This window comes from Psychrobacter immobilis (assembly GCF_904846285.1).
GTDB classification, from domain to species: domain Bacteria; phylum Pseudomonadota; class Gammaproteobacteria; order Pseudomonadales; family Moraxellaceae; genus Psychrobacter; species Psychrobacter immobilis_D.
This window is the reverse complement of sequence record NZ_CAJHAD010000006.1, coordinates 1-57,671: the sequence shown is the minus strand read 5'-3', so window position 1 is coordinate 57,671 and position 57,671 is coordinate 1. Positions and strand designations below refer to the sequence as shown.

Sequence of the window (57,671 nt, the reverse complement as noted above, 5' to 3'; positions counted from 1 at the left end):
TAAAGCCGCAAGGGGTGTTCTGCGTACAATATGTCAGTCCCTCTATTTGGGCATGGCGTGAGTCGCGTATTCATAATATTAAAGCGGCAACCAATTTAGTCTTGTGTCTATTTCCGTTCGAGCTGCCGGTTTATGAGCGTCATAATCATCCAGCGATTTGTGTCGGTCATCCGCTATTACGCACTATTGATCAGACGTTGCTAGAGACACCCGTCAATCAGCGCCGTAGTGAATTGGTCTGGCATAATGACGGCTTACAGCAGTTTTTCATTGACCGCTTTGATCATGTCAGTCAGCTTATCTGTGTCATGCCAGGCTCCAGACGTGGTGAAATTACCGCCATCTTGCCATTGATGCTCGATGGCATTCAAAAGCTGATTTTATTGGACCCCAAGCTTTGCTTTATCATTCCAACGGTCGATCAAAATCATCAATATATTGTACAAGATGTCATTGATAAGCGCTCAGAGCAACTGCGAGCAGCAATTGTGGTGGTCTATGATGAAAGCCAGCCTGCGTTTAGTCAGCAGGCGATGGCTGCATCAGACATGGTGATGCTAGCATCGGGTACAGCAACCCTGGAAGCCATGCTGCTTGAGCGTCCAATGGTGGTGATTTACCAGTTAAATCAGCTGACTTATCAGATTGCCAAGCGTTTGGTCAAAGTTCCTTATGTCGGCTTACCCAATATTTTGGCAGATAGCGCGATTGTGCCAGAGCTTATCCAGGAGCAGGCGAGTGGCGATAATATCTGTCGTACCGTGATGCGTCTGTTGCAGCCACGCGCGTATGCCGAGCAATTAAAAGCGCTCATTGATACCAAGCATTTATTACAACAACAGAGCAATCATGACCCTGCTAATAGCGTGATTGAGCAGTGGTTCTTACAAGACATTCATCAATCCCAAGCTCACTAAACCTAAGTAAACTAAACCCAAATTCACTAAGCATCAGTAAAGTAGCTCCAATATTGTTTGAACAACACTTCAATCTATTAATAAATAAGACATTACAATTTTATGAGTAACCCATCCTGCAGCGAAAATCCTTTTACGCCAATCAACCTTCTTATTGAGCAAGTAGATATTAAAGGACAGTATATTCAACTGGCGGCACCGATACAGTTATCTGGTCAGTTAAATATTGCTGAACTATTGGCGCAATATCTGATAAATGAAGGGAGCGAAAAAGCACCTATACAAATTGGTGTGGATGAAGCAGGGCGTGGACCTCTGTTGGGAAGCGTCAATGTGGCGGCTGCGATACTACCTGCAACTTGGTCAGGGCTGATTGAGGCGCAGCCACTCAGAGGCACGCCGTTATCTATATTGACGGATTCTAAGCAGCTGAGTGAAAAAAAACGCGACCTTCTTTATCCATTAGTACAGCAGCATGCAGTCGGGCACATCGTCGCTGATATACCCGCAGCGGTCATCGATCAAGTAAATATCTTGCAAGCAACGATGCTAGGTATGCGTTTATGCTCAGAGATATTAGTCAAGATGGTTGCCAAGCACCTTAATATGGCGCATGAAAAGCAGTTTGAGGTGTTGATTGATGGCAATCGCTGTCCAGATTTAGATTATGCAAGCCTTGCTAAACTTGGTATAAAAGAGCCAGTAATTGACTGTCAAGCTTGGATAAAAGGTGATGCACGTCATACCAGTATTGCCGCAGCCAGTATCTTAGCAAAGGTAAGCCGTGACAAAACCATGTATGCACTTGATGCTGAGCATCCTGAATTTGGCATTGCCAAGCATAAAGGCTATCCGACTCGCGCTCACATGGAGGCTATCGTAAAGCATGGCGTATTAACCGCGCATAGACGTAGTTTTGCACCCATTAGAAAAGCGCTCGAGAACGTAGCACATACCGAAAAGGACAAGAGGTAGGTTGTTAAAATTTTAGTAGAATAGCCTAAGTAAAAATTTGCTATCATTTAAATATAAAAACCACCTATTTATTTTAAATAGGTGGTTTTTATTTCATCGTTCAATAGTAAGAATGTCTTAAAGCTGAAGAAATACTTAAAAAGACGAGTTCGGCTGCTCCAAGAAAGCTTCTTCTTCGTCAGTGGATTCACGATCTAAGATGTCGTTACGATGTGGGTAACGGCCAAATTTTTCAATAATGTCCTTATGGCGATGCTCGAATTCTAACGTGTTGGTATCATTTAATTGTTCAAACAGAGGTAGGTAGCGTTTATGAATCATCGCTGATTCAGAATGCATAAAAGGCATGATAATAAATTTACGCCACTGCGTCGGTAGTTTATCAAAATGCGGCTGCCCAATAGCTTCTTGTGCCAATGCTACGGCCATGCTGTCTTGCGCAAAGGCATCCGATTGACCACGACATAAATTACGTGAAAATTGATCTAAGACAATAATTTCTGCCAATCTTCCTGCCAAAGAAGTGAGAGAGCTGTTGCTATCGGCTGGCGCATTTGCGATTCGCCAAGTCACGCATTCCCCTTGTTTTGCTGCTTGCCAAATCTTACCAAATTTAACATCTATCTGTTTATCAAAGTCCTCATTTTTTTCAAACCAATATGGCTCATTGTCTTCATTGAACCAAAAATCCAATACGGCACGTGCATCCGAATCGAGATGGTCTAAATTTATACTTTTTGGATCGAGGAGCGATGAATTGACATGGCTTTTTGAGGTGGAATAATCGGTTGAGAGTGACATAAGCTATTCTAATTATGATGAATTTAGTCTACTATAGCGCACTTATTTGGCCCTGTCATTTGGCCTTGTCACAATGTGTGATAACGTGTCATGACTGTATCAAAGTACGCCATTAAACCATCGTTAGCATTAAGCTATTATCGCCGTATATTGTTAAAGCTATTAGGTTATCTCTTATGAAATCAACACAAGCTATCTCTCCTGTCGCCCTGAAAACACCTTACTACTTGCTTGATGAAGCGGCGATTGTCGCAAATATGCAGATTATCGCTCGTCTGTGCGAGCTATCGGGCGCCAAGGCTTTACTCGCGCTCAAATGTTTCGCAACTTGGGGTGTTTTTGATGTGATGGAACCCTATCTGCATGGTACGACTTCGTCTTCGTTAAATGAGGTGCGATTGGGCTACGAGACCTTTGGTAATAATAGCGACGATAATAACAATAATGTTAATAACCAAAATAAAAAAGAAACCCATGCTTACAGCGTCGCTTATAGCGCGGATGAAATCGACGAAGTGTTAAGTTATGCGGATAAAATTATTTTTAATTCTATCTCGCAATTAAATGCTTTTAAAGGTCGAGCGGCGGCAAAAAACATCCCAGTCGGGCTGCGCTTAAATCCAAAGACCAGTAACTCGTCCTTTATTATCGCTGATCCTGCCCGTCCTTTTAGTCGCCTTGGTGAGCATGATAAAGATAAGATTACCGCAGTACTTGGTGATATCACTGGGGTTATGATTCATAACAACTGTGAAAATGACAGCTTTGAGGCATTTAGTGCAAGCTTGGCCGATATTGAATACAGATTTGGTGACGTCCTAGCACAGCTTGAATGGGTCAGTTTGGGCGGTGGTATTCATTTTATCGCGCCTGATTATCCATTAGAAAAACTGGCAGAAAGATTAAAAGGCTTTAGCGAAAAATACGGCGTACAAGTTTATCTAGAGCCGGGTGAGGCGAGTATTCATGGCGCGGGCTCATTGGTCACGACGGTATTAGATACCATGCACAATGAAAAAAATCTCGCTGTAGTAGATGCATCCATTGAAGCACATATGCTGGATTTGCTAATTTACCGTGAGTCTGCGCCGATAGTGGCTGTTAATAGTGATTTAATTAATATTGCCTCTCTTGGTATCGACCCTACCAATATCGCACCCATCAGCGAGAACGCTAAATCAGCTGATAATACGATTATCTATGGTCGTTCTTGTTTGGCAGGTGATATTTTTGGTGAATATGTCTTGCGAAACAATCTAAAAATAGGTGACACCGTGACCTTTGGCAATGCTGCCGGTTATACCATGGTAAAGAAGAACTGGTTTAACGGCGTTAATATGCCAGCGATTGTTATCCGTCGTTTAGATGGCAGTATCGATATCCAGCGCGAATTCGATTATCAAGATTACAAAGCAAGCTTGTCATAACACTATTATGCTTGGGATTATTAAATGACACTGCCAAACAACTATCTAGAAATGAGGATTGTTCTCGAATTTTCTAAGTTATGTTGTAATTTTTGCCGAAAAGTAAGTAAAAATTGTTATAATTGCCATTGGCAAATGCAGTAAGGTTTGTCTAACGGGTGCGTGGGTTTTCCTCGGTCTTCCTTTTTAATTCACGCATATCATTCACTCGTTTCTGTTTTGCATAGCCAATATCAATGGTATCGACAGGGGCACAAAGGAGGATTGTTCTTTGAACACAAACCAACAAGCTAAACCAAGCAAAAAAGATGTACTTATCATTGGTGCAGGCGGTGTCGCCCAAGTGGTCGCGCATAAATGTGCGATGCATAACGACGTACTTGGCGAGATTCATATTGCCTCCCGTATTCAAGATAAATGCGATGCCATTGCCCAAAGCGTCATAGAAAAAAACAGCTTTAAGCAGCCTGCGGTATTACATACGCATCAAGTTGATGCGTTGGATACCCAAGCGCTGATACAGCTGATCCAAGACACGGGTATTCAAATCGTGATCAATGTCGGTTCGGCATTTGTGAATATGACCGTATTAGAAGCCTGTATTGAGACTGGTGTGGCGTATATCGATACTGCTATTCATGAAGATCCTCGCAAGATTTGTGAAACGCCGCCATGGTATGACAACTATGAATGGAAGCGTAAACAGCGCTGTGCGGACAATAATGTCACGGCAATTTTGGGTGCAGGATTTGATCCCGGTATGGTCAACGCCTATGCGCGTCTTGGCTATGACATGATGGATGCAGGCTCGGTGACTGATATCGATATTATTGATATCAATGCGGGCAGCCACGGTAAATACTTCGCCACCAACTTTGATCCTGAGATTAACTTCCGTGAATTCACCGGTACGGTCTACTCTTGGCAGGACAGCAAGTGGCAATCGAACAAGATGTTTGAAGTGAAGCGTACTGACGATCTACCTGTTGTTGGCGTGCAAAATAGCTATTTAAGTGGTCATGACGAGATTCATTCCTTATCAGCCAATTTAGATGTGCCTAATATTCGTTTTTGGATGGGTTTTGGTGAGCATTATATTAATGTCTTCACTGTGCTACAAAACCTAGGTCTATTGTCCGAGCAGCCGGTGATGACTGCTGAAGGACAAGAAGTGATTCCGCTAAAAGTGGTCAAAGCGGTACTACCAGATCCAAGTTCGCTTGCGCCAAATTATACGGGTAAGACCTGTATCGGTGACAAAGTTAAAGGCAAAATTAATGGCGTTGATAGTGAGGTATTTATCTATAATATCTCAGACCATAAAGAAGCTTATAATGAAGTTGGTAGCCAGGGTATTTCTTATACCGCAGGCGTACCACCCGTCGCTGCTGCCATGCTGGTCGCAACTGGTGAGTGGGATGCTGGCAAGATGGTCAACGTCGAAGAGCTTGATGCCAAGCCATTTATCAATTTATTGAATAAAATTGGTTTGCCAACGCGTATCAAAGATAGTGAAGGCGATAGAGCGCTTGAGTTTGATATTTAAATTCTTGCGTTAGCTTTTATTGTCTGTTAAATAAAAAGCATCCTATTGAGCCATGGCTTGATAGGATGCTTTTTTGTGTGCCTATTTCTATTATAAAAATAATTACTATGAATGGTATAAGGAAAATTGTCGCGCTAGACAGTAATTTTCTTAAAAATCATATTTTTAAAGACTTTTTAGCCGATTAACCTAATGACTTTAGCAAGCGCCATCTAATATCATTATTGAATCTTGCGACGATACGGCGATTGGGTTTGTGGACGCTTTTAAACAATTTATAAGAAGTATTCGATGGTTTTAGCTGGTTTGCCGCATCTCACTGAGCCAGATTGGGCTGAGAAAATAACGGCCATTCATTTTTGTCCCAACACATGGCGCCCAAGCTATTACCTTAGCTCTGATTGTATTCTATGTAAAGGAGGACCGTATTCATGAATATTGATGAGCAAAAACCTGTAGAAACGCCAAAGATTACTGTCGATGTTGTTAGAGAGTGGGTGATTCAAACCACACAGCTTTTTGCTAAGTTTGCCATCATACTTGTTATTCTTAGTAGTGCCTTAGTACTAAGTTTTGCACTACATTTGCCGTTTTATGTGTCTTATGGTCTTATCCTTTCAATCGCTGCTGTTTTATTTATCATGCTCATTATGGTATCGATTGAAAATATCGTTTATCTCTACCTAAAGTCTAGCATCTGGGGTCAGGTTGTCCTTTATTTGCTGGTCGCCTTAATAAGTGCGCGTGCTTATCTTTGGGCAATTGGGGAAGTGAATCGCATATTTTTAGTTGACCCCAGTAACTTAGCGCTTACCACTAGTGTATTGACGGCTATTATTTTCTTTAAATACGCCATTATGGCATTACTCAGCAGTTACCTGATAGCTATTGGCGTATATTTTTATTTCAAAAAAACAGATAAACCAGCAACAACTAACCGTCAGCCTTTGGACAAAAAACTGCTTACAGGCATCGCTTTTGTATTTATCATGGGTATGAGTCTCGTCGCTATTGGCAATATTTCAAAATATAGCGATGTACTGATTCAAGCCTTTGCGTTGAAAATAGATTTCTATAGCTATTACACTTGTACAGGCGATGATTTTGAAGGTATTGAAGGGGTTTTGTTTTTATCAGGCAATGATATTTTAGTTGCAAAAAAGGTTGGCTCAATGGCGTGGGAGTTTAAAAAAGTACAGTGTGAGAGTTAGGGCGTGTCCTCAATTCAATCGATAGACATCTAAATGGGCTAAGTTTTGCCAAACTTCGTCAAATAGCTGGGTAATATCCCGATATTAACTGCGCTACTTTCCTTGTTTGGCTGCAATTTATCTCATTTTTATCACCATTTTTAAAATTAGGACACGCCCTAGGTTCAAAAAAGCCAATAGTCCAACACCCACTACTCTTTATATAAAATATTTACCATTAAGTTTTAACACTGAAATCGATAACGAGTAGCAGACTCGACGTTAAACCATCAAACTTCCCGAGGATTATATTTCCTCAACGCCGCAATACGATCATCAAGCGTTGGATGTGAGCGAAAGAGGTTTGCAATACTAAAGCCAGTAGATTGCCCTGATGAAATAGCAAACGCTTTCATGCTCTCAGGCATCTGGTCTGGACGCTGCTCAGAAGGACGCAAGGCATCAAGAGCACTTATCATTTTGTCAAGGCTGGCAAGCTTTGCACCCATCTCATCGGCACGGAATTCACGTAGGCGCGAAAACCACATAACGATGGCAGACGCCAAAAATCCAAGCAAAATATCCATCACCATACTGGTGACAAAGTAACCAATACCCGGACCATCGCTGGTATTTTTAAACACAGTGCGGTCGACGAAGCTGCCGATAATACGCGCAAAGAACATCACAAAGGCGTTCACCACCCCTTGAATGAGCGCCAGTGTGACCATGTCGCCATTGGCCACATGGCCAATCTCATGCGCGAGCACCGCTTCTATTTCATCAGGCGTCATACTTTGTAGTAGTCCAGATGAGACCGCAACCAATGCTTTATTTTTGTTCCAGCCCGTTGCAAACGCGTTCGGCTGTGAGTTATTAAAAATCCCCACTTCTGGCATCCCAATATTTACCGCCTGCGCATGTTTAGCGACGGTATCAACCAGCCATTTTTCCGTAGCGGTGCTTGGCATTTCGATGACCACTGTTCCCGTTGATCTTTTCGCCATCCATTTTGAGATAAATAGCGAGACCATCGAACCAACCATCCCGTATATACCGCACATAACGGCAAGACTGGTGTAATTTAGCCCGCCCGCGCCATGTACGCCACCAATCCCAAAAAATCTGGATAAAATACCAAATACGATGCTAAAGACCACAATCACCGCTAAGTTGGTTAATAAAAACAATCCGATACGCATCATGACGCTAACTTCCTCATTCAAATTAAACTACATTTTTAGGAGCAACACCTTTATTAAAGTAAAAGGTAAAAATTAAACAGATGATAATTATAACCTTCTAGGGATAATAAAGGCGCTCATTCTAATATGAATAGTCACTTAAAACTTGTAAAGTAGGGACAATAGCGGCGTAAAGTGTTTAACTAATAAAAATTGAAAGACAGAAAGTTAAAAAAATAATCAGTACTATGATAAGTAATTAACCGCTCATATATCATTTAATCCTATCTAAGGTTTCATTATGAATTCTCTAGAGCTAAAAGTACCGCCAGTAGCGCAAGTTATCGTTACCGCAGCTGCTATGGTTGGCATCTCTAAAATTGCTCCCGCTTTGAAGTTCTCGCTTGGTGGCTCAACTGCATTGGCAGTAGGTTTGGGTGTCATAGGACTGGGTAGCGGTATTCTAGGCGTCACTCAATTTAGAAAAGCGCAGACCACGCCCAATCCGCAAGCGCTTGAAGAGGTTTCAAGTTTGGTGACCAGCGGCGTGTATCAATATAGCCGCAATCCCATGTATGTGGGTTTGGTGCTTATATTATTCAGCTGGGCATTATATCTGTCACACTTTCTTGCCTTTGTGTTGTTGCCCCTTTTTATACTTTATATGACCCGTTTTCAAATCCAGCCAGAAGAGCGGATGTTGGCACAGAAATTTGGCAAGGCTTATCAGACCTATAAGGCAAAAGTCAGACGTTGGGTGTAAACGTTGGACATAAAGATAGCCAAAACTGATTTTAATAAAAATAAGAGAATGCTATGCAACTAGAGATGAATGTCGTTGACGCTTTTACGGATACCGTTTTTAAAGGAAATTCTGCTGCCGTTATTATCACGGATAGCTGGCTTACTGATGATTTGATGCAATTGATTGCCTTTGAAAACAATTTATCGGAGACAGCTTTTATTGTTCTTGAAGATGACAGCATTTATCATATCCGCTGGTTTTCTCCCTTTACTGAGATTGCATTTTGCGGTCATGCAACCTTGGCGTCAGCCTTTGTGTTATTTAACAAAAATCCTAATGTAGAAACCATTGAATTTTCTGCTGAAGCCGTTGGGATTTTAACTATCGTGCAAACGGATGATGGCAAAATACAAATGGATTTTCCTAATACTAAGCCTGAAAAGGTCAAAGATATTCCCGAGAGTTTGCTGGCAGGATTGTCTATTGCATCAGTCGAAGTTTATAAAAACACCCAAGCATATTTTGTGATTTATAATGCTGAAGCAGATGTCCTAAACGTAGAGCGCGATAACGAGCGACTAAAACAGCTTGCGCCATTAGATGTAGTGGTCACCTGTCAGGCTAAGTCTGCTGACTACAAAGATTACGATTTTATCTCACGTTATTTTTGGCCTGCTAATGGTGGCGATGAAGACCCAGTGACGGGTTCAGCTCATACTGCTTTAGCACCATTATGGGCTGAGCGCTTGGGGAAAAATAACTTGGTCGCTTATCAAGCATCACGTCGCGGCGGTATTTTAGATTGTGTCGTCGCTGGTAATAGGATACTGATTTCTGGTAATGCCGTGCAATATATGACAGGATTTATCACTGTTTAGGAGTGGTTGGTTTGACTGAATTAAAAACTGTTGGACTGTTTGCGCTGACCGCATTAGCAGAAATTGCAGGTTGTTATTTGCCTTATTTATGGTTGCGAGAGGGTAAGTCGATTTGGCTGCTTGTTCCTGGTGCATTAAGCTTGGTCGCTTTCGTCTGGCTATTGTCTTTACATCCAAACGCAGCTGGTCGAGTTTATGCCGCTTATGGCGGTGTCTATATATCGATGGCGATTCTATGGTTATGGACGGTGAATGGTATCAGGCCGACCACGTGGGATATATTGGGTTCGGCTGTTGCACTGTTAGGAATGGCGATTATTATGTTTGCGCCGCGTAGTACCTAGCATAAAAAATGCCAATCAAACCATTAGGTTCAATTGGCATAGCTTTAATTAGTATGGTTTAGATTAATATAGCTTCAGTTAGCATACTGATGCACTCGATATTAATGTTTACCTAAGATACTGCCGTTGTCGTCTTTTTTAGATTGTTTAGCGGCTTTTTTCTCTTTTGCCGTTAATAGCGGTTTCTTCTTCACATTCTTCTTACTATCTTGACCTTTACTCATGGTGTTTTCCTCTTGAGATAAGCCGTAATACCTTTAAAACCAAAATAAACAAGCTTAAAGGTTAGGGTAATACCGATGACGCAAATTGTGCGTACTACAAACAGTATAGACTTAAGGCGTCGTAATAGATAGCGTGAGCACAATTCACCTACGATTGTATTTGACGGAACCTTTTTTTGATACTGCTTTTTAAAATGGTTTTTAATAAATGGATGATAGACGTAATGGATTCATTTAGTCAATATGGCTATTAGTAAGTGCTTACTTACGGAGTCATCATGATTTGCTATAATGAGCCGCAAGCCGATGCGTCGTCGCGGCAAACCTTTATAATATTCATGTTTAGCACAATGAAGCTTACTGTTTTGGTTAATTACTATGCGTATTCGTAAACTGTTCAAATTTGAAAATGCGCATATCGTGCGTAATTGTAGCTCTGAGCGCTGCAAACATTCTATACACGGTCATAGCTATCAGATTGAATTGATTCTTGAGGCTAAGCGCTTAGACCATGGGCAAATGGTTTATGATTTCGGTCTATTAAAATCGTCTATTAAGGACATTATTGACAGCTTTGATCATGCGATTTGTTTTTGGAACAAAGACGACCCTGAGTATATCGCTGCCTGTAAAAAATTCAGTGCGCGCTGGATAAGTCTGCCGGTATCGCCATCAGCAGAGCAGTTCTCACGCGTCATCTTCTTTTGGGCGCAAGAAATTTTAAAACAAACCCAAATGCAAAATGGTGAATCTGATGTCAGCGTTTATTCGGTGATTGCTCATGAGACTGCAACCGGTTATGCACAGTGCTTTGCGGACGATGTAGCCAATGAGCAAATGGGTAAGCTGGTGTTAGAAGAGTTTGAGTTTAGCGAGCAAGTGAAGGCAGAATGGCATGACACGGAGCTATATGCCAAACTGATTGGTGGTGAAAGCTTTATCAATTCATCCGTGACTATGCAAGTACAGACGCAAGTAAAGGAGGGTAAGCCTGATGCCTAATAGTATAAAAGAAGACAAAAATGTGAAAACGTTGACGCTGAATTCTGAAGAAGATACTCGGCGCTTGGCGGTGCAATTGGCGGCATTACCCTTATCGGGTAGCGTTTGGTTAGCAGGTGATTTAGGCGCTGGTAAAACGACACTGACGCGCTATTGGTTGCAGGAGCTCGGACATACAGGTGCGGTCAAAAGCCCGACTTATACCTTGGTCGAGCCCTATAATATTGAGCAAGGCGACGGGTCAATTAAACCTGTTTATCATGCTGATTTATATCGTTTACAAGACCCAGAAGAGCTGTCTTTTATCGGTTTTGATGAATATTTGGATGAACCAAATGCCTTGGTTATTATCGAATGGGCCAGCCGTGCGGACAGCTATTTACCACCGCCGACTTTGTTTATTGATATGACGCAAGCTGATCGCGATGATAATGATAAAGAAGCGCGTCAGGTTGAGCTGCGACTATCGAAGGCTGGTCAAGCGCAGGGCTTAGATTTATCTTCTCTTGAAGTTTAGGTTAAACCGCACTACTGCCTCTGAGGTTTTATAAAAGTATGACACTCATTAATGCCAGATAATCCCTCCAATAGCCGCATCAAAAAACTATCGCCGCTGCTCATCAATCAATTGGCAGCAGGCGAGGTGGTGACACGCCCAGCCGCTGTGGTTAAAGAGCTGCTTGAAAACGCGATAGACGCTGGTGCGACCAATATTGAGATACGTATTACCCAAGGTGGCATGGGTATGATTGAAGTGGTGGATAACGGCACGGGTATTCATCCTGATGATATGGTCATGGCAATTACTCGCCATGCGACCAGTAAAGTCGCTGATGTGGCTAACCTGCATGGTATTATGACATTGGGCTTTCGCGGTGAAGCGTTGGCAGCGACGGCGGCGGTTTCTCGTTTGACTTTAACCAGTAGTCATTATGACAGTGGTATTGGTCGCCAATTGCAAGTCGCCGGTGTATTGGACGATGTGCCAAAACTGTTGCCAGTCGTGCATCACCGTGGCACGACCATTACCGTCAAGGATTTATACTTTAATGTGCCAGCACGCCGCGGCAACTTAAAATCTATTGCGACCGAGTTCGGTCATATCGAAACGATTGTCCGCGAAGTGGCTTTGGCGCGCGCAGATGTAGCACTGACGCTGTTTCATGATAATAAAAAGCGGTTGTCACTGTCTTCAAGAGCAAACTCTTCAACAGAAATGTCTGCAAATGATATCGAGAACACTAATAACAGCAACAATAACGCTCATCGTCTGCCTTTATCACGTCTTGAGCAAGCGACTGGGTTACCATTAACGGACAACGCCTTAGAAATATCCATCGACCTTACCAGTTTGATGCAATTGCCTAAAGACTATGTGAATAATAACTTTGGTGGTCAAGCGAGCATTAACGGTTGGTTATGGCTTAGCAATGGTTCTCAGAGTGCTTTTCCAAAGTTGATTTATGTGAATGGACGACTGGTAAAAGAAGCGTTGATTAGCAATCAGCTACGCCAACTGGCCCAAAATTCTCAACTAACTGGTATTGGCTACGCGCTTTATTTTGATCTGCCAACTGAGTGGCTCAATATCAATGTCCATCCGTCTAAACAACGCATTAAAATCAGCCCGCTAAATAACATCATGGCGCATCTCAGTCATGCGATTCAATCAAAGCTTAAAGCGGTTGCTACTAAACAGATCATTAATTCCGCTCATGATGATACTCGAGTATTAGATAATAGCCTGTCTATCAATAACGCCTTTGCTGCTGGAAGGCAACAGACGCCATCAGTCCTTCATTTAAACAAAAGCCAGCAAGTGCAAGCGCCCAAACAGTCGTATCAGTTTTCAGAAAACACCCATACTTCTCAACCCCTAAACACATTAAGTTTTGCTGAAAATTTTAGTAAAAATATCAGTCAAAACACTCTAAATGTCGCTAATGATGTAGCAATAAATTCGACATCTTTGCCTTATTGTCTAGATGTGATTAACGATTTAAATAAGGCGTTGATTGAATCTACTAGCACGACATATATTGAGCATAAAGCGCTGCCTTTGTTATTATTTTATTACCAAAGCAAATATTTATTAATTAGTGCTGAAGTTTGGCAGTCAAAGATGGGTTTATTGTTTGAGTCACGTGTATTTGGCGATATGGTATTTAAAAAAGATAAGATATTGCACAGTGCGGCTGCCATTAATCAGCAACTTGCTAGCGTCAGCATGCAAATGTCAGCGCAAGACTTACTGATTTTTATAGCAGATATCGAAGCCTTACTTGTTAAACACGCGATCAAATCTATAAGTAGCCAACGATTGGTTGCAATGGTCCTGTCATCTACTCCTGAGTGAATCTCTTGATGACTATATTAAGAGAGTATTTAAGAAAATATATAAGAAATATAATAAGCAGACTTTAGCAGTGACATGGCACAAATTTACTTAGTGCTAATCATATAATACATAAAGGCAATCCTATGCAACTTTCGTCTGCTAGCTCATCTTATCGCCTAAATTCCAAGCTAACGGATAATAGCGTGGTGTGCTTGATGGCACCGACTGCGAGTGGCAAGACGGCACTAGCGTATGAACTATATGATACTGGACGTTATGAACTAATTTCGGTCGATTCGGCATTGATATATCGTGATATGAATATCGGTACGGCGAAACCAACAGCTGTAGAGTTGGCGCGCTATCCACACCATTTGGTTGATATCATTGACCCGATGCAAAACTATAGCGTCGCTGAATTTGTGCAAGATGTTGCTCGTTTAATTGATAGCTGTCATGAGAAAGGCAAAATACCCTTGCTTGTTGGCGGCACTATGATGTATTACATGGCGCTACTTGATGGGCTATCTCCCTTACCGGATAGTGATGATAGTGTTCGCGCGCGCGTGGAGCAGTGGAGGCAAGAGGAAGGTATTGGTGCGCTCTATGACTATCTCGGTAAGATAGATCCGATTAGCCATGAGCGACTGAACGGCACTGATACTCAGCGTATTACTCGGGCAGTTGAAGTGTATCTGCAAACTAATACACCCATCAGTGACTGGCAAAAAAAGCCTAAGCAAGCCTTGGCTGATAATCCCAATCAGCAATGGCATGCGCTGGCGGTGATGCCTGATCGCCCGTGGTTGCATAAGCGTATCGAGCAACGTTTGGATATTATGTGGCATGACGGGTTGGTGGCGGAAGTGATTGGATTGCTTGAGCAGTACCCACTGACGCCCAATTTACCATCCATGCGCTGCGTCGGTTATCGACAAGTATTAGAATACCTGGTCCATATCAAGCATCCGATATTTGAACAAGCGCATTTGGATAAAGCGCAATTTTATGATGCTTTTGGTGAAATAGATGCTTCAATAAGTGGGCAGATAAACCCCGAGCGCGCTGCTCAGCTAACCATTCAATTAACTGAGGACATTAACCAAACGGAGGCGCTTGCTTGTCAGCAAATGCAAAATAAGGCATTATATGCGACAAGGCAGTTAGCAAAGCGCCAATACACGTGGCTGCGCAAAGTGATGCAGCTCTCAGATTCTGTCACAGTTGCATCAAGCATAACGTCCTCATCTATTGATATGAATCATTCTGCCCCTGATAAGATGATATTACGCTCATTTAGCACGATGGAGCAGGCACGAGATTATTTATATTAACCTTCTCTAAATAGCTCGTGATATAAAAGACTTATATGTTGTTGCTATAAACGGCTAAAAATTCTTATTTTACAAAATATTAGCAATATAACTTGATTGTAAAGCTGTATAGGGTATAAGAAAATATTCACAATTAATTTCAATATACGTAACAGATAACTGTTATAATTTAAACCATAGTAAATTAGTGTGAATTATATTTATACAACTATTTTTTTAATGCTTATTAATTAACGTTTGTTGATGAATTAGTTTGCAAAATAAATTTAAAAACAAGTAGTTACTTAATTATTTACAATAATAACGTATTCACGATAAAGTGGAATTACTTAACAAGAATTAGTGCTTATTCAGATACGTTTTATAAATAAAACTTATTATTGTATCTGCCCATAGCCATTATAATTAAAGCGACACCAAGAATAAGTGGCACTAAAAATAATTATATAATATTTAGGAGAGATTTCATGTCAAAAGGACAAACTTTACAAGATCCGTTCTTGAACTCGCTGCGCAAAGATCGCATCCCTGTTTCTATTTTTCTAGTCAATGGTATTAAGCTACAAGGTCAAATCGAGTCATTTGACCAATATGTGGTGTTGCTAAAAAATACCGTTAGCCAAATGGTTTATAAACATGCCATCTCAACAGTAGTGCCAGCGCGCAATCCTAGAAGTAGCACAGCAACTGGTACCAGTACAGCGACGCCAAGTGCTGCACCCATTGGTTATCAAGGTGGTGGTATGAGTAGTGGCTTTGAGCGCGGTAGTAATCTTGCGAGTACCGGTGGTTTTGAAGAGCGCGGTTTTGCCAATCGTAGTGGTTTTAATCGTGGCGGCTTTAGTCAAGGTCAAGAGAGTGGTTTCGAGCGCGGCAGCTTTACTCAAGGTCAGGAGCGCGGTTTTGAGCGTGGTGGTTTTGGTCAGGATCGTGGTTTTGAGAATCAGTCAGATAATTCGGGTTTTGAGAATAAGCCAAACGAAGACTCTGATGATAGCAATCAATAAATAGCTATATACGATCGATTATAAGTATGTTATTAAAATGTTTCATATCTGCTTAAGACCTACTATATTATAGTGGGTTTTTTTTGTATAAATAGAAGTATAATTGCCTCTAGTAATAATTAGATTAAGACTAAAATTTTGCCACTTCATCATGTTTTATATTTATACTATTAACATAAAGCATCACTGATATAGAGCGTTATCAATATCGTAAATAGTATAGTAAAATATTCCATTGATTCATTTCCCGTTTCGGCTTATGGATTTAGAGTTTTAAGTTGATAAAATTAAAGTTGTTGAATGTAAGATTTTTGAATGTAAAGTCACTGAATATCGAGCTGCTGTATGAATAACCCCCAACGTAATGTCACTCATGAACAATTCATTAGTACTGCTATCGAAGCGATTCATACTGAGATGGCGGCACTAGAATTGTTAACTGAGCAAATCGATGATAGGTTTGCTCAAGCCTGCGATATTATCTTAGCCTGTAAAGGACGTGTCGTGGTGACGGGAATGGGGAAGTCAGGACTCATTGGGCGCAAAATAGCGGCAACCTTTGCTTCTACGGGCACGCCAGCATTTTTTATGCATCCCGGTGAAGCAGGGCATGGCGACTTAGGAATGTTGGTACAGGGCGACGTGTTACTTGCTATTTCAAACTCCGGTGAGTCAGATGAGATTAGAATGCTGCTGCCCGTAGTCAAACGCTTGAATATTCCGCTGATTAGTATCAGCCGAGACAAACGCGGTATGCTACCACGAGCGGCGGATATCGTTTTGACGCTTGGTAAATCACAAGAGGCTTGCCCGCTTAATCTTGCTCCGACTTCTAGTACCACGGCGACTTTAGCATTAGGCGATGCGTTGGCAGTAGCCTTGGTTCATGCTCGCAACTTTACATCAGAAGACTTTGCGTTATCACATCCTGCTGGCGCGCTAGGACGACAATTGCTGACGCGCGTTGAAGATTTGATGCATACCAATTCAGAAAACCTACCGCTGATTAATCAACAAGCGCCGCTACAAGACGCGTTATTTACTATGTCAGCTGGGCGTCTAGGTATGACAGTGGTCACTGATGACCAGCAAAAAGTGGTCGGTGTATTTACCGATGGTGATTTGCGCCGCGGCTTAGAAAAAGGCATTGATTTGCAAACACCTATGTGCGAGCTGATGGTGAGCAATCCACGCCGTGTTAGTAAAAGCATGCGCGCATCAGATGCCCTGAGTGTGATGAATGAAAATGGGATTAGCCAACTGCTGATCATTGATGAGTCGGAGCGCTTGGAAGCCGTCATCACGGTGCATGATTTATTACAAGCCGGTGTAAAATAAGTAGTGCATTAACAATTATTGCATGAATGATTATTGTATTAATAAGTACTATATTAATAACTACCATATTAAAAAAGCCTTTAATAAGAGAGCACTGATGCAAGACTTAATTAAAAAAGCCGGACAGGTAAAGTTATTGGTCATGGATGTTGATGGTATTTTATCAAACGGTCAGATTATTTATGATGCCAATGGTATTGAGACCAAGGCCTTTTCAGTACATGATGGCGTGGGCGTTAAATCGTTGGCACGTTATGGTATTTTGACCGCTATTATCACCGGTCGTAGCAGCCCTATGGTAGACAAGCGTGCTGCTGAGATGGGTGTCAATCATATTGTACAAGGTCGTGATGACAAGCTGATTGCTCTAAATGAGCTATTAGCTACGCTTGATCCTAATCTCAATATTACCGCTACCGATTGTGCGTATATGGGCGATGATTTACCCGATATCAAAGCCATGCAAACCGTTGGTTTTGCCGCCACTGTTCCAAACGCACATGCAGAAGTTATAAAACGCAGCCATATGGTCACCACGCGCGCAGGTGGTACGGGCGCTGTACGTGAAATATGTGATGTTATTTTAAAGGGTCATGGACACTATCAGGATTTTATTGCCTCTTATACGCTTGATGAAGCCAAAACTCAGGATGATTTGTCGTGAATACTCGTGTTTTAATCGTTCTTGCGTTGATTCTCGCTGTGATTGCTGGCTGGTTTTTTAAGCAGCAAGGAGAGATTACGCCACCGGTCAGTATTGGAGCGAGTGATGTTGATTATGAAGCAACCGACATTAAAGCGGTGCAGACCAACGATGAGGGAAAAACAGAGTACGAACTTAGTGCTGAATCCTTGACCCATAATCCTGTGACCAACAAGGATGAGATGAAAGGCATTACGATGAATTGGGAGCCTTCAGATGAGCAGCGCTATCGCATTGAAGCGGGTAGTGCCGCGATCAGTCAGCAGACGGGCGATATGAGCTTATCAGGCGGTTTTTCCTTAGTCAGCGAAGGTAAGACAGGTACGTCTGATGTTGAACCTATTAAAGTGACTGGTGCCACATTAAAAGGCAATACTAAGTCAGGTCAAGTTTATAGTGATGAGCCAGTAAAAGTTGAGCAAGGGATGAATCGCTTTGAGGCATCAAGCATGAAAGCCAATCTTGAAACTGGTGACTATGAATTTGGCAAGGTTACTGTTGCTTTTATGCCTGCGAAACGCCAAGACAAAGCCTTGTTTTAAAATCTTTAATAACTACTTAAGCTTTAAATTAATGTCAGCTTGTAGCTTTAATATTGTATGAATTTTCCGATTATTTTAGCCCTTACAGTGATATTACATGCTTATTAACAGCAGCACCTAGCAGGAAGTTTGCAAACTCTACTACCCATAATGATACGAGTAACTTTTATGAAATCCACTTTTTTGCCTACTTTACGCTTGCTATCGACGCGCTCTATCCAAGTATCAAAGGGATTGCGCACGCTGCCGATGGTGATTCTGTTAGCCTTGCCGTTATACAGCCATGCTTTGCCATCAGATGCCAATCAAGAAATCAAATTATTAGCCGATAAAGCCACTTATAGCGAACGCACAGGAGTTACCAGTTATTCGGGTACGGTGGTGATTACCCAAGGGACGTTCAAGATGACCGCTGATAATATTACGGTCAATCTATCACAGGGTCGCAGTATCAACTCGGCCGTCGCAACTGGTCGTCCAGCCACCATGCAGCAAGTCGTTACGCAAGAAAAAGGCTTGGCAAAAGGTCAGGCGAATAAAATCGACTATAATGCGGTCACAGGTATTGTTACGCTTACAGGCAATGCAAAACTGGTACAAAATGGCGCCAGTTTTGCCGGTAATGTCATTCGTTATAGCTTAAAAGCAGGCGATGTAGAAGCAACCGCAGGTGGCAATCAACGTGTTGAGTTGGTTTTCCCGCCTAATAACAGTACCAATCAAAGCAGTATACGTTAAACGATTGTACTGATTAATGTATTAAATGATAATTGATTGGATGGTTAATAAAGCTGAATGCATTAAAATCGTTAAACTTTTAAACCTCTAAGCCGTCCGTATTTACGCTATCCATATTAGCGCTTGAGTGTTGCAACTTTACAAGTAAGTGATGAGTAAGTTATGAGTGATATTAAAAATAATGTTGTTAGTAGCAATGAGCTTAATAATGACTCTATAGCGTCAGCGAATAGCTCTGAACCTGTCGCCCGTTTAACGATGCAAAACTTAGGCAAGCGTTATGGTAAACGCTGGGTAGTAAAAGATGTGTCATTCTCTGTTGAACAAGGACAAGTCGTCGGACTACTAGGTCCAAACGGTGCGGGCAAAACCACCAGTTTTTATATGGTGGTAGGATTGGTCAACATGGATAAAGGCCGTGTCACCTTAGGAAAAATGGACTTATCAAAATATGCCATGCATGAGCGTGCGCGCGCCGGCATTGGCTATTTGCCGCAAGAAGCGTCTATTTTTCGTAAATTATCCATTGAAGACAATATCTTAGCTATTCTGCAAACTCGTAAAGAATTGAGCTCCTCTGAGCAGAGGCAAGAGCTTGAAAAATTGATCGGTGAGTTCCATTTAGAACATGTACGCAAATCACTGGGCATGAGTGTCTCAGGCGGTGAACGTCGCCGCTGTGAGATTGCTCGCGCTTTGGCTGCTGACCCTAAATTCATCTTATTGGATGAGCCTTTTGCTGGTGTTGATCCTATCTCGGTAAGTGATATTAAAGACGTTATTTTAACGTTAAAAAATCGCGGTATTGGGGTGTTAATCACTGACCATAACGTGCGAGATACTTTAGCGATTTGTGAAAAAGCCTATATCGTTTCAGAAGGCGCCATCATCGCTGAAGGGACATCGTGCGAAGTATTAGAAAATGAATTGGTGAAATCAGTTTATCTTGGTAAGGATTTTCAAGTATAAAAAATCCATGTCTTAACTAATATAATTTTCTAAAATCTTATCTATATTTTTAGTCAAATATTTCGTTAGCAGGCAAGTTGCAACTTAATATTTGGCGATTGCTTTTTTATAATAGCAATCTTTGTCAGTGCATTCTTTGCAAGCACAGTCCTCTATAAATTACCGCCTGATTCTACAGGCTGTTATATCATCTCTATCACTCTTGTATTTAAGCTCTTACAGAGCTTCATAAAATTCTATTTATTTCTCTCTATTTATTACTTTCGATTGACCAGCTGAATAAGGTTCATACGTTATGGCAAAAAATAAAAGCAGTTATGTTTGTCAGCATTGCGGTGCGCATTTCGGTAAGTGGGCAGGACAGTGTACAGATTGCGGCGAATGGAATAGCTTGGTTGAAGCACCGAACGTCAGTATGCCGCATCATAACAAAAATACCGCAAAACCCAATCCTAGCCGCGCTGTTTCTCGTAGCGACGGTGCGCCCGCTGGAAACTACTCTGGCACACATAGTGCGGTCATGCCACTCAATGCCGTAAGCGTCGGTTTAGATACGCGCTTACCAACGGGTATTAGTGAGTTTGATCGGGTGTTGGGTGGCGGATTGGTTGCCGGTTCCGTCGTTTTGATAGGGGGTGACCCAGGCATCGGTAAATCGACGATTTTGCTGCAAACCGCGACCAATATGGCAAAGGCTGATTCATTGGCAGGTAGCGCTCTGTATGTGACAGGCGAGGAATCATTGGCACAGGTGGCTATGCGTGCCAAACGCTTAGATTTGCCGGCGGATAGGTTGCGTGTACTTGCTGAAACCAATGTTGAAACGATCTGTGCGGCTTTGACTCAAGAACAACCAGCGATTGCCATTATTGATTCTATTCAGACCATTTATACCGATGCAATAAATTCAGCGCCGGGCGGTGTCAGTCAGATTCGCGAGTCGGCGGCCATTTTAACCCGCTATGCTAAGCAAACTGGTACGGCATTATTCTTAGTGGGACATGTGACCAAAGAAGGTACGCTTGCCGGTCCGCGCGTGCTTGAGCATATGGTTGATACGGTTTTATATTTTGAAGGTCAATCTGATTCACGTTTTCGTATGATACGCGCGGTCAAAAACCGTTTTGGTGCGGTCAATGAGCTAGGGATTTTTGGCATGACTGATATGGGGCTGAAAGAAGTTGCCAATCCGTCAGCGATATTTCTCAGCCGTTATGACAAGCCGGTGGCTGGCTCTGTGGTGATGGTGAGCCGTGAAGGTACCAGACCACTACTGGTAGAAGTACAAGCCTTGGTTGATGATTCACAAGGTTCACCGAGACGCATGGCATTGGGATTGGACTTTCAGCGACTATCTATGTTGCTAGCGGTCATGCATCGTCATGGCGGTATCCATACTAGCGGACAAGATGTTTATGTCAACGTTGTTGGTGGAGTGAAAGTGATCGAAACCGGTTCTGATTTGGCGGTGCTGTTGGCGTGTGCCTCTAGTATCAAAGAGAAGCCATTGCCGTCATCACTGGCGGTATTTGGTGAAGTCGGTTTGTCTGGTGAGATTCGCCCAGTACCCAATGGTCAAGAACGCTTAAAAGAAGCGATGAAACATGGTTTTAAACACGCGATTATCCCTAAAGCCAATGCGCCTGCCAAAGATGCGCCGCAGTTTAAAGGTATCAATGTGATTGCAGTAGAACGCTTAGACGATGCGATTGAAAGGGCGTTTGAGCTATAGGATTTTGAGCACAAAGCTTCTAATTACTAAGTGTTAAACGCTAAACAATAAAAAGCGCCTAACTCATTAAAAGTTAGGCGCTTTTTATTTATTTATAAAATACGGCTATAAAGAAAAGACTTGTGGTCTTTATAATACGAAACCGTTAAAGGCTTAAAACGCTATTGTTCTAAGACGTTAATGGTTTATGAAGATGGGCCTGAAACACGCTCAATAGCGACGTTACCCACACCTTTAGCCGTAATACCCAGTTGCTTGGCAGCACCATATGATAAATCCATGACACGGTTACCATGGAATGGACCACGGTCATTGACTTTAACCACAACACTTTTGCCATTGGTTTTGTTGGTAACTTTAACGTAGCAGTTCAGTGGCAGTGAACGGTGAGCGGCAGTTAGGCCATTCATATCGAAGGTTTCACCACTAGCGGTTTTGCGACCATGAAACTGACGACCATACCAAGAGGCTAGGCCCGTTTGCTTAAATTTGCTCACAGAGTTAGATGCAACCGCTGTTAGGCGTTCTAGAACATCTTCATCATTAGATACTTGTGCTGTGTCACTGGCTAACAGTGAGCTGCTCAGCGCCAATGAAGTAGGTTGGCGGGCAGACTTAACTAAGCTTGATGCGCCGTTATGTTGGCGACTAAGTTCACCGAGTACACGGTCGATATGGGAGGCGTTATCTTGCGAGACCATTGCAAGGGAGGTTTTTGATTCTACAGCATTTGCATTAGAAGCGATTGCAGAGCCAGCAAATAAAACTGCCGACATTGTAAGTAAACCAGATAAACGCTTATTCATAAATACCTCTATAGCTTATACCTTAAAACTTAACTCTAAAACCTCTTAGAGGGAGCGAGACAGTGTTAGACCAATCTAACCGTGTCGCAAACTCGAAAGCCTCTATATTATCTGACGTTCTCATAATGATAATAATAAATGCGGGCTTTTATAAGCTCTAACGTATGGTAATTTTCATTTCATCATCATAAGTGAGGAGGCGTTTATCGTTTATATACGACTGACCAAACACACTTATGACACGCTCAAATGATAGTTAACAATCGTTATTAAAAACGAATCAACCACTAAAATGGGTACTGCTATCCGATAAACGAACCTTCTTACATTGCTAAGTCATATTGCTAAATTAATAAAGGGTTTAAAGAGTATTGCGTATTTCTTTGTTATTAAACCGTTAATTAAGTAGTGACTTTGAAAGTCCGAAATCTACAAGCTGCTAACTATACGGATGAGCTACAACTGCAATATAATTGAATGATAACTTTCTTAGTAGCTATGTACGGGTTATGTATCATAGTGACAGTAAAACGAGGTTAACGCAATTAATTGTAAAAAACAAGGAATAAAACCTGTCAGTATTAGTTGATTACTGACAGGTTTTTTAAGTAAAGAAGGAAGGGTTTATTGATATTATTGTATTTAAAAACAGAGACTTATCTATTTAGATGAATCACATAAGTTAGGATTTTTATGATAATTTATGTAGAATTGTTTACAAATAAAACCCAATTAAAACAGCATGAATTGACTTAACTTCAACTATTTCGTTGTTACATTCGATTACTTAGCACTGCGAATTTTGCTTAGATTCGCTTACCAATTTGTTAACGTATCATTTCGTCGGTGTCTGTATTAGAAGTTTATTTAGTGGTTTTAAACTGAGTTTAAGGCTGAATATTAAGCTTGAAAACTGAGTTTTAAAATTGTGCTAAATAACCTTGTTTAAGAATGATGCAAAAAAACTTAGCTAGATTTATGGGTATGAATCGACATCAATAATCCAAATCCCGCCATTAGGGTAACAATAGCAGTACCACCGTAACTGATAAAAGGTAATGGCACGCCAACAACAGGTAAGATGCCGCCGACCATACCGACATTTACGAAAACATAAACGAAAAAGGACATGGCAATCGCACCTGCTAGTAGTCGGCTATAAGTATCAGGGTGACTAAAAGCGATATACAAAGCACGCGTGAGCACGCAGGCATAAATAAACATCAGCAGTATCATACCGAGTAAGCCAAACTCTTCAGAGAATGCCGCAACAATAAAGTCAGTATGACCTTCTGGTAAAAAGTGCAGATGAGATTGCGTGCCTTCTAGATAGCCTTTACCGGTCAGACCGCCAGCACCGATAGCGGTCTTAGACTGAATGATATTCCAACCAGCCCCTTGGACGTCAGCTTCAGGATTAAACAGAGTTAAGACGCGTGTACGTTGGTAATCGTGTAATAAAAAGTTCCAAGCGAAAGCGATAAGTGGCACTGCCAAAGCCGCTGCACTAGCAATTAAACGCCATGATAATCCAGCCAAAAACAACACAAAGATACCACTGGCAGCAACCAGTAATGAAGTACCAAGGTCAGGCTCTTTAGCAATTAACAATACCGGCACTACAATTAACGCCAAAGTGATGGCGATACTGGATAATGAGGGTGGTAAATCACGTTTGGATAAAAACCATGCGCACATCATTGGCATGCCAAGTTTCATAAACTCTGAAGGCTGGACACTACCAAATCCCGGTAAGTTAATCCAGCGCTGTGCACCCATACGTACCTCGCCAATGATGTCGACCAAGACCAATAATATCAGCCCTAATACGTAAAATATGGGCGTAAAGGTACGATAAATACTAGGCGGTATCTGTGCCATGATAAACATCACTGTAAACGCTACACCATAACTGACCATTTGGCGTATGACCATATCGCTATCTTGGCTTGCCGCACTGTATAAAATAGTCAAACCGATACAGCAAACCGTTAATAACAATAAGGTTAACCATGGGTCGATATGAATGCGTTGCCATAAAGTCGGCGCATGACCTTGACCAAAATGATGGCTCTGACGGGAAAAACGGTATTGCGGGTTAGAAGACATAGGCAAAATGTGACTGGCAATTGGCGTGAAAGAAAAGTCTGGTTTGACAGCTGTCAAGTCAGCAAGCGACGATTATAAGGCGTTCATTCAACGAGATAATAGCGAATAAAGTAACTTACGAGTAATAAAGTAACGTCAATATAAAAATTATGAGGATTAGTGTTAATAACGAATAGGTGACCGCTGATTCGCTGCGATAGTTTAGCCTGCTTGCTTAAAATTTGATAGTATCGATAAAACGTTTTTAGCGGTAGTTTCTAATAATGATAAAGACAAAAAAATCTGTTTATAGGCAAATGTATAAGCCTGTTATCGCTCTGTGCATTTGTGCCACTAGCATCTCTGCTTCTGCCGCTATCATAAGTGATAATAGTGAGCGCCGTATCCAAATCCGTCACGGCAGTAGTGCTACTGATAGCACCTCTAATGCTTATATCACGCCTGCTAGAAATTATGGCAGCCAAAGCAATAGTTATAGTGGCGGCGCGACTATACTCAGCGATGGCAGAAGTGGGTCAAATGGCCTAGGCGGTGATAGTATGCAAGGCCTCATTCAACAAAAACAGCGTGAATTTAATTTTGATAGTGGTTTATCGATAGAAGAGAGCAAGCGCGTCATTACCAATAAAGTGACGCCACGTTATAACACCACTTATAACACGGGTAATAATAACTTCGGAAACAGTAATTATAACGATTTTACCAGTATGGACTTTAATACTTGGCTAAATAGTAATAGCTACCGCGCCGGACAAGTGGCCAATTATCAACGCTATTTAAACTCACGAGTGGGAGCGCAAAACGTACCACCTTTATCACAGCTGCTAACCACCGCCCGTAGCTGGGATAAATGCGGCTATGAGCCTTATCAGCTACCACCGCAGGAGCTATGGGCGAATATTGTGCCGACCTTGCAGCTTTATAGTCAGCTCAAAAACCAAGGAATTTTACCTCCTAATACTGAGATACGTTCAGTATATCGCAGCCCAGGACTAAATGACTGCGCAGGCGGCGCAAATGCCAGTAAACACATGACCGCAGGCGCTATGGATATCTGGGTGCCTGAATATGAAGGCAATCAATGGCAGCTTAGTAGCATGCAAGACCGTTTATGCGAGTTTTGGCAATATCAGGGTCAATCGAATAACTTTGGGTTAGGACTATATTCTACCGGTGCTATTCATCTTGATACCGATGGTTATCGCAAATGGGGCTTTAATCATGCCAGTAGCAGCTCCGCTTGTCGTTATTAAATAATATGTTGCTAAAGACTGTATCTTCAATCTTAGAATTAAAAAAAGCTCAACCAATAAATATTACTGGTTGAGCTTTTTTATCGACCTATTTTTTTTAACATCTGTAAAAAACATGCCATCAAGTTTATTTCTTCTTCTTAGATTTCTTTTCATCCCAAGGATCAACCTCACCGACGGTAACGATTAAAAAATCATCAGGCTTTAGGGTGTCGCGCAGGGTTTGGTTGACCTCTGATAGTTTGACCTGTTCGATACGCTTGACATAATTGGTCAGGTAGCTACTAGGCAGCTGATAAAAATTCATCATGCCAAGTAAACTGTTGATTCCCGCATTACTGGCAAAACCCATCGGAAAGCTGTTTTTTAAACTGTCTGTGGTCAATCTCATCTCATCGCTAGTGATACCTTTTTCTAACGTCTCGTTAATCACATCTAGGCTGGCATCAATCGCCGCGCGCGCTTTATCATTACGGGTTGAAAAACCAATCTGATAAGGTCCGCGCGCCAGCATCGGGTTCATAGAACCTGAGATACCATAAGTATAACCAAGGTTTTGCCTGACTTCCGTCATCAAGCGCGCATTAAAATCGCCCCCTGCTAGCACTTCATTGCCGACAGCAAAATTGGTTTGTTTTTGTTGCGCTTGGGAGTCAGTGGCGCGCTTGTCGCCCAATTGACCCATTAATACCGTGGTTTGAGTGCTAGGAAACGGTATATGGATATGCTGAGATTGGGTTAATGGCTTTGGCTCGGGTAGGGTAGCCGCCGCTTGACCAACTGGTAGGTCTGCCGTTATTTCTTCCGCTAAATTTTTCGCTTGTGCTAAAGTCAAATTACCAGTCATGGCAAGCGACGCATTGGCAGCGACTAAATAGCGGTTTTTAAAATCTACTAGCTGTTGTCTTTTAATATTAGGAACCGTTTCAAGCGTGCCAACCGATGGATGGGCATAAGGATGGTCGCCATAAAGTGCTTTGCTAAAGGCAATGCTAGCAAGACTACCCGGGTCTTGTTTTTGCTGTTGTAACCCGACCAGTAAGCGTGCTTTATTACGGGCTAATATTTGCTCATCAAAGCTCGGTTCAGTAAGCATTTGCGTCATTAAGTCAACGGCAGGCAGTAGATGTTTATCATCAGATAAGCTGCGCAACGAGACAGTAAACATGTCTTTATAAGCGCTACTACTTAGATTAATACCCAAGGTTTCAACCGCCCGCGTGAATTCATTTTCGTCTAAGCGTTTGGACCCTTGTTCAAGCATCGTTGCGGTCATATTGGCAATACCAAAGCCTGATTTACTGATACTGCCATCACGTGCGCTACCGGCATTAAAGCGCAAGTCAATATCAACGATGGGCAAGGTGGTGGTCGGCACAAAAAGCACAGGAATACCGGCTTTGGTGTTAAAGGTCTGAATCTTTGGGACAGTGACTGTTAAAGGTTTGGCATTATCAAGACTACTAAGCTTAGCTAGAGCGGCAATAGGCGCGCTAGTATCGACTGCGGCAGCCGGCGTGCGAGCATCTTCGCCACCCGCCATATCGGCCTGCGCTATGGTGGTCAATGTCATCATCCCAAAGAATATACCGGCACTCAGATAAGGGAGCTGCTTAATACTAGATGATAATTTGGTTTTTTTGAGAAAAGGTGTTTGAGTCATGTCTTTCTTCTTATTAATAAGGTCATAAGTATTGGTTTTTTGCCAAGATAATTGCATAGCCTATTGATGTTATTTAGCTTTGCTTACCGTCTCTTTAGGCGGGATGATATGCATAACTGTTAAATTGTCTTTGACCAAATACTTTTTGCTCGCTGCTTGGATATCCGCAATCGTTACGCTATCAAGCTTGGTTGGCAATTTGGCCAGTAATCTATCATCTAGACCAATAGATTGCAGTGAGCCAATCATGCGCGCCTGACCTTCCATGCTGTCCTGTGCGTATACCAAACCGGTGACAGTATTGGTTTTGGCACGCTCGATTTCATCGGCGGCAATCGGATCAGTTTTAAGTTTTTCTATTTCAGAGAGGATAGCTTGCTGTGCTTGGGCTAAGCTGACGCCTTCACGCGGAGTCGCTTGTATCAGAAACAATCCATCGCCTCGATCAAGCAAATCATAAGAGGTGCCTACGGTGGTAAGTAGTCCTTGCTCGCGTACTAGCCTGCTTTCGAGACGTGCTGATAGACCACCATCTAGTACATCTTGTGCAAGCGAGAGGGCATAAGCTTGCTTCTCATTATTAGCACCAGCGCTTACCAGACTGGGCACGTTATAACCCATTAATAAAACCGGCACTTGTACCGCTTGCTCAGATTCTACTTGCTGATAACCGCGGAAACCCTTCTGATTGACCGCAGGCCGCTTAGGCAGTGCGCTTGGTTTTAGCTCACCAAAGTAGCGTTTGACTTGCGCCAACACTTCGGTTGGTTCGACATCGCCAACGATAACCAAAGTCGCATTATTGGGTGCGTACCATGTTTTATACCAGTCTTTTAAATCGTTAAGGGTGATTGATTCAAGCTCACTCATGGGTCCGATGACCGATTCGCCTTTCGGGCTGTTCGGTAATGCCAGCAAGCGAAATGACTCATAAGCTTTGGAAATCGGATTATCATCCGTACGCTGACGACGCTCTTCCATTACCACTTGATGCTCTTTGGCAAACGCTTTGTCATCAAAGACCAAATTGGTCATGCGATCCGCTTCTAGCTCTAAAGCTAATGGCAAGCGATTGGCGGGAAATAGCTCGTAATAACCGGTATAGTCGTAACTGGTAAAGGCGTTATTAACGCCGCCAAACTTAGCAATCAAACGCTCATAATCGTCGCTTGACACATTAGTAGTGCCTTTAAACATCATATGCTCAAGTACATGTGAAATGCCGCCTTTATCGAGTGGTTCATCTGCTGACCCAACGCGATACCAAATCTGAGTCATGACCACAGGCGCGCGGTGGTCTTCTTTAACCACTATCTTTAAACCGTTTTCGAGCTTATATTCATGGCGACCGGACATATCCATGGCCAATGCTGAAGATTGCTCAGGATCTTTAAGCATTTGGTTTTTATTCACTACCTGTGTCGTTGCGGCATTTTTAGCCGTAGCAACTTCATTCGTCGAAGAAAGTGCGCTGGTTTGGCAAGCTGCAAGAGTAGTTGCTATGGCTAAAGCGCAGGCAAGGCGTAAAGAGTGAGCAGGTGATGGTAAAGACAGTGATGAAGGCAGTGATAAAAACAATGACATGATAGGTTCTACTTATATAAAAAGGCAGCTGATAAGTGACTGATTTATAGAATGAGAAAGGCGTATATTAATGTTTATATTAATATACGTATTTATGATAAACATAGAGCCATTATAAAGACTTGTGTGCCCCAACCATGACGGTAGCAGTAGGCTTAAATTCTTGTGTGGTGCTACAGCCTGTCGATGATAATACAAGGGTCGCAAGAAGCAAGGCGGCGCCCATTTGGGTTATTTTTTTATAATTGTTCGATAGTGATAGCATAGGTCATTCCCAATATAAATGGTTGAATAAAGTAAACAAAATATGGTGGCATAATGCAGGCTAAGAGTAGGCGAAGTTTGGCATAACTAAGGTCGGATTTTTGTGTCCAAACCTTAAGTGAAACTTGCTTAGATCAGCTGACAGTTTACTATAAATTTATTAGCATGATTTTTTGTATTATGTACAGTCATCTATTTGGCATTGTTTTAGGCATTGGTGTTTGTTGTTGATTCATCGGCTTTTATCATTTGACCGCCCTCTACAATGCTAAAGGCTAAGCACCACTTGAATTATGCTAAACTAGGCTAAAAATAATCACTCGTTAAATAATAATAAGCGGGCGGCGTCATTTTAAAAAGAGTCACTTTAAAAACGATTACTTTAAAAACAGTCACTTTAAAAATAATCACTTTAAAATAAATTACTGATAATGATAACTTTTAGGGCAAGCTTATGAATAATCCCAATAATAGCAATCGTGTGGTCATCAACCTTGACGGCGGTCTTGATGATTTGGATGACGATGATATTACCTTACCCAGTCTGCCAGCGCAAACGATGCCCATCATCGATGAGCCTGAGGATACATCACATACCGATACAGCGGCAGACCTACCATTAGCGACGCCTATTGTTGAGATAGAAAAACAAAGCCCAGCCGAAAGTATTGTAAAAGGTACGGTAGAAAGTAGCGCATCAAGCACTTCAAATAATGATCAAACAACTGCTGCTCCGTCGCAGTCTACAACCGAAATTCCTACGATGCCTTTGCAAGCTCATTTAGGCGATAGTGCAAGCGTCTCATCTACAAATAGCGATACCAGTGCTATAAATACCAGTGCTATAAATAAAGCGCAAACAGAAAGTAAAGCACAGAGCGAGCTACAGCAGCCAACAGCAGCGCCAGAAGAGTTACAAGAGTCACAAGAGTCACAAGAGACTGAGGAAAATAAGAAAAAAGGCAGCTGGTTTAATCGTATGAAAACGGGGCTGAGTAAGTCACGTAAAAATCTTGCCGAAGGTATGGTTAGTATCCTTATCGGTGGCAAAGAGATTGATGATGAGCTATTAGAAGAGGTTGAAGACCAGCTGTTGGTCGCTGATATCGGTGTCAATGCAACCAATCGTATTATTAAAAGCCTTACTGAGCAAACCGCTCGTGGTGATTTGATTTATGCTCATTCATTATATAAAGCCTTACAAACTGAGCTGGTTGATATCTTAACGCCAAAAGTTGCGCCATTGGTCATTGATACCAGTAAAAAGCCTTTTGTTATCTTGGTCGTAGGCGTTAATGGTGTTGGTAAAACGACGACTATTGGTAAACTTGCCAAGCGTTTACAAGGCGAGGGCAAATCCGTCATGCTAGCAGCTGGCGATACTTTCCGTGCTGCGGCGACTGAACAACTACAAATCTGGGGTGAGCGCAATAACATTCCTGTTGTCGCTCAAGGTCATGGCTCTGACAGCGCCTCTGTTATCTTTGATGCCATGCAGTCTGCCAAAGCAAAAAATATCGATGTATTAATCGCTGATACTGCAGGACGCTTGCAAAATAAAACCCACTTAATGGCAGAGCTTGAAAAAGTCGTACGCGTGATGCGTAAAGCCGATCCAAGTGCACCGCATGAAGGCATGATTGTGCTTGATGCTGGCACAGGTCAAAATGCCATCAACCAAGTGGAGTTGTTTAACAAAGTCGTACCATTAACCGGTATTACTATTACCAAACTAGACGGTACTGCGAAAGGTGGTGTGGTCTTTAATATTGCTGAAACCACGGATGTGCCGATTCGCTATATCGGGGTTGGTGAGTCGATTGATGATTTGCGTGCCTTTAGTCCGAAGCAGTTCGTCGCCGCCTTATTTGAGACCGATGATAAAGAGTAGCGCTTGGTAGTTTTTTTCAATGAATAAATAAGTGTTAAAAATATGAGTGTTTAGAGGGAAGAATCATGATAGTCACCATCGCAGCTGTTGAGTCGCACCAGTTATCACTGATTGCTAATAGGCATAGCAGTCCTAAGCTGGTCGAAGTCAATTGGCTGCAGGTGGGCGATTCTTGGCACAGCTCAAAATCTATTCCCAAGCTTAAAAAGCATTATGGACTTGTCGATCAAGATTTTACCTTTATCGCTCAGAATAGCCTAAGCAAAAGCGAGCCTACTGAGGCGCTACTTATAGAAGCGCTTGAGCAATTAACAGCGTACTTTAAAGGTGAGCGTCAAGCGTTTGATTTGCCATTAGATATAAGCTTAGGCACTGATTTTCAGCAACGTGTCTGGCAACAGCTGCAAAAGATACCGCATGGCGAAACGATTAGTTATGCCACACTCGCGCAGCGTGTCGGTAATCCTAAAGGTTATCGCGCCGTTGCCAATGCCAATGGCAGAAACCCATTTAGCATCATTATTCCTTGTCACCGTGTTATTGCTAGCGATGGTAAGCTGGGAGGATATACAGGCGGCTTAGATAAGAAAACATACTTGCTAGCGCTCGAAGGTATTGAAGGTGTCGAGGTTAAGCATTAGTTATTTTGATTGTACAAGTCCAATATCGTTTTTCCAATACAAATAATATCAATAGCATTCGTGCAAAGGATAGGCTAAAAGTAGAATATTATGAATAATACGACCGCTAAAATACCGGCTATGAAAATATTACAACCTATCACCATTGGTGGTGTCATCTTTAAAAACCGTACGATGTTTCCACCATTGACGACTGGCTATGAAGATAAAGACGGTAATATCAGCTCGCAAAGCCGTGCCTTTTATACTCGTCTTGCAAGGGTGGCACAGGCTATATCGTGCTAGGCGACTTCGCGCCTGTCCGTAGTTTTGCGCCGACGCCTAAATTATTTGATGATAGCCAAATAGACAGTTTCCGGCTACTTGCTGACAATGTGCATATCTACGGAGCCAAGCTTGGCGTGCAGACTTTTCATCCTGAGTATGACGTTAATGTCCTTAACGCCTTGTTTGCTGCTGGCGAGATGCAAAAGGTACGCACCCAGCTCAATCATGACATGCAATATTTCGTCAATGAGGTGTCAGAAGACGCTTTGATGCATATTATCGACAAGATGTGTGCCTGTGCAGTGCGTGCACAAAAAGCGGGGATAGATGTCATCCAGGTGCATGGCGACAGACTGGTCGGCGCGCTATGCAGTACACAAATGAACACGCGCACAGATAAGTTTGGCGGCTCTCTTGAGAATCGTACACGCTTTGCTTTGATGTTAGTACAGGCCCTAAAAAAAGTCGTACCAGATATGATTATCGATTATAAATTATCGGTTGTCACACCTGAGCGTGGTAAAGGTGGTGTTGATGAAATCTACGCGCCAGAGTTTGCACAGTGGCTTGAAGCAGCAGGCGTGGATATGTTGCATGTTGGGCAAGCGAACCATACTGGTAATATGGCAGACACGATCCCGCCGATGGGCGTGCAGCCTTACTGCTTCTTTGCTGATATCACAGGTGCCGTTAAGCAAGCGGTCTCCATTCCGGTTAGCACCTCAGGGCGTATCATTGATCCTGAGATGGGTGAGGGTATACTGCAAAATGGCAAGGCTGATATGATTGGGATTGGCCGTGCGCTCTTAGCGGATCCTGATTGGGCGAACAAGGCGGGTGCGGATAAAGCCACTGATATCGTTCGCTGTATATGCTGCAACGAAGGCTGTGTTGATAATGTCCTAAATCGCTCGTTTATTGCTTGCGTGGTCAACCCTGAAAATGGCTTTGAAGAAACGCGTTTTATTACGCCTGCTCAAATGAAGAAGAATGTTGTGGTCGTCGGTGGCGGTCCTGCAGGGTTGGAAGCTGCCCGTGTGGCTGCAAAAAAAGGTCATAGTGTAACCCTGTTTGAAACCGCTACTGAGCTGGGTGGGCAGTTGCACATCGCTGCTGTTCCGCCGCGTAAAAATGAAATACGCCGAGCTATAGAAGATTTAGTGCATGCCGTACATACTCAGGGTGTAATGCTAAAATTGGGTCAAACAGCGAATATTCAAAGCATACTGGCGCTAGAGCCTGATGCTGTTATCGTCGCAGTCGGTGCGTCAAGCTTTATACCGCCAATTCCAGGTATAGATGGCAAAAACGTTTATGATTCGTGGCAGGTGCTGGCAGGTAAGTATAAAGTATCTGGGCGCGTGGCGGTAATCGGCGGTGGTGTGGTCGGCTGTGAGACCGCTGAATATCTTGCTACACAAGGCTGCAAGGTATCGATAATAGAGATGCGTGAGCAGATTGGTGGTGATATCAGCGTGACTGTTTTACCTAGCATGCTCGAAAATTATAAGGCATACGGTGTAGAACAGTATACTGGATATATGGTAACAAGCATTAACAGCGGTGAAGTGAATTGCAAAGATAAAAATGGCAGTATTACCCAAATTCCATACGACTATGTCGTTATCGCTAGTGGTGCGCGCCCCGTAGTCTTCGACACAGAGGCTTTGAGCGTTAAAGGTTTGAAGTTGTTCAAGTAGGTGATTGTTGTGAGGTTGCTGATATATCATATGCAACCAAGACAGCATACGATGCAGCGAATGCGCTTTAGTCATTATATTATTGTTGTACAGATTTCCACAAACAAGAAAAGGCCAAACACTGAAAACGTTTGGCCTTTTCTTGTTTAGAACAGGCCTATACCAATAAGCAGACACTAGAGTTTGTAAATAATATTTGGCTATTTAGAACATTTACCACAGCCATTGCAATCTTGCGACTTTTTGAAAATTACCTTGGTCCATACATAATAAAAAGATAAAACAACTATTATAAATACCAATAAATACTCTAAGAATGTACTCATCATACCTCCAAAATTTAAAATCCAAAAATTTGCCCTGTCACGTGATAGGTTAGCCACGCCATTAGATAAGCCAAGATAAACAGATAACCAGCAATGGCTGCAGTTTGCTTTAAAGACTTGGTTTCGCGACGAATAACTGCCAGCGTGGCCAAACACATCGGCGCATAAACATAAAACGCCAAAAATGAAAACGCAGTAGCCAATCCCCACTGCGTGTGAATGATAGGGATAAGCGTTTGATTGACGGCTTCATCGCCCACACTACCGACCGCATATACTGTGCCTAAAGCGGCAATGACTACCTCTCTGGCAGCTAGACCCGGGATTAAAGCAATACACATCTGCCACGTAAAACCAATGGGCGCAAAAATCGGCTCGATAACATGCCCGAGCATGCCAGCAAAGCTATAATCAATCGCTGGATTCGTAGCTCCGATAGGCGCTGCTGGAAAAGTAACCAATACCCATAATATCACCGTCAGCGCAAAAATTACTGTACCGGCTCTCATTAAAAAGGCGCTCACCTTGTCCCAAAGCTCACTGGCAATATGTTTGATATTTGGTAGACGATAAGTGGGAAGCTCCATCAATAATGGAAATGCCGCCGCTTTTGATGTCGTATTATGAAAGCGTTTAAATAACCACGATACAAACGCCGCCGAACAAATACCCGCGATATATAATATAAATAAAGTCACACCCTGCAAGTTGAAAATACCTAGGACAGTTTGATTGGGTATCACCGCCGCAATAATCAGCGCATAAATCGGCAAACGCGCTGAACAGGTCAGCATAGGCAAGACAGCAATCGCCACAAAACGTTCTTTATGATTGGGAATAGTGCGTGTCGACATAACCGCTGGCACCGTACAAGCGAAACCTGACAGCAAGGGGATAAATGAGCGTCCGGATAAGCCTACTTTAGACAATAAGTTGTCGAGTAAAAAAGCGGCGCGCGGCAAGTAGCCTGAATCTTCAAGGATTAATAAGAATAAAAATAGCAGGGTAATTTGCGGTACAAATACCACGACGCTACCGACCCCAGCCACGACACCATTAACAAGCAGGCTTTGTAATATGCCATCCGGTAGCCATTCGACTAACAGTGCTCCAAGGCTTGCCACTAACCATTCAATGCCTTGCATCAGTGGCTCTGCCCACGCATAGACGGCTTGAAAGATAATAAAAAGAATCGCTAATAGGATAATGACCCCGATGACAGGATGCAACGCCAAATAATCTATGCGCTCATGCCACTTTGGCAAACGTTGTGAGCTTATCACCGCTCGGCTCAGAATATCATCAGCACTCTTATACATAGCTTGTGTATCAGTACTAAGGCTATTGATTCTATTAATGCCTATATTAATGCTATTACCATTAGTATCGGCATTAAAAAAACGCACAGGCTGAGCTTTATTATTGAGATAGTCAATAAAGTCATCCGCTAAAATCCGCAACTGCTCGCAGCCTTGACGTTTGATGGCGACCGTCTTAACAACAGGAACGCCCAGCTCTTCTGATAATACGGTCTCATCAACCACTAAACCACGGCTCTCGGCCACGTCGCTCAGATTGAGGGCGACTATGATTGGCAAACCTAAGCTTTTGAGCTCCAATAACATACGTAGTGACATGCGCAAGTTGGTCGCATCAGCCACGAAGATAATACCATCAGGTATCGGCTCACCTGGCATCTGACCAAAGATCACTTTACGAGTGACCTCTTCATCAAGGCTGGTGGTTCTTAAGCTATAAGTACCCGGCAAATCTACAATATTGACAGTAGAATGCCCAAGCATCGTGGCAGTGCGTTTATCGACGGTGACGCCGGAATAGTTTGCTACTTTCGCTTTAGAGCCTGTCAGTACATTAAAGGTGGCTGTTTTACCACAATTAGGGGCGCCAACCAAGGCAAGATTGATAGGGCTAGTTACAGCTTGTATTTGCATACTTGGCATTTATTCGGACATCGCTTATTTATCAATTTATAAGTCATCAAGGTTATACAACAGCCTTAATGCAGTGGCTTAGGAGCAATTTATTAAATTGAACCGGAGACTTATCTTGAGTCTATAGTGATAGCGAGGCATCTGATTTTTATTAACTCATCGGCACGTAAGCTAAACTGTGCGCCTGTACTAAGTTGTACCGCATAAGGCGGTTTTCCAAATAGACCTTTGGCAACAATTTGAATGATTGTGTTAGGCAAAAAGCCTAAGTCTTTGAGTCGTTGACTGATAACGTTATCGATATCACCAAAGCGCTCATTAGCGACAATGTCATCAATAATAGCAGGTTGGTGTTTAGCCAAATCGAGTAAGGAGCACAGATTTTCAGCATTAGTATTATTTGCAGCATTGGAATTAAGAGTGTTGATATTAGCAGCAGTAGGGGTAGGATAGGAGGGTGAAAGAGTTGTGCTCATAAAGAGTCCTTATCCGTTCTTATATGTTAATGATAATTGTTACTATTGAATCCGATTATATTCCTCGATTAGAAAAAATACAATACTGCAGATGGGTGATTGAAATGAAAAAACCAGACAGTATAAAACTGTCTGGTTCTCATATTCTGATGCGGGTTCTGATACCGATAAGTCAGCTATTCATTAAAATAAATATTTTTTGACACTCACTTTGCGGCTAAGCTAGCTTATACTTAACTACTGTTCAAGCTGCGCCATGACTTCATCTGTAAAATTGACGTTGCTATAGACTTCTTGTACATCATCAATATCTTCTAACATATCAATCATTTTCATTACCTTGAGGGCGTCGTCGACATTATCAATCTCGGCGCTGGTGGCAGGTGCCATAGTGACTTCGGCATTATCGGAGACAAGACCTGCTGCATTGAGCGCATCTTTTACTTTACCGAAATTTTCCCATTCGGTGATGACTAGTAGTGACTCGCCATCGTTCTCGATATCAAGTGCCCCAGCGTCCAAAGCAGCGAGCATGACATCTTCCTCTAAGCTAATATCTTTAAAAATGATTTCACCGCGCTTGGTAAATAGATAAGCCACTGAGCCTGAGGTGCCAAGATTACCTTCATTTTTGGTAAAAGCATGACGCACTTCACTGACTGTACGATTAAGGTTATCAGTCAAGGTTTCTACCAATACTGCGACGCCACCGATGCCATAGCCTTCATAGCTGACTTCATCCATATTATCATTGTCATCGCCGCCTGTACCACGAGCAACTGCTCGATTGATGGTATCTCGGGTCATATTGACTGATAGCGCTTTTTCAATAACAGCACGCAAGCGTGGGTTTTTATTAGGGTCGGGGTCACCTTGCTTGGCAGAAGAAACAATCTCACGAATAATCTTGGTAAATACTTTACCTTTTACCGCATCCTGACGGGCTTTACGGTGTTTGATATTTGCCCATTTTGAATGGCCTGCCATATAACATCCTTACGTTTTACGTGTTATTGATAGTGCGGGTAAAAAAGTCGTTAGGGTATGCCCCAATGACAACCTTTTATACCTGATGAGGTGTTTTTATTATATGATTGCGCTGTTAATACAGTGTAATAGACCTCTCGGCAAGTTAACGATTTGTATGTCGTTTGGCGCGCTTTTTTGCTACACTGCTATTTTCTATCTTTTGACCTACTATTGATTATCATAATAACGGTCGACAGCAATAATATTTGCAATATTATAAACCACTTTAGCGCATTTTGACCAACCTAAGCTTGTCCATGCCAGCCTAAAACGTTCGGTTTTATATAACCATTGATTTTGTGACTTTATTGACTCTATGAAGCAACCAACCGCCGAAGCCATTACTCATTTGCGCAACCGCATTCATATCATTATCGAAGGCACGGATACCCGTTTGGGTAAGCTGTTTGATATTGTATTGTTGATTGCAATTTTGGCCAGTGTCGCTGTGGTGATGCTTGATAGTGTACTGTACATGCGTTTGCAATATGGCACGCTATTTCGTTATGCAGAATGGTTTTTTACCATTTTGTTTACCATCGAGTATAGCCTAAGACTATTTTCAGCGCCCAATCGCTTTCGTTATGTCTTTAGCTTTTTTGGCGTCGTGGATTTATTATCAGTTTTACCAAGTTATTTAAGCTTAATATTTGGTGGCGTCCAGTATCTGCTGGTGATTCGCATACTGCGTATCTTGCGTATATTCCGCGTGCTCAAGCTCAATACTTATATGCAGCAAGCGGGTTTTCTTGCCTCAGCGCTTAAAACCAGTCAGCAAAAAATCACGGTATTTTTCTTATCTTTAGTCTTGCTTGTGACTATTTTTGGAGCGGTAGTCTATGTGGTGGAAGGGCCGGAAAATGGCTTTACCAGTATTCCCATCTCTATTTATTGGGCGGTGGTAACGGTCACCACCACTGGCTATGGCGATATGTCACCAAAAACTCCAATCGGGCAAGCAATTGCATCTATGGTGATGATTACCGGTTATGCGATTATTGCCGTGCCAACCGGTATTTTTACCGCTGAGCTGGCACGTAATATGCGTCCACAGCTCAATCCTATCGCCTGCCCAAACTGCGGAAAATTCGGTCACGCTGTAGGTGCGGATTTCTGCGATCGCTGCGGTCATGCCCTGCATGTTTAGTGTTTATTAACGCTATTTATATGGCTTTTTAAAATTATTAGGGCGTGTCCTCATTTTAAAAATGGCGATAAAAATGAAATAAATTGCCGCCAAACAAGGAAAATAGAGCAGTTAATATCGGGATATTACCTAGCTATTTAACGAGGTTTGACAAAATTTAGCCATTTTTAGCCCATTTAGATGTCCATCGATTGAATTAAGGACACTCCCTAGGCTTGTAAGTTTTAATAGTCTATATATTCAGCAACCAGTGGCGATAAATCTATTACTACGCCCAGATTGACCAAATTCCAATACTGACCCGAAATCGTACGGTCGAGCATCATCGTGGTCGCTGAGGGCTGAAATTGGCCAAAATACTTCAAGGATGAGCGCATTTGGGCGATGGCTTCATGATGGGTTTGGCTGCTACCAAAATCAAATGCTCCATCTTGATAAGGTTTGATTGATAAAGGTTTAAGACCAATCTCTAGCCATGTCTCATAAAATTCACCCGGCACAACTTTCTCGTCATCACGGCGAATATCAAGAGCAATTAAATCTTGTTCAAGCGCGGTCACATCACCTTTTAAGGCATGCTTAGCAAAACGGCGAAATAATTGCACTTCGCTATCACTATAACTGCGAATACCGCCAAAATCATAAGCGACGACGCTACCATCGGTGCGAAAAGCAAAGTTCCCAGGGTGGGGGTCACAGTGCATGCGATATAAACCAAATAGTTGCCCTGCACTAAAATGGAACAGGCGCTCAGCGATTTTTTGCTTAATGGCATTATCCCAAGTCGCAGCGACTGTTAAGCTTTCACCCATCTCTTCAGTCAAGGTCAAAATCCGTCTGGATGAATGGCTACCAATTACTTTAGGAATGATAAGACCATCGTCGTCCGCATGAAACGCACCAAATACTTGTAGATTGTGTGCCTCCTTAATATAGTCGAGCTCATCATGCAAGCTTTGGCGAATCTCATTAAATAACTGCTCTTGTAATTGCTTACTCATATTGAGTACGCCAGCTATTTTTAGCGCCATGCGTACTTGCTTTAGGTCGCTATCACAGTTCTCATCAACATCAGGATATTGCACCTTTACTACCACCCTTTGTCCAGATGACAAGACCGCTCTATGCACTTGCCCGATTGACGCGGCGGCAAATGGCGTTTCTTCAAACTCATTGAATAACTCAGCAACCGGCGCTTTTAACTCACGCTCAACTTGTGCGCGTATCTGTGCATAAGGCATCGGCGGCGCATCTTTTTGCAATTTTTCTAAAGCTGTCGCAACTTCAGGCGGAAATACGTCCTTATATTGTGAGGCAATTTGCCCCACTTTCATCACTGCGCCCTTCATCTCACCAAGCGTTTCGGCTATTTGAATACCGACATCTTGCATCAGCTCTGAGCGCGCTTGTAGACGTTTTTCTTCGTCACTTGAGAGATGCCTTAATGAGTTTTTTGCAGCTTTGCTGGCAATACTGGCAGTCATGCCAGCGAGTTTCATAAAGCGTTTTCCGGACGATTTTGCCATTCATGTCACCATATAGTGGGTTTATTTACTAAGCCCTAATGTTATTATTTTAAGCAAACGAATGCTGTTTGACTACTGTGCCAAAAAATATCCCAAAAGCAACATAATCGCTACTTCGATTGCATTTGCAGTATGACGGTTTTTTATTGGTTAATAAATAAGGTTTCTATCACAAGTATCAAGTTATAAATTATTAGCTGTCTACTGTTAAATGATAAGTATGAGTCAGCCAATAATCTAATGACATCTGATAGCCCAAATGCCCTAAGCCACAAATAACGCCGACGGCAATATCGCTGAAATAAGAATGCTGCCGGAACGACTCACGGGCGTGTACATTGGATAAATGCACTTCTATAAAAGGTTTTTGTGTTGCCAATAGCGCATCACGTATCGCAACGGATGTGTGAGTGAAGGCAGCAGGGTTGATAATAATCGCATCTACTTGCGCTGCTGTCTCGGCTAACAGGCCATAATGTTGAATCTCATCCACAAGTTCACCTTCATGGTTCGACTGGATGCAAATCAGCTCAACGCCGTATTTAGCTGCACGCGCGACTAAGTTTTTTTCAATATCAGCAAGGGTCGTATGACCGTAAATCTCAGGCTCACGTTTACCGAGTAAATTTAAATTAACGCCATTAATAAGTAATAACTTATGCGTTTTAGCCTTTGAATTTAAAACAGCTTGTTGTTGAGATGATTTGTCAGCTACTGCTGACTGAGAAGTGGGGGTCATAATGGGCTCTATCGTTATTAGGTGAGATTGGTTTTTATAATTATAGTAAAGCGTTAGTTGATGCATCGAATAAGATAAACTTAATATATATACGTTCTCAATATATGAAATGAATCAAATATAAGACTGTTTATCCCTTTATGATAACAGCTTGTCAGCAATGTTATAAAAAATAACATGAAAAGTTATCCGAAGGACTAAAAATCGTGTTAAAAGTCTTTATGTTGCTAAAAACCCGTGCTATGATATTTTTTACGCAACATATATTACCTATTTGTTGCTGATGCCAATTGGGCTATCTATTAAATTGATTAAAACTATTTTAGTATTTGCTTATATTGGCCATAGTAAATTTACTGTAAGCTGAATCATAAAGAGAGTCATAACAGGCTTTATGTTCGGATGATGGTATGTAGAGTAGTACTCTTACATTTTGATTTCATAATCTTAAACCCCGTTTATATGCAATGTCGCAAAGGAATTTGGGGTTAAGTGACTTTTTAGGAAGTAATATTATGTCAGCTCGTGAGCAAGGTATCGTTAAGTGGTTTAATGACTCAAAAGGCTTTGGTTTCATTCAACGTGATAGCGGAGAAGATATTTTTGTCCATTTCCGCGCGATCCAAGGTGATGGTTATCGCTCTCTAAAAGATGGCGAAAAAGTTGAGTTCAGTGTGGTAGAAGGCGATAAAGGCCTGCAAGCTGAAGAAGTCAGAAAAGTAGAAGAGTAATCGCTACAGTCATTAGCGCCGTTCAGCTATAATGTCTGTATAAACTACTGATATACTACTGAGTCAAGCCCGTCTTGTCTTACCTATGTTGAGTTGAACGCAGCATATTTGGTAAGTTTAGGCGTTGGGCTTGGCTTTTTTATGTTTATGAGTTTTATAATTTGTCTGGCTAGAGATTACGGACTGGGCTTTTTTAAGAAATAGCTTCTAATCACAATAAACAGTCGTATTATAAAATCAACGCTTATTATGAGCCTCTATTTAGGCTTTTATTTATTAATGATAGAGAAGCGATTCACACACAAGGATATTTTTTTGAGTACTTTTAAGACGTTTACGGATTTGCCGTTATCAAGCCCCACCTTACGTGCCGTCAGTGATTTAGGTTTTACTGAATTGACGCCCATTCAAGCACAGATATTACCGCATACATTGGCAAATCAAGACGCCATCGGGCAGGCGCAAACGGGTACTGGCAAGACGGCAACGTTTTTAGTGACCATTATGGAGGCGTTACTCAAACGTCCTTTTACCGCTGATGAAGAACGTTATTTAGGTGAGCCACGCGCCGTCGTTATGGCACCAACCCGTGAGCTTGCCCAGCAAATATTTGATGATTGCCTTGCTCTGACCAAATATACTTCGCTGCATAGCGTTTGTATCATGGGTGGTACCAATTATGAGACCCAGCAGCATGAGCTTGAACGCCAATATGTGGATATCTTAATTGCCACGCCAGGGCGTTTGATTGACTTGATGCACAAAGGTATGGTTTATTTGGATCGAGTAGAAGTGTTGGTATTAGACGAAGCCGACCGTATGCTCGATATGGGTTTTATTCCAGATATCAAGCGTTTGGTCGGTCGTATGCCGCCGAATACTGATCGTCAAAGTTTACTTTTTTCTGCCACCTTTAACCAAGATGTGATGAATCTCGCTTATCGTTGGTTGCATGAGCCAGAGTTTGTAGAGATTGAGCCTGAGCATAAAACCAGTGAATTGGTCGATCAGCATTTTTACTTATTAACCGAAGATCAAAAATTAGCAGCGGTCGAGCGTATCATTACTGATGGTACAGTAGAAAAGGTGATTATTTTTGCCAATCGTAAAGATCAGGTTAAGCGCTTGTATCATAAGCTGCGTCAGGGGCATAAAATCGTCATGTTATCAGGTGATGTGATTCAACAAAAGCGTGAAAAATATCTGCAACGCTTTAAAGATGGTCATGCTTCTGTGTTGGTCGCAACCGATGTAGCAGGACGCGGCATTCATGTTGATGATGTCAGCCATGTGATTAATTATACCTTGCCAGATCAACCAGATGATTATGTACACCGTATTGGTCGTACAGGACGCGCCGGACAAACCGGTATCAGTATTAGCTTTGTCAGTGAAGATGATGCCTTTAATATCCCAGCATTAGAAAAGCATTTAGATACCAAGTTTAGCCTTGAGCAGTGGCAGCCTTAATAAATTTTTTTTAATGAAGTTCTAAAGCATTTAAACAGCAAAAAGCCCTTAATGAATGATTAAGGGCTTTTTTATACGTCTGTTTTTAGATGTCATCAATTTAAAGGAATATTAAACAGCAATTAGTTAGTGATGAGGTTCCATGTTTTCTGAGTCATCATTCATATTGTGCATACTATGGTCCATCTGGCTCATATCGTGGTTGGTGGTATTACCTGTGTCATTCATCATGGTATGCTCACCATGCTGCATGTTCATGCTATGACCACCGCCATGGTCGCCATGCATACTGGACATGGCGATAGGCACGAAAACGACGGCTAAACCAGATAATACCATCACAGCACCATTGAGCTGTCTTAAACGAAAACGTCCGATTTTATCCCGTAACCAGCCGACGGTTTCGTGAGTCGCGACCAGCATTGGTACGGTTCCTAAGCCAAAGACAAACATCAAAGCAGCACCACTGAGTGGGTTGTGCGCGACCACAGCGATTAACAGAGCGCCATAGACTAAGCCGCAAGGTAAGAATCCCCATAGAAGACCGGCAGATAAAGCGCGCGGAAAGGTATTGAGTGGGAATACTTTTTGACGAATAGGGCTTAGGTACTGCCAAAAGCGCATGCCGAAACGTTCGAGCTTGTTTAAAAATGGTGCACCGAGCATTGTTACGCCGACAAATACCAATACCAAACCAAGTAAAATACGCGGTGTGCTATTGCCTTGCATCAATGGCTGTAATACGGCTGTGCCTATCAATCCTGCGACCAAACCCAAAAATGCATAGCTGGTCAGGCGACCGAAATGATAGGTCGCTACCAACGCACGGCGCTTGGTAGGGCTGACATCTTTCATTGACAGACCAAAGGCAGTCACTAAGCCACCACACATGCCTAAGCAATGCGGTGAACCAAAAAAACCCATTAGCAATGCCGCAACAAGTAGAGCTGTGGTCATGGGAAGTCTCTCCTAAAAATAGTAAAGCGTGAACCTACTGTCATCATGTTATAAGACGAAAAATTGATGAGGCAGTCACGTATAAATGAGATGGGGAAGGTTATATTTTTGAATGTTATTTATATCTAGTGGTTTGACCGATAAGATATCTGCACGATCACTATTTAATCACCAGTTTTGTCAGACGACTGCATATCATTAGCTTGCGGTATATTATCATCAGGCTCATGAGCTTGAATGGTTTGGCGCCGCTCTTGACGATCATCTAAGATAATACGCTGCGATGCATTATCTAAGTCCTCAAACTGGTCTGATTTGACCGCATAGCGTATTGCCCAGATGGCGACCACGAACAGCATTAAACTTAAAGGAATTAATAAAAATATACTGAGCATGGCAAACCTCTTCAATAGCAGTTTCTTATATTATACACTTATTGCAAGTGTTATAAATATTCTATAAAGATCAAAAGTGAGACATTGGATAATGCGGCAATAATACCAATCTAATGAACTAATCTAATAATACTAGGGCAGTAAATGCCAGCTAAGCGTTATTCAGTAGGTGTTTTGGTAGCATTACCTCTCGGCGTTAAGAGTTGCTGCGAGGTCACATCATTTGCTTGGCGACAGTTTGCTTGCGGACGAATGACATCACGTAAGTAGGCGGCAACTTCATAGACCGCCCGCCGTGAATGACTTAAGTTTTGCGCGGGTTCCATCCAGTCACGCTGCACCGGTAAAGGGGCATTAATCGCCGTGCTATTGATGCCGTTTAGGGCAAACTGTCTGCGCGCGCGCGCCATATGATAGCTATCGGTGATAAGGTAAACATGATATAGAGGAATGCGCTTGGCAGTAAAACGCGCGTTTTCACAGGTATTCATACTGGCGTTTTCGCTGATAAGCCCGTCAATCCCATGGTCAATAAGCCACTGACCAAGCCAAGGCGCTTCGGCACCACTGAGGACAATAGGTAGCGGTAAGTCGTGATAGGCGGTTGCCGCTGTACGGGCGCGATTAAGGCTATAGCTATTGAGAATAATTTGATTATTATTGTCATTGGTCAGACCGCCGCCCAACACCACATAAGCAGTCGGCGGAGAACTCATGGCGGCAGGCGGCATCTTTGGTAAGGGTAAGTGCGCTAATACATAAACAACCGCTTGCGAAAATAGCGGAGTAAATAAACTGATAAGAACAAGAATAACCGCCGTTGAACCAAGCAAAAAAGTGGCGTTAATAATACGAAACAGCTTTATCATACGCTCAGCTGAACGTAAGTAAGAGCGCCATAAGCGCTTCGACCATGAGCGTTTAGACCACATGCTCGTGGTATCCAATAGAGCCGTCAGCATTTACCCAAACCGGCTCGCGCGCCAATTCAATACCATATTTCTCATAGACAATATCAGAAATATGGCATTGGGCTTTTGCTACATCTGCTTGGGTCGCTTGATAAGGGCTGTGATTGGTCAACACTAAGGCTTGCTGTTGATGGGTCATAATCGGAGCGAGACCGCTACCTTTTAGCCCAGACTGCTCAATCAACCAACCAGCGGCAACCTTAACCATGGCATCCGGCATTGGATAGCCGACGATGGTAGGATGAGCTGCTTGTAGCGCTATAAATTGCGTTTGAGGAATGATAGGATTTTGAAAAAAGCTGCCGCAATTAGGGAGCTGATTAGGGTCAGGTAGCTTTTGCTGGCGAATATCTATAATCGCTTGCATGACATCTGCAGGTACAGGCTGGCTGCGCCCTTGCTGCTCTGCATAGCGCTGCGCGACCATCTGCACATCACCATAGCTGGCAAGGATTCTGCTGGCATCGGTATGCAAACGAAAACCTACGCGAGTAATCAGCCAAGTATTGGGCGCACGCTTAAAAAGGCTATCGCGGTAGCCAAACTTACAGTCTGCTGCTGTTAGCTGATGCCAAGTTTGGGTTGGCAGATGATAAGCACGCACGTACTCTAAGCAATCTTCTAATTGCACACCGTAAGCGCCGATATTTTGTACAGGAGCCGCTCCAGTCAGACCCGGTATCAATGCCAGATTTTCAAGTCCGTACCAACCTTGAGCCACCGTATGCAGCACCAAGTCATGCCAGTTTTCACCTGCCATCACTTCTATATCGATATAACTGTCCGTTTGCGCCGTCACAGTCATACCGCGCATCTGTGAACGTAAGACAATAGCGTTTAGCCGTGTTGGCAATAGAACATTGCTACCGCCAGAAAGCACAAATAACGGCTTATCATGCGCTGTATCTTCTACGTAATTTGCTATAAAGGCATCAAGCTGCGCCTCATCGGTCAGCGTCACGACCACATCCGCCACACATGCCAATGCCATGGTATTGCTATGCGACAAATCGACTGAATTAGCCTGTGGTAAATTTACTGCAAGATTGGTCGATGTCATAGATCGAGCGCTGGAATCATGGCGTAAAGCTGAGGTCATAACATAGCCTATAGGGCAAATAAAAAAATCATGCGGGGTTTATTATAAAGGATGGGCGGTATAAAAGTAGCAGAAATATGGCGCTTTATTGCTAAGCACTATTAAGCGTTACTAATTACTACTAAACCTTAAATGCCGTTAAGCATCACTAAGCGGTTTTCCAACTTTCAATCCAAGCTTGGGCACTTGACTCAATACGTTCAATGACTTCTTCGAAAGCATCAGCATCACCTTGATAAGGGTCTGGGATATCGTCGCCGCCATAGGTTGGATCTTCTTCACTAAACAGCGCCAGTTTGGCAAGCTTGCCATCTGTATCGCTGATACCGTCTTTGATAACTTGTAGGTCGGCTAAGTTTTGCGTATCCATCGCTAATATTAAATCAAACTTACGAAAGTCATCAGTGCTTACTTGGCGTGCGACCAGCTTATTGATATTGTAACCATGGGCTTTGGCGTGGCGCTGTGCCCGCTCATCTGGCGCATGACCAATATGCCAGTCCCCCGTACCAGCCGAATCTACTTTCATCGCCAGCCCTGCAATGGCTGTTTGCTGACGGAAAATCTCTTCGGCGGTCGGTGAACGGCAAATATTTCCCAAACAAACCAATAGAACGGATGAGGGAGTAGACGCTTTGATTGGCATATAATGACCTTTTATCACAACAAAAAAACATGCTATCAAGACCAACATAAATAATGCGGTTTATTAGCATGTTATCGAGTAAATTAATTGGCTATCAGCGTAACGGTTAATACGTTGAATGGCAAGGGTAGAGGTAAGACAATAGGGTCACATTAGACTACTAATAATAGTAAGCTGCCGACCTCAGTATCCTATATAAATGTTAAGAATCGCTTTAGTCTTGATTGTGTTTGAAACGCTGTAAATCACGACGCTCTTTCTTATTGGGTTTATTATCAGGGCGGGCAAGATTGGCAAGTTTGCGCTGCTCAGCGTAATAAGCGCGGCGCTCTTCGCTATCCTCAGTTTCAGAATATAATGCTTGTGCGGCAATCGCATTACCACGTTGTGCGCTTAGCGCTTCAACCAAGACTGTTTTCTCAGTCATGGCAGTAGCTGATCCTTGGCGAATACTGAGCTCATCTCCAACGGCAATCTCTTTGCTGGTTTTGACGCGGCTCCCTGCATAATGGACACGTCCGCTTTCGATGGCTTCTTTGGCAAGGGTGCGGGTGCGGTAAAAGCGAGCTGCCCATAACCATTTATCAAGACGCATACGCACCGTATCTGGTTTGCTATGGCTCGGCTGATTATGGTTTTTATTATGTTTACTCATCAAAACCTCATAAATATCAATAAACTAAGATAATAATGGTGTTTTTTTTGTCAATTAAAAGAGTGGTGAGTGATTAAAGTATTTCAAAGCAGTTTTTTACCGTGAATAAGTAAAACAAATTAGCCATTGTTCTGATTGGCGATTTTGGCAGCCATTGCTACAGCATCGTTTGTTTTTAACTTTTTTAAACCCTTTATTACTCCTTCGATATTTTCTACCATTTTATTTTGGCTTAATTTAAATTGTGCTTGTACGGAATCGATAGATAATCTAAAGCCGATAATACCGCGACACATGAAGTTCCCAGTTTATATTTGATATAAAATTACTTACACCACTGTTTTTCACAAGGAATGCCATCATGGTTACCATCCATTTTTGTATTGGGACAGTGCTGTATAAAGTAAGTCGCTTCTGCGCATGAAGTCATCTGAGAACAATGTTGCCTGCCATCACAGGCAAAGCTTGGTGTTGACGCTGATTGCGTTATTAATACTGGCTGTGACGTTACAGCTGGATTTACTACCGAGCTGGATGTTGAAGTTGTATCTAAATCGACGTACGTTTGCGGTATGTCATCCAGTTCAGTCGAGGTAAAAGCAGCGGCAGATGAAATATCAGCCGCAACATCAGTGCTAGTGTTGCTAGTTGTGGTTTTAGGTTGCAGCATCTTATAACCTACTAGTACTAAAACCAGCAATAATATAAACATCAGTATCTTTTGAATCACGGCTCACTACCTGTTAATAACTACTGAAGTTAATAGTCGCTGCAAATGAATAAATGCTATAAGTGAACAATCATTATTAATTTATCAGAGAAAGTTTTCTAATTGCTAAAAACCCGCCCTGATAAATGAAAGATTACTGCTAATTTGCTCACTTTAAAAATAACTGATAGCCGATGTTGTCATTAATCATAGTGCAGTCGTAGCCGATATCAAGAAGCGCATCTTGTAGTTGGCGAGAGTTGCCTTCAGAAGCTTGCAAGCCCACTAAGACACGGCCTTCAGCGGCACCATGATTGCGATAGTGGAACAAGGTGATATTAAAGTCATCGCCCAATTTTTCTAAAAAGGTCAATAATGCGCCCGGACGTTCAGGGAACACCACTTTTAATAATTGCTCATTTTCGACATGCGCATGACCACCAATCAAATGACGGATATGGGATTTGGCAATATCATCATTGGTTAAGTCGTGTGCTTCATAGCCATCAGCCGCCAATTGATTGCTAATCGTTTGACGCTCTTTATCGCCTTCTTTTAGGGCGATGCCGACGAAGATTGCTGCGGGTTCCATCGAATCTGGTGATTTTTTGCTATCGGCACGGTAGTTAAACTCGGTGATATTACGGCCATGTAAGCTGCGGCAGAAATTTAAGAAAGCGCCGGTTTGTTCAGGAATGGTCACGCCAAAGATAGCTTCTTTTTTCTCACCAATCTCAGTACGCTCGGCGATATAACGCAAGCGGTCAAAGTTCATATTGGCACCGCAGATGATACCGACGCAGTTTTTACCTTGTAGGTTATGGGCTTCGATATATTTTTTCATGCCCGCAACAGACAACGCACCAGCAGGTTCAACGATACTGCGGTTTTCTTCAAAGATATCTTTCACCGCCGCGCAGACTTCATCGTTGGTACAGGTGACCACTTCAGGCTCGACGACAGGCCCTGATTTATCACTTTTTTGCATACGAACAATATCAAAAGGGAGTTCGCCAATTTGGGCAACTGCGACACCATCGACAAACAGTCCTACTTGCTCAAGTTTTACGCGTTCTCCAGCCTCTAGCGCCGCTTTTAAGCAGGCTGATTGATCTGCTTCTACAGCGATGACTTTGACGTGCGGCGCCACTTCACCCAAGAATGCTGCCACACCAGAAATCAAACCGCCACCACCTACGGCAACGAATACATAATCCATGTTGCGCCATTGCTGGGTTAGTTCCAGACCAATAGTACCTTGTCCTGCAATGACCAACTTATCATCATAAGGTGGAATAAAGGTTAAGCCCTCAGTCTCAGCGCGATTAATGGCATAACGATTGGCTTCATCAAAGCTGTCGCCATACAAGTCGACATTGCCGCCCAGTTCTCGTACAGCATCTACTTTGATATCAGGGGTGGTGGTTGGCATCACGATGATGTTATTTAGAGCAAGCTTACGCGCTGAATAAGCAACGCCTTGGGCATGGTTGCCCGCTGAGGCACAAATGACGCCGCGCGCTTTTTGCTCGTCGCTCAATTGGCTAATACGGTTATAAGCACCGCGTAATTTAAAAGATTTAACCGGTTGCAGGTCTTCGCGCTTAAATCGAATATCATTAGCAAAACGTTGGGTCAGCTTTGGTGCAGCTTCAAGTGGTGTTTGAATGGCGACGTCATAGACGGTGGCTTGCAAGATGGCTCGTACCCAATGTGACAGCATAATGATTCCTAAACAGAGTGAAAATAAATAAAAGAGGTGCAAATAATTATAAAGTTGGTGTTTGATAAATAAATAGCTATAAGCCAGTATAGATCAGCACAAAAACGAAATAGATTAGCCTATGCTGATTTTCACTATCTTGCAAGACACAATTGCAAATTTTGTAGAGAGTTTTTTAGATGTTAAAGGCCAAATCATGAATACATACAATTAAGTATTAGCAACGAGTCTAGGCAATGCATATTTAGAATAGGTTTTACGCTAACATCCCATAAAGCCATCAGTTATAATAAGCGCGCATTTTACCTCTTTTATCATTTTACCTCTTTTAAAGTAATACGTTTATTTTTCCAAGGATTTATAATGAGTGATCAGCAAGCACAAAAGCAAGCCGCAGCCAAAGCTGCCCTGCGCTATATCGAAGATGGCATGATACTTGGAGTAGGGACGGGCAGTACGGTTAACTGTTTGATTGAGTTATTGCCGACGTTAAGGCTTGCTGGCGCGGTTGCCAGCTCACAGGTCACCGAAGATAAGCTACGCGCCTTGGGTATCGAAATCATAGATTTAAACTTTGCCGGTCAGCTTGATGTCTATATTGATGGCGCTGATGAAGTAAATGAGCATTTGCAATTGATTAAAGGTGGTGGCGGCGCGCTCACACGTGAAAAAATTGTCGCTGCAGCCTCTAATAAGTTTGTCTGCATGGTTGATGAAAGCAAAAGCGTGGAGTGGTTAGGGCGTGAATTTCCAGTGCCGATAGAGGTGTTACCACAAGCGCGCTCGTATGTGGCTAGGCAATTAGCCCGTTTGGGCGCTGAGCCAGTGTATCGTGAAGATTTTGTCACTGATTATGGCAATGTGATTTTAGATACCTATGACTTAGATGTCAGTAACCCGCTAGCGCTAGAGCAGCAATTAAATAATATCGTTGGGGTGGTCTGTAATGGTATCTTTGCCGCCAATCAAGCGGATGTGTTATTAAAAGCGGGCAGTAATGGGGTGACGACTCTAATGCGTTAATTTATAGATGTATTAAGCTTGCACTAAATAAAGCCGTAAATAATAAAAAGGCAGAGCATTATCAATATGCTCTGCCTTTTTTTGTGCCTTCTGTTTTTATAGCTGCTGATTTATCAATTTTATCAATATTTCACGTTATGCTTTTTAGCAGCCTGTTTTTAGGCAGATAGTTTGATTTTGTCTTTTAATAAAAACTCCATCAAAGCTTTTTGCGCATGTAAGCGGTTTTCAGCTTCATGCCACACTACAGAGCGTGGGTCATCGAGCATATCATGCGAGATTTCTTCGCCGCGGTGCGCAGGTAAGCAGTGCATAAAGACCACTTCAGGATCGGCTTTATCAAGTAAGGATGGCGTGACTTGATAAGAAGCAAAACGGCGCGCACGGGTGTTTTGTTCAGACTCTTGTCCCATGCTTGCCCACACATCAGTGACAATTAAGTTTGAATCTTTCGCCGCTTCTTGCACATTTTCAACAATACTCACGCAATGTGAAAAGCGTTTCATCAGCTCAGGGTCAGGCTCAAAACCATACGGGGCTGCTACACGTAGCTCAAAGCCAAACTGATTGGCCGCTTGCATGTAGGAGGCGCACATATTGTTGCCATCACCGACCCAAGTGACGATTTTATTTTCGATACTACCGCGATGCTCATAATAAGTCTGCATATCAGCAAGTAGCTGGCATGGATGGAATTCGTCAGTGAGCGCGTTGATAATAGGCACACTAGAGTATTCGGCAAAGGTTTCAACCTTTTCGTGCCCAAAGGTACGAATCATGATGATATCAACCATGCTTGAGATGACGCGAGCGGAATCTTCTAGTGGCTCACCGCGCCCAAGCTGAGTATCATTTGGCGATAAAAATATAGCATTACCGCCAAACTGACCCATGCCAGTCTCGAAGGAGATACGCGTACGGGTGGATGACTTCTCAAATATCATACCAAGCGTCCGACCAACAAAAGGCTGATATATCTCGCCGGCGTGTTGCATCTTACGCAGTTCGCTCGCACGTTTGATTAGGTTTTCTAGTTCTTGTTTGGTTAAATCAGATAGGGTCAAAAAATGGCGCAAACTCATAATAATCCTAGCAGTCGATCGCAGTCGATGAAAAATGATACGTTGTCATTTTTTAATAGCATCGCGTCAGTGCGTATACTGGTGTGACAACAAACTTTTAGTATAGCGTAATTAGACTTAATGTAAATGTCCAATTTGCCGTGATTCAGCAGTGCTTCAGTGCTCCATTCGTCTCTTAAACCATAATGATATTAATCTATATCAACTATGACTTTGCTATTGCCCGATTTGGGCGAGCGCTTAGGCGGCATAGCAACTCATAGCTAATGGTCTCAGCATGGACGGCGACTTCATCAACGTGCGGCGCATCACCCCAAAGTATGACTTTACTATTTAAAGCCACGCTTTCTGGTACGGCACTGACATCAATGACAATCATATCCATGGCTACTCGTCCGACTACTGCGCATGGATAGCTCTGATGGTTTATGGCATCAATAACAGAGACATAGGCATCAGCACTCACCACCCGTGGATAGCCATCGCCATAACCAATACTGATCAAAGCCGTTTTGGTATCTTGCATCGCAGTCCAGCGGCTGCCATAACCAATGCCATCACCGGCACTGATCGTTTGTAAGGCGATAATTTGTGCGCTAAATTCCATCGCTGGCTGTAAGTCTAAATCATGCGCACTTTTATCAATAACAGGCGTACTACCGTAAAGCATGATGCCCGGCCGTACCCAATCGTGATGATGCTCTGGAAAATTGACGATACCCGCTGAGTTGCACAATGAGCCTTTTATATCGCTACTGATAGTTTCTCTTAAAGTCTGCAGCATGTCGTTAAAACGCTGGATTTGAATAGTGTTTAGAGGATGAGTGCGGTCATCGGCATTGGCAAAGTGGGTGGTCAAAATTAGCTGATAACCGGCTTCATGCAAACGTTTGGCTGCTGGAAGAAGGGTTTGATCATTAAACCCTAAGCGGTTCATGCCAGTATTGTATTTAAGCCAAACCACGCTAGTAGCGCTGGTAGTAGGTGGGGTGTTTTCTAATGCCCACGTTAACTGCGGCTCATGATGAATCACGCAGCTAATATCATGCTCAATCGCCAGCTGCCACTCATCTTTAGTGAAAGCACCTTCGATTAGACCGATGATTTTATTCCAGCCTAATTGACGAGCTTCTAATGCTTCTATCAAGGTTGCGACGCCGATACCATCTGCCTGTGGTTCGGCTTGTTTTAATGCTGGCAGAACAGCGGCCACGCCATGACCATAGGCATTGGCTTTAACCATAGCAAGGACTTTAGATGTCGGTGCCCGTTTTTTAACTTCAGCCAAATTATGGGTGATGGCTACTGGTTTAATTGTGATAGTGCGCATAATGGCCTTCTCTATTAGCAAGCTTATATTATTGTCAAAATTGGCTTATTAGCAAAGTTATTTTATGAGTAAAGTGATAAAGCCAGTGCGTCATCAATTGGGTTAATGACGCACTGGCTATTTTTATAGATATTCGCTAATTAAGCGTATCGTTCGTTCTGTTTATTATTTATTATTTATTATTTATTAAGCTTATCACTCGTCATTTTCAAAGCTGACGTTTTGATAGTATTCTGGCGTCAGGTTGATAAAGCGAGTAAATTGACCTTCAAAGCCCAAGCGTATGGTGCCGATAGGGCCATTACGCTGTTTGCCAATGATGATCTCAGCCACGCCTTTGTGGTCTGAGTTTTCATTATAAACCTCATCGCGATAAATAAACATAATCAAATCGGCATCCTGCTCAATCGCACCCGATTCACGCAAATCCGACATAATAGGACGTTTATTAGGACGGTTCTCTAGACTGCGGTTAAGCTGTGATAAGGCGATGACTGGGCATTCAAGCTCACGGGCCAAGGCTTTTAAGCTACGAGAAATCTCGGAGATTTCCCCCACGCGGTTGCCATCTAAACCTGGCACTTTCATTAATTGTAGATAATCGACGATAATAGCGCCAAGCTTGCCATCATGGTTTTTGGCGATACGGCGGCAGCGCGAACGCAGCTCAGAAGGCGGCAGGGCAGTACTGTCATCAATATATAAATGCTTAGATTGCAAATGCTGAATGGCATTCATCATTTTTGCCCATTCATCTTCATTCATTTGCCCAGAACGCAGGTGCGTCTGATTAATCGCGCCCCATGAAGACAGCAAACGCATGACGATAGACTCTGCTGGCATCTCCATCGAAAACACCACTACGGGTAAGTCTTCATTAAATAAAATACCTTCTGCTAAGTTCATGGCAAAGGTGGTTTTACCCATAGAAGGACGGGCAGCTACAATAACTAAATCGCCGGCTTGTAAACCTTGCGTCTTATTATTTAGCTCGACGAATGGGGTTTGCAAACCTATCATGCCGTCGGGATTGGATTTTAGCTCTTGAATTTTATCAATGACATTGGTCAATACCGAAGTAATACCAACGGGGCCACGCTGTTCTGCGCGTTTATTATGTTGCTCATTAATACTAAATATTTTTGCTTCGACATTATCTAGAATATCGCTTACCGTTTGGTCTTTGGGATTATAGGCAAGGGTCAGCATGTCATTGCCAGTGGTAATCAGCTGACGCAAAGTCGAGAGTTCGCGTACGCGTTGGGCATAAGCGGTGAGGTTAAACAAGGTGGCGGGACTTTGGCTTAAAATATCGGCTAAGTAGCTGTCACCACCTGCTCCTTTGAGTAGTTTTTGTGCTTCCAACCAGTCATGTACCATGACCGTGTCATAAGGCTCGTTGACCGTTGCCAAATGCGCAATAGCGTCAAAAATATACTGATGTCGCCCCGCATAAAAATCGTCTTTGGTGACGATATCTGCAATCTTATCGTAAGCCTCTTCGATACTCATCAAAGACGCCAACAAGGCCTTTTCAATATCGATATTGTGCGGCGGTGTCTGATTGAGTAAGTCGTCGGTTTTTTCGTTGTCTGCCATGGGTGCCTAATGTGTCAAAATTCGGTATAAATGGATATTTGGTGTAAGTATTTATTTTAAGAGTGATACCGCCAATCAAGCGCGACCTATCTCTACGAGAGAAGTACCAAAACGTGGTCTCAGCGCTTGCTGGTAAATGCTACAATGAAAAGCGAAAGTTTAACACATTATGCCGTTTTTTCGGCTGCTATAAGTAACTATCTATAAAAATGCCATCTTCTATAACATAAAATGTATGATATTTCAGAGCATCTTAACCATTCCTCTTTATAATAAAAAATAAAATAAAATCATATACTTAATATCACAATAGGATGTTTTACTATGCAAAAAAAATTACCATTATTAATCACAACTGGTGAGCCTGCTGGCATTGGTATGGATGTCGTGCTGTTATTAGCAGCTGAGGGTAAACTACAAGATTTTAAACGCCCAATTTGGGTCACTGCCGATAGTGCTGCGATGCAAAAGCGCGCTGATATGTTGGTGACAGCAGGTGTGCTCCAAAGCCGTCCACTTTGGCAAACCGTTGATTTAGACATTGCAGCTGATGATTTCTTAGAGCAGATATCGAAACAAACTATTGATGACAACAATAATGACAATCATGCTTTTATTCTACTGGATATCCCTTGTGCTGAGCCAGTCGTTTGCGGACAAATTAATACTCGCAATTCGGCAATGGTTGCCAAACAGTTGAACATCGCCCATAAATTAGCAACCAACAAAACAGTCGCCGCTATCGTCACAGGGCCATTGCAAAAGTCTGCGCTGATAGATGCCGATATTAAATTACTCGATGGCACCATGTTTAGCGGTCATACCGAGTTTTTTATGCAGCAAAGTGGCTGTGAGAAAGTCGTCATGATGCTTGCCAATCAAGCGATGAAAGTAGCGCTTGTTACCACGCATTTAGCATTAAAAGACATACCTGCGGCTATCACCGCTGATAACGTTCGTCAAACGGTACAAATTGTCATCGATGATATGCGCGAGAAATTTGGCTTAATGCAGCCACGTATTTTGGTCTGCGGTCTTAATCCGCATGCAGGCGAGGGCGGGCATTTGGGCGTTGAAGAAATTGAGATTATCAATCCTGTATTGCGTGAGTTTATTGATGCAGGTGTCGATATATCAGAGGCAATGCCAGCCGATACCTTATTCACACCCAGACATCTAGCGAACTGTGATGCGGTGATTGCTATGTATCATGATCAGGGTTTGCCAGTGCTTAAGTCGCACGGCTTTGGCGATACGGTGAATCTTACCTTGGGGTTGCCGTATATTCGAACATCCGTCGATCATGGCACCGCGCTTGATTTGGCAGGACGTGGCGGTGCAAGTGCTACCAGCTTATACCAAGCACTACTGATGGCTAATGAGATGGCGTATAAATCGCTTATTAATAGACCTCTTGCATAAGTCGGTGCCTTAGCGAGATTTGTAATGCAGTATTGGGTAACTTTAGTGTGAGTAATGGCTATTTATGAATCATCAAACACAGTCTGTTTTAAATGGTTCCACTATAGCAGTCTGCTTTAAGTAGTCTGTTAATAGGTTTAGAGGGTGAAATAGCTGGTTCCGTTGAGGTATACCTTAATAGTTCTCATAAGTAAGTACGTGAAACTCAAAACCTCCTTTTCTATACTCGTATGGAATATTAATATCGGCATGTAAGCATTCTTCTAAAGTAACTGGATACACATAACTATAATTTTTATCGCCAGTATTATCTAGATTCTCCTTTAGTATAGAAAACTGAGCATGGTTTAAAATAATTTCGTAAACTGCAAATTCATCACTTAAAGGATATATATGAATCTCTCTTATAATGTTACTCATGGTATTATCTTCCTATTTTTTATAGTAGGTTTTATATGCAGTCCAGTTTTAGGATGGTAATCACCCCAACCATAAGACACTTATTAAATAGAATTAAGCTGCGTGGTTTAGTTTCTGCATTGGCGTAAAACC

At 42.6% G+C, this 57,671-nt stretch carries 53 protein-coding genes and 2 pseudogenes (1 of these 55 running past the window's edge); 29 read left to right on the top strand and 26 right to left on the bottom strand.

The genetic code is table 11. From position 1 onward, the window contains the following. Positions 1-917 carry the 3' portion of a lipid-A-disaccharide synthase gene (gene lpxB, locus JMX13_RS05440; protein ID WP_265088396.1) on the top strand. Its footprint begins 334 nt before the window's first position, so the window shows 917 of its 1,251 coding nt (coding positions 335-1,251); its start codon lies beyond the left edge, outside the window; it ends in the stop codon at positions 915-917. 102 nt (positions 918-1,019) lie between these two features. Next, positions 1,020-1,892 carry a ribonuclease HII gene (locus JMX13_RS05435; protein WP_201610575.1) on the top strand — a complete coding sequence of 291 codons (873 nt, stop codon included), beginning with the start codon at positions 1,020-1,022 and terminating at the stop codon, positions 1,890-1,892. 135 nt (positions 1,893-2,027) lie between these two features. Here JMX13_RS05435 and JMX13_RS05430 read toward each other — a convergent pair whose 3' ends face one another. After that, positions 2,028-2,693, bottom strand: coding sequence for a DUF924 family protein (locus tag JMX13_RS05430; RefSeq protein WP_201610573.1), 666 nt, complete (start codon positions 2,691-2,693; stop codon positions 2,028-2,030). 176 nt (positions 2,694-2,869) lie between these two features. Between JMX13_RS05430 and JMX13_RS05425 the strand changes: the two genes are divergently transcribed. The 3 genes from JMX13_RS05425 (at position 2,870) to JMX13_RS05415 (ending at position 6,877) form a co-directional block, all read left to right on the top strand. Continuing rightward, complete coding sequence (locus JMX13_RS05425) at positions 2,870-4,120, top strand: carboxynorspermidine decarboxylase (RefSeq protein WP_201610571.1); 1,251 nt, start codon at positions 2,870-2,872, stop codon at positions 4,118-4,120. Positions 4,121-4,391: 271 nt separating this feature from the next. Next, positions 4,392-5,666, top strand: a complete 1,275-nt coding sequence (locus tag JMX13_RS05420) for a saccharopine dehydrogenase family protein (RefSeq protein WP_201610569.1) — start codon at positions 4,392-4,394, stop codon at positions 5,664-5,666. A 431-nt stretch (positions 5,667-6,097) separates the two neighbouring features. Then, positions 6,098-6,877 (top strand): hypothetical protein, encoded by a 780-nt coding sequence (locus tag JMX13_RS05415; RefSeq protein WP_201610567.1) that lies wholly within the window; start codon positions 6,098-6,100, stop codon positions 6,875-6,877. 269 nt (positions 6,878-7,146) lie between these two features. On the opposite strand, the gene htpX is transcribed toward JMX13_RS05415, so the two are convergent. After that, entirely contained in the window at positions 7,147-8,061 is a 915-nt protein-coding gene (gene htpX / locus JMX13_RS05410; RefSeq protein ID WP_201610565.1) for a protease HtpX, read from the bottom strand. A gap of 280 nt (positions 8,062-8,341) precedes the next feature. Here htpX and JMX13_RS05405 point away from each other — a divergent pair, with 280 nt between their 5' ends. The 3 genes from JMX13_RS05405 to JMX13_RS05395 are packed head-to-tail and all read left to right on the top strand — an operon-like array spanning position 8,342 to position 10,007. Beyond that, entirely contained in the window at positions 8,342-8,803 is a 462-nt protein-coding gene (locus tag JMX13_RS05405) for a methyltransferase family protein (RefSeq protein WP_201610563.1), read from the top strand. Positions 8,804-8,856: 53 nt separating this feature from the next. Then, complete coding sequence (locus JMX13_RS05400; RefSeq protein WP_201610561.1) at positions 8,857-9,663, top strand: PhzF family phenazine biosynthesis protein; 807 nt, start codon at positions 8,857-8,859, stop codon at positions 9,661-9,663. Positions 9,664-9,674: 11 nt separating this feature from the next. Continuing rightward, complete coding sequence (locus JMX13_RS05395) at positions 9,675-10,007, top strand: YnfA family protein (RefSeq protein ID WP_201610559.1); 333 nt, start codon at positions 9,675-9,677, stop codon at positions 10,005-10,007. A gap of 101 nt (positions 10,008-10,108) precedes the next feature. Here the strand turns inward: JMX13_RS05395 and JMX13_RS13765 are convergent, their stop codons facing one another. After that, positions 10,109-10,231 carry a hypothetical protein gene (locus tag JMX13_RS13765; protein WP_020443648.1) on the bottom strand — a complete coding sequence of 41 codons (123 nt, stop codon included), beginning with the start codon at positions 10,229-10,231 and terminating at the stop codon, positions 10,109-10,111. A 378-nt stretch (positions 10,232-10,609) separates the two neighbouring features. On the opposite strand from JMX13_RS13765, the gene JMX13_RS05390 reads away from it, so the two are divergent. The 11 genes from JMX13_RS05390 to radA all read left to right on the top strand — a co-directional run bounded on the left by JMX13_RS05390 (position 10,610) and on the right by radA (position 21,934). Next, entirely contained in the window at positions 10,610-11,233 is a 624-nt protein-coding gene (locus tag JMX13_RS05390) for a 6-pyruvoyl trahydropterin synthase family protein (protein WP_201610557.1), read from the top strand. Then, on the top strand, positions 11,226-11,750 hold the full coding sequence (tsaE, locus tag JMX13_RS05385; protein ID WP_201610554.1) for a tRNA (adenosine(37)-N6)-threonylcarbamoyltransferase complex ATPase subunit type 1 TsaE: 525 nt from the start codon (positions 11,226-11,228) through the stop codon (positions 11,748-11,750). The genes JMX13_RS05390 and tsaE overlap by 8 nt, the downstream gene beginning before the upstream one ends. A gap of 51 nt (positions 11,751-11,801) precedes the next feature. Continuing rightward, positions 11,802-13,589: a DNA mismatch repair endonuclease MutL gene (gene mutL, locus JMX13_RS05380; RefSeq protein WP_201610546.1), complete on the top strand. Its 1,788-nt coding sequence runs from the start codon at positions 11,802-11,804 to the stop codon at positions 13,587-13,589. A gap of 125 nt (positions 13,590-13,714) precedes the next feature. Next, positions 13,715-14,905, top strand: coding sequence for a tRNA (adenosine(37)-N6)-dimethylallyltransferase MiaA (gene miaA, locus JMX13_RS05375; protein ID WP_201610537.1), 1,191 nt, complete (start codon positions 13,715-13,717; stop codon positions 14,903-14,905). Between the two features lie 467 nt (positions 14,906-15,372). Next, on the top strand, positions 15,373-15,912 hold the full coding sequence (hfq, locus tag JMX13_RS05370) for an RNA chaperone Hfq (RefSeq protein ID WP_201610529.1): 540 nt from the start codon (positions 15,373-15,375) through the stop codon (positions 15,910-15,912). 345 nt (positions 15,913-16,257) lie between these two features. Continuing rightward, the gene (locus JMX13_RS05365; RefSeq protein WP_201610515.1) at positions 16,258-17,250 is read left to right on the top strand and encodes a KpsF/GutQ family sugar-phosphate isomerase; all 993 of its coding nucleotides are present in this window, start codon (positions 16,258-16,260) and stop codon (positions 17,248-17,250) included. A gap of 97 nt (positions 17,251-17,347) precedes the next feature. Beyond that, positions 17,348-17,914 carry a KdsC family phosphatase gene (locus JMX13_RS05360; RefSeq protein WP_201610507.1) on the top strand — a complete coding sequence of 189 codons (567 nt, stop codon included), beginning with the start codon at positions 17,348-17,350 and terminating at the stop codon, positions 17,912-17,914. Continuing rightward, complete coding sequence (gene lptC / locus JMX13_RS05355; RefSeq protein WP_201610505.1) at positions 17,911-18,495, top strand: LPS export ABC transporter periplasmic protein LptC; 585 nt, start codon at positions 17,911-17,913, stop codon at positions 18,493-18,495. The genes JMX13_RS05360 and lptC overlap by 4 nt, the downstream gene beginning before the upstream one ends. 249 nt (positions 18,496-18,744) lie before the next feature. Further along, positions 18,745-19,233, top strand: coding sequence for a lipopolysaccharide transport periplasmic protein LptA (gene lptA, locus JMX13_RS05350; protein WP_201610840.1), 489 nt, complete (start codon positions 18,745-18,747; stop codon positions 19,231-19,233). Between the two features lie 258 nt (positions 19,234-19,491). Beyond that, positions 19,492-20,202, top strand: coding sequence for an LPS export ABC transporter ATP-binding protein (gene lptB, locus JMX13_RS05345; protein WP_201610832.1), 711 nt, complete (start codon positions 19,492-19,494; stop codon positions 20,200-20,202). Between the two features lie 295 nt (positions 20,203-20,497). Then, complete coding sequence (gene radA, locus JMX13_RS05340; protein ID WP_201610503.1) at positions 20,498-21,934, top strand: DNA repair protein RadA; 1,437 nt, start codon at positions 20,498-20,500, stop codon at positions 21,932-21,934. A 185-nt stretch (positions 21,935-22,119) separates the two neighbouring features. Here radA and JMX13_RS13815 read toward each other — a convergent pair. Both JMX13_RS13815 and rodA read right to left on the bottom strand, forming a co-directional pair. Next, positions 22,120-22,467, bottom strand: a pseudogene (locus JMX13_RS13815) (septal ring lytic transglycosylase RlpA family protein); the annotation flags it as partial. A gap of 1,239 nt (positions 22,468-23,706) precedes the next feature. Further along, entirely contained in the window at positions 23,707-24,849 is a 1,143-nt protein-coding gene (gene rodA / locus JMX13_RS05330) for a rod shape-determining protein RodA (RefSeq protein WP_201610501.1), read from the bottom strand. A 296-nt stretch (positions 24,850-25,145) separates the two neighbouring features. On the opposite strand from rodA, the gene JMX13_RS05325 reads away from it, so the two are divergent. Next, entirely contained in the window at positions 25,146-26,102 is a 957-nt protein-coding gene (locus JMX13_RS05325) for a D-Ala-D-Ala carboxypeptidase family metallohydrolase (RefSeq protein WP_227686224.1), read from the top strand. 127 nt (positions 26,103-26,229) lie between these two features. Here JMX13_RS05325 and JMX13_RS05320 read toward each other — a convergent pair whose 3' ends face one another. The 3 genes from JMX13_RS05320 to JMX13_RS05310 all read right to left on the bottom strand — a co-directional run bounded on the left by JMX13_RS05320 (position 26,230) and on the right by JMX13_RS05310 (position 29,614). Further along, positions 26,230-27,822, bottom strand: a complete 1,593-nt coding sequence (locus tag JMX13_RS05320; RefSeq protein ID WP_227686223.1) for a M16 family metallopeptidase — start codon at positions 27,820-27,822, stop codon at positions 26,230-26,232. Positions 27,823-27,834: 12 nt separating this feature from the next. Continuing rightward, a complete protein-coding gene (locus tag JMX13_RS05315; RefSeq protein WP_201610490.1) occupies positions 27,835-29,349 on the bottom strand; it encodes a M16 family metallopeptidase in 1,515 nt (504 codons plus the stop codon). A gap of 112 nt (positions 29,350-29,461) precedes the next feature. Next, positions 29,462-29,614 (bottom strand): hypothetical protein, encoded by a 153-nt coding sequence (locus JMX13_RS05310; RefSeq protein WP_201610488.1) that lies wholly within the window; start codon positions 29,612-29,614, stop codon positions 29,462-29,464. A gap of 978 nt (positions 29,615-30,592) precedes the next feature. On the opposite strand from JMX13_RS05310, the gene ftsY reads away from it, so the two are divergent. The 4 genes from ftsY (at position 30,593) to bilR (ending at position 34,112) form a co-directional block, all read left to right on the top strand. Continuing rightward, positions 30,593-31,504 (top strand): signal recognition particle-docking protein FtsY, encoded by a 912-nt coding sequence (gene ftsY / locus JMX13_RS13810; RefSeq protein WP_227686229.1) that lies wholly within the window; start codon positions 30,593-30,595, stop codon positions 31,502-31,504. 65 nt (positions 31,505-31,569) lie between these two features. Further along, entirely contained in the window at positions 31,570-32,145 is a 576-nt protein-coding gene (locus JMX13_RS05300; protein ID WP_201610486.1) for a methylated-DNA--[protein]-cysteine S-methyltransferase, read from the top strand. A 90-nt stretch (positions 32,146-32,235) separates the two neighbouring features. Further along, entirely contained in the window at positions 32,236-32,430 is a 195-nt protein-coding gene (locus JMX13_RS13760; protein WP_201610484.1) for a hypothetical protein, read from the top strand. Then, entirely contained in the window at positions 32,424-34,112 is a 1,689-nt protein-coding gene (gene bilR / locus JMX13_RS05290) for a bilirubin reductase, long form (protein ID WP_201610481.1), read from the top strand. The genes JMX13_RS13760 and bilR overlap by 7 nt, the downstream gene beginning before the upstream one ends. A gap of 340 nt (positions 34,113-34,452) precedes the next feature. On the opposite strand, the gene feoB is transcribed toward bilR, so the two are convergent. The 3 genes from feoB to JMX13_RS05275 all read right to left on the bottom strand — a co-directional run bounded on the left by feoB (position 34,453) and on the right by JMX13_RS05275 (position 37,853). Further along, positions 34,453-36,390 carry a ferrous iron transport protein B gene (feoB, locus tag JMX13_RS05285; RefSeq protein ID WP_201610472.1) on the bottom strand — a complete coding sequence of 646 codons (1,938 nt, stop codon included), beginning with the start codon at positions 36,388-36,390 and terminating at the stop codon, positions 34,453-34,455. A 110-nt stretch (positions 36,391-36,500) separates the two neighbouring features. Next, on the bottom strand, positions 36,501-36,866 hold the full coding sequence (locus JMX13_RS05280) for a FeoA family protein (RefSeq protein ID WP_201610463.1): 366 nt from the start codon (positions 36,864-36,866) through the stop codon (positions 36,501-36,503). Positions 36,867-37,103: 237 nt separating this feature from the next. Further along, positions 37,104-37,853, bottom strand: a complete 750-nt coding sequence (locus tag JMX13_RS05275; RefSeq protein WP_201610461.1) for a YebC/PmpR family DNA-binding transcriptional regulator — start codon at positions 37,851-37,853, stop codon at positions 37,104-37,106. A gap of 358 nt (positions 37,854-38,211) precedes the next feature. Between JMX13_RS05275 and JMX13_RS05270 the strand changes: the two genes are divergently transcribed. Further along, positions 38,212-39,042 (top strand): ion transporter, encoded by an 831-nt coding sequence (locus JMX13_RS05270; protein ID WP_149489343.1) that lies wholly within the window; start codon positions 38,212-38,214, stop codon positions 39,040-39,042. A 224-nt stretch (positions 39,043-39,266) separates the two neighbouring features. On the opposite strand, the gene JMX13_RS05265 is transcribed toward JMX13_RS05270, so the two are convergent. Continuing rightward, a complete protein-coding gene (locus JMX13_RS05265; protein ID WP_201610459.1) occupies positions 39,267-40,568 on the bottom strand; it encodes an ABC1 kinase family protein in 1,302 nt (433 codons plus the stop codon). Positions 40,569-40,761: 193 nt separating this feature from the next. Beyond that, entirely contained in the window at positions 40,762-41,307 is a 546-nt protein-coding gene (gene aroQ / locus JMX13_RS05260; RefSeq protein ID WP_201610457.1) for a type II 3-dehydroquinate dehydratase, read from the bottom strand. A gap of 515 nt (positions 41,308-41,822) precedes the next feature. Here aroQ and JMX13_RS05255 point away from each other — a divergent pair. Beyond that, positions 41,823-42,038, top strand: coding sequence for a cold-shock protein (locus JMX13_RS05255; protein ID WP_011513806.1), 216 nt, complete (start codon positions 41,823-41,825; stop codon positions 42,036-42,038). Between the two features lie 279 nt (positions 42,039-42,317). Beyond that, positions 42,318-43,508, top strand: a complete 1,191-nt coding sequence (locus JMX13_RS05250; RefSeq protein WP_413786303.1) for a DEAD/DEAH box helicase — start codon at positions 42,318-42,320, stop codon at positions 43,506-43,508. Between the two features lie 126 nt (positions 43,509-43,634). Here the strand turns inward: JMX13_RS05250 and JMX13_RS05245 are convergent, their stop codons facing one another. The 9 genes and pseudogenes from JMX13_RS05245 to ilvA form a co-directional block, all read right to left on the bottom strand. Then, complete coding sequence (locus JMX13_RS05245) at positions 43,635-44,465, bottom strand: sulfite exporter TauE/SafE family protein (RefSeq protein WP_201610455.1); 831 nt, start codon at positions 44,463-44,465, stop codon at positions 43,635-43,637. A 164-nt stretch (positions 44,466-44,629) separates the two neighbouring features. Then, positions 44,630-44,860 (bottom strand): cbb3-type cytochrome oxidase assembly protein CcoS, encoded by a 231-nt coding sequence (ccoS, locus tag JMX13_RS05240; protein ID WP_201610453.1) that lies wholly within the window; start codon positions 44,858-44,860, stop codon positions 44,630-44,632. Positions 44,861-45,018: 158 nt separating this feature from the next. Next, complete coding sequence (locus JMX13_RS05235) at positions 45,019-45,792, bottom strand: YdcF family protein (protein ID WP_201610444.1); 774 nt, start codon at positions 45,790-45,792, stop codon at positions 45,019-45,021. Next, positions 45,782-46,930, bottom strand: coding sequence for a UDP-N-acetylmuramate dehydrogenase (gene murB, locus JMX13_RS05230; protein ID WP_413786302.1), 1,149 nt, complete (start codon positions 46,928-46,930; stop codon positions 45,782-45,784). Before murB ends, JMX13_RS05235 begins: the two co-directional genes overlap by 11 nt. A gap of 148 nt (positions 46,931-47,078) precedes the next feature. Next, complete coding sequence (locus JMX13_RS05225; protein WP_201610436.1) at positions 47,079-47,576, bottom strand: low molecular weight protein-tyrosine-phosphatase; 498 nt, start codon at positions 47,574-47,576, stop codon at positions 47,079-47,081. Positions 47,577-47,790: 214 nt separating this feature from the next. Continuing rightward, positions 47,791-48,231, bottom strand: a complete 441-nt coding sequence (locus JMX13_RS05220) for an RNA-binding S4 domain-containing protein (RefSeq protein ID WP_201610434.1) — start codon at positions 48,229-48,231, stop codon at positions 47,791-47,793. Between the two features lie 119 nt (positions 48,232-48,350). Continuing rightward, entirely contained in the window at positions 48,351-48,527 is a 177-nt protein-coding gene (locus JMX13_RS05215) for a hypothetical protein (protein WP_201610432.1), read from the bottom strand. A 29-nt stretch (positions 48,528-48,556) separates the two neighbouring features. Next, a pseudogene (locus tag JMX13_RS13755) lies at positions 48,557-48,727 on the bottom strand (excalibur calcium-binding domain-containing protein); the annotation flags it as partial. Between the two features lie 382 nt (positions 48,728-49,109). Continuing rightward, the gene (gene ilvA, locus JMX13_RS05205) at positions 49,110-50,663 is read right to left on the bottom strand and encodes a threonine ammonia-lyase, biosynthetic (protein ID WP_201610430.1); all 1,554 of its coding nucleotides are present in this window, start codon (positions 50,661-50,663) and stop codon (positions 49,110-49,112) included. Positions 50,664-51,026: 363 nt separating this feature from the next. Between ilvA and rpiA the strand changes: the two genes are divergently transcribed. Then, the gene (gene rpiA, locus JMX13_RS05200; protein WP_201544231.1) at positions 51,027-51,686 is read left to right on the top strand and encodes a ribose-5-phosphate isomerase RpiA; all 660 of its coding nucleotides are present in this window, start codon (positions 51,027-51,029) and stop codon (positions 51,684-51,686) included. A 158-nt stretch (positions 51,687-51,844) separates the two neighbouring features. On the opposite strand, the gene argF is transcribed toward rpiA, so the two are convergent. The 3 genes from argF to dnaB form a co-directional block, all read right to left on the bottom strand. Beyond that, the gene (gene argF / locus JMX13_RS05195) at positions 51,845-52,768 is read right to left on the bottom strand and encodes an ornithine carbamoyltransferase (RefSeq protein ID WP_201610428.1); all 924 of its coding nucleotides are present in this window, start codon (positions 52,766-52,768) and stop codon (positions 51,845-51,847) included. Positions 52,769-52,973: 205 nt separating this feature from the next. Next, entirely contained in the window at positions 52,974-54,098 is a 1,125-nt protein-coding gene (alr, locus tag JMX13_RS05190; RefSeq protein WP_201610426.1) for an alanine racemase, read from the bottom strand. A gap of 195 nt (positions 54,099-54,293) precedes the next feature. Next, positions 54,294-55,697 (bottom strand): replicative DNA helicase, encoded by a 1,404-nt coding sequence (dnaB, locus tag JMX13_RS05185; RefSeq protein ID WP_201610424.1) that lies wholly within the window; start codon positions 55,695-55,697, stop codon positions 54,294-54,296. A gap of 324 nt (positions 55,698-56,021) precedes the next feature. On the opposite strand from dnaB, the gene pdxA reads away from it, so the two are divergent. Beyond that, a complete protein-coding gene (gene pdxA / locus JMX13_RS05180) occupies positions 56,022-57,119 on the top strand; it encodes a 4-hydroxythreonine-4-phosphate dehydrogenase PdxA (protein ID WP_201610422.1) in 1,098 nt (365 codons plus the stop codon). A 174-nt stretch (positions 57,120-57,293) separates the two neighbouring features. Here the strand turns inward: pdxA and JMX13_RS05175 are convergent, their stop codons facing one another. After that, complete coding sequence (locus tag JMX13_RS05175) at positions 57,294-57,539, bottom strand: hypothetical protein (protein ID WP_201610420.1); 246 nt, start codon at positions 57,537-57,539, stop codon at positions 57,294-57,296. Positions 57,540-57,671 lie beyond the last annotated feature (132 nt).

What these genes read in the sequence shown, in the direction of transcription:
- JMX13_RS05315 (WP_201610490.1), bottom strand. Translation starts at nt 29,349, where the DNA reads ATGTCATTGTTTTTATCACTGCCTTCATCACTGTCTTTACCATCACCT.
- JMX13_RS05215 (WP_201610432.1), bottom strand. Translation starts at nt 48,527, where the DNA reads ATGTGTCGCGGTATTATCGGCTTTAGATTATCTATCGATTCCGTACAA.
- JMX13_RS05250 (WP_413786303.1), top strand. Translation starts at nt 42,318, where the DNA reads ATGATAGAGAAGCGATTCACACACAAGGATATTTTTTTGAGTACTTTT.
- JMX13_RS05275 (WP_201610461.1), bottom strand. Translation starts at nt 37,853, where the DNA reads ATGGCAGGCCATTCAAAATGGGCAAATATCAAACACCGTAAAGCCCGT.
- JMX13_RS05225 (WP_201610436.1), bottom strand. Translation starts at nt 47,576, where the DNA reads ATGCCAATCAAAGCGTCTACTCCCTCATCCGTTCTATTGGTTTGTTTG.
- JMX13_RS05430 (WP_201610573.1), bottom strand. Translation starts at nt 2,693, where the DNA reads ATGTCACTCTCAACCGATTATTCCACCTCAAAAAGCCATGTCAATTCA.
- JMX13_RS05310 (WP_201610488.1), bottom strand. Translation starts at nt 29,614, where the DNA reads ATGCTATCACTATCGAACAATTATAAAAAAATAACCCAAATGGGCGCC.
- JMX13_RS05425 (WP_201610571.1), top strand. Translation starts at nt 2,870, where the DNA reads ATGAAATCAACACAAGCTATCTCTCCTGTCGCCCTGAAAACACCTTAC.
- htpX (WP_201610565.1), bottom strand. Translation starts at nt 8,061, where the DNA reads ATGATGCGTATCGGATTGTTTTTATTAACCAACTTAGCGGTGATTGTG.
- argF (WP_201610428.1), bottom strand. Translation starts at nt 52,768, where the DNA reads ATGAGTTTGCGCCATTTTTTGACCCTATCTGATTTAACCAAACAAGAA.
- tsaE (WP_201610554.1), top strand. Translation starts at nt 11,226, where the DNA reads ATGCCTAATAGTATAAAAGAAGACAAAAATGTGAAAACGTTGACGCTG.
- JMX13_RS05325 (WP_227686224.1), top strand. Translation starts at nt 25,146, where the DNA reads ATGTATAAGCCTGTTATCGCTCTGTGCATTTGTGCCACTAGCATCTCT.
- JMX13_RS05235 (WP_201610444.1), bottom strand. Translation starts at nt 45,792, where the DNA reads ATGTGGTCTAAACGCTCATGGTCGAAGCGCTTATGGCGCTCTTACTTA.
- lptA (WP_201610840.1), top strand. Translation starts at nt 18,745, where the DNA reads ATGGTGATTCTGTTAGCCTTGCCGTTATACAGCCATGCTTTGCCATCA.
- JMX13_RS13765 (WP_020443648.1), bottom strand. Translation starts at nt 10,231, where the DNA reads ATGAGTAAAGGTCAAGATAGTAAGAAGAATGTGAAGAAGAAACCGCTA.
- lptB (WP_201610832.1), top strand. Translation starts at nt 19,492, where the DNA reads ATGCAAAACTTAGGCAAGCGTTATGGTAAACGCTGGGTAGTAAAAGAT.
- JMX13_RS05220 (WP_201610434.1), bottom strand. Translation starts at nt 48,231, where the DNA reads ATGAGTAAACATAATAAAAACCATAATCAGCCGAGCCATAGCAAACCA.
- JMX13_RS05175 (WP_201610420.1), bottom strand. Translation starts at nt 57,539, where the DNA reads ATGAGTAACATTATAAGAGAGATTCATATATATCCTTTAAGTGATGAA.
- alr (WP_201610426.1), bottom strand. Translation starts at nt 54,098, where the DNA reads ATGCGCACTATCACAATTAAACCAGTAGCCATCACCCATAATTTGGCT.
- JMX13_RS05320 (WP_227686223.1), bottom strand. Translation starts at nt 27,822, where the DNA reads ATGCAATTATCTTGGCAAAAAACCAATACTTATGACCTTATTAATAAG.
- feoB (WP_201610472.1), bottom strand. Translation starts at nt 36,390, where the DNA reads ATGCAAATACAAGCTGTAACTAGCCCTATCAATCTTGCCTTGGTTGGC.
- JMX13_RS05365 (WP_201610515.1), top strand. Translation starts at nt 16,258, where the DNA reads ATGAATAACCCCCAACGTAATGTCACTCATGAACAATTCATTAGTACT.
- murB (WP_413786302.1), bottom strand. Translation starts at nt 46,930, where the DNA reads ATGACCTCAGCTTTACGCCATGATTCCAGCGCTCGATCTATGACATCG.
- rodA (WP_201610501.1), bottom strand. Translation starts at nt 24,849, where the DNA reads ATGTCTTCTAACCCGCAATACCGTTTTTCCCGTCAGAGCCATCATTTT.
- JMX13_RS05270 (WP_149489343.1), top strand. Translation starts at nt 38,212, where the DNA reads ATGAAGCAACCAACCGCCGAAGCCATTACTCATTTGCGCAACCGCATT.
- aroQ (WP_201610457.1), bottom strand. Translation starts at nt 41,307, where the DNA reads ATGACCCCCACTTCTCAGTCAGCAGTAGCTGACAAATCATCTCAACAA.
- radA (WP_201610503.1), top strand. Translation starts at nt 20,498, where the DNA reads ATGGCAAAAAATAAAAGCAGTTATGTTTGTCAGCATTGCGGTGCGCAT.
- JMX13_RS05435 (WP_201610575.1), top strand. Translation starts at nt 1,020, where the DNA reads ATGAGTAACCCATCCTGCAGCGAAAATCCTTTTACGCCAATCAACCTT.
- dnaB (WP_201610424.1), bottom strand. Translation starts at nt 55,697, where the DNA reads ATGGCAGACAACGAAAAAACCGACGACTTACTCAATCAGACACCGCCG.
- rpiA (WP_201544231.1), top strand. Translation starts at nt 51,027, where the DNA reads ATGAGTGATCAGCAAGCACAAAAGCAAGCCGCAGCCAAAGCTGCCCTG.
- JMX13_RS05280 (WP_201610463.1), bottom strand. Translation starts at nt 36,866, where the DNA reads ATGAGCACAACTCTTTCACCCTCCTATCCTACCCCTACTGCTGCTAAT.
- ccoS (WP_201610453.1), bottom strand. Translation starts at nt 44,860, where the DNA reads ATGCTCAGTATATTTTTATTAATTCCTTTAAGTTTAATGCTGTTCGTG.
- pdxA (WP_201610422.1), top strand. Translation starts at nt 56,022, where the DNA reads ATGCAAAAAAAATTACCATTATTAATCACAACTGGTGAGCCTGCTGGC.
- JMX13_RS05400 (WP_201610561.1), top strand. Translation starts at nt 8,857, where the DNA reads ATGCAACTAGAGATGAATGTCGTTGACGCTTTTACGGATACCGTTTTT.
- JMX13_RS05265 (WP_201610459.1), bottom strand. Translation starts at nt 40,568, where the DNA reads ATGGCAAAATCGTCCGGAAAACGCTTTATGAAACTCGCTGGCATGACT.
- JMX13_RS05415 (WP_201610567.1), top strand. Translation starts at nt 6,098, where the DNA reads ATGAATATTGATGAGCAAAAACCTGTAGAAACGCCAAAGATTACTGTC.
- JMX13_RS05245 (WP_201610455.1), bottom strand. Translation starts at nt 44,465, where the DNA reads ATGACCACAGCTCTACTTGTTGCGGCATTGCTAATGGGTTTTTTTGGT.
- JMX13_RS13760 (WP_201610484.1), top strand. Translation starts at nt 32,236, where the DNA reads ATGAATAATACGACCGCTAAAATACCGGCTATGAAAATATTACAACCT.
- ilvA (WP_201610430.1), bottom strand. Translation starts at nt 50,663, where the DNA reads ATGCTGTCACATTGGGTACGAGCCATCTTGCAAGCCACCGTCTATGAC.
- JMX13_RS05360 (WP_201610507.1), top strand. Translation starts at nt 17,348, where the DNA reads ATGCAAGACTTAATTAAAAAAGCCGGACAGGTAAAGTTATTGGTCATG.
- JMX13_RS05300 (WP_201610486.1), top strand. Translation starts at nt 31,570, where the DNA reads ATGATAGTCACCATCGCAGCTGTTGAGTCGCACCAGTTATCACTGATT.
- miaA (WP_201610537.1), top strand. Translation starts at nt 13,715, where the DNA reads ATGCAACTTTCGTCTGCTAGCTCATCTTATCGCCTAAATTCCAAGCTA.
- JMX13_RS05390 (WP_201610557.1), top strand. Translation starts at nt 10,610, where the DNA reads ATGCGTATTCGTAAACTGTTCAAATTTGAAAATGCGCATATCGTGCGT.
- JMX13_RS05405 (WP_201610563.1), top strand. Translation starts at nt 8,342, where the DNA reads ATGAATTCTCTAGAGCTAAAAGTACCGCCAGTAGCGCAAGTTATCGTT.
- hfq (WP_201610529.1), top strand. Translation starts at nt 15,373, where the DNA reads ATGTCAAAAGGACAAACTTTACAAGATCCGTTCTTGAACTCGCTGCGC.
- JMX13_RS05255 (WP_011513806.1), top strand. Translation starts at nt 41,823, where the DNA reads ATGTCAGCTCGTGAGCAAGGTATCGTTAAGTGGTTTAATGACTCAAAA.
- ftsY (WP_227686229.1), top strand. Translation starts at nt 30,593, where the DNA reads ATGAAAACGGGGCTGAGTAAGTCACGTAAAAATCTTGCCGAAGGTATG.
- mutL (WP_201610546.1), top strand. Translation starts at nt 11,802, where the DNA reads ATGCCAGATAATCCCTCCAATAGCCGCATCAAAAAACTATCGCCGCTG.